Origin of the sequence: Serratia sp. PF-27 (genome assembly GCF_030053255.1) — a bacterium.
Taxonomy (GTDB): domain Bacteria; phylum Pseudomonadota; class Gammaproteobacteria; order Enterobacterales; family Enterobacteriaceae; genus Serratia; species Serratia bockelmannii.
The window spans coordinates 157,870-213,752 of record NZ_JASGBT010000018.1 but is presented as its reverse complement, the minus strand read 5'-3'; the positions used below and the strand labels follow the sequence as shown (position 1 = coordinate 213,752).

The 55,883-nt window shown below is 60.9% G+C and carries 54 protein-coding genes (2 of these 54 only partly in view); 19 read left to right on the top strand and 35 right to left on the bottom strand.

The window, feature by feature from the left end; translation table 11 throughout:
- Positions 1-340 carry the beginning of an FKBP-type peptidyl-prolyl cis-trans isomerase gene (fkpA, locus tag QMZ29_RS11420; RefSeq protein ID WP_025304502.1) on the bottom strand. The gene continues 500 nt to the left of window position 1, outside the view, so only the first 340 of its 840 coding nucleotides appear in the window; its start codon is at positions 338-340; its stop codon lies off the left edge, out of view.
- A gap of 356 nt (positions 341-696) precedes the next feature.
- Here fkpA and QMZ29_RS11415 point away from each other — a divergent pair, with 356 nt between their 5' ends.
- The gene (locus tag QMZ29_RS11415) at positions 697-924 is read left to right on the top strand and encodes a SlyX family protein (protein WP_025304503.1); all 228 of its coding nucleotides are present in this window, start codon (positions 697-699) and stop codon (positions 922-924) included.
- Positions 925-939: 15 nt separating this feature from the next.
- Here QMZ29_RS11415 and QMZ29_RS11410 read toward each other — a convergent pair whose 3' ends face one another.
- From QMZ29_RS11410 to kefG, 7 genes are all read right to left on the bottom strand, one after another.
- Positions 940-2,112, bottom strand: a complete 1,173-nt coding sequence (locus tag QMZ29_RS11410; RefSeq protein WP_025304504.1) for a MalY/PatB family protein — start codon at positions 2,110-2,112, stop codon at positions 940-942.
- A gap of 1 nt (position 2,113) precedes the next feature.
- Entirely contained in the window at positions 2,114-3,553 is a 1,440-nt protein-coding gene (gene nhaC / locus QMZ29_RS11405) for a Na+/H+ antiporter NhaC (protein WP_049206071.1), read from the bottom strand.
- Between the two features lie 122 nt (positions 3,554-3,675).
- The gene (locus tag QMZ29_RS11400; protein ID WP_025304506.1) at positions 3,676-4,704 is read right to left on the bottom strand and encodes a LacI family DNA-binding transcriptional regulator; all 1,029 of its coding nucleotides are present in this window, start codon (positions 4,702-4,704) and stop codon (positions 3,676-3,678) included.
- A gap of 92 nt (positions 4,705-4,796) precedes the next feature.
- Positions 4,797-5,384, bottom strand: a complete 588-nt coding sequence (gene slyD, locus QMZ29_RS11395; protein ID WP_004930407.1) for a peptidylprolyl isomerase — start codon at positions 5,382-5,384, stop codon at positions 4,797-4,799.
- Positions 5,385-5,496: 112 nt separating this feature from the next.
- Positions 5,497-5,700 carry a YheV family putative zinc ribbon protein gene (locus QMZ29_RS11390; RefSeq protein WP_015379274.1) on the bottom strand — a complete coding sequence of 68 codons (204 nt, stop codon included), beginning with the start codon at positions 5,698-5,700 and terminating at the stop codon, positions 5,497-5,499.
- A gap of 14 nt (positions 5,701-5,714) precedes the next feature.
- The gene (gene kefB / locus QMZ29_RS11385; RefSeq protein WP_049294935.1) at positions 5,715-7,523 is read right to left on the bottom strand and encodes a glutathione-regulated potassium-efflux system protein KefB; all 1,809 of its coding nucleotides are present in this window, start codon (positions 7,521-7,523) and stop codon (positions 5,715-5,717) included.
- 2 nt (positions 7,524-7,525) lie between these two features.
- Complete coding sequence (gene kefG / locus QMZ29_RS11380; RefSeq protein ID WP_025159909.1) at positions 7,526-8,077, bottom strand: glutathione-regulated potassium-efflux system ancillary protein KefG; 552 nt, start codon at positions 8,075-8,077, stop codon at positions 7,526-7,528.
- A gap of 129 nt (positions 8,078-8,206) precedes the next feature.
- On the opposite strand from kefG, the gene QMZ29_RS11375 reads away from it, so the two are divergent.
- Positions 8,207-10,120: an ABC transporter ATP-binding protein gene (locus QMZ29_RS11375; protein WP_049206067.1), complete on the top strand. Its 1,914-nt coding sequence runs from the start codon at positions 8,207-8,209 to the stop codon at positions 10,118-10,120.
- 6 nt (positions 10,121-10,126) lie between these two features.
- Here QMZ29_RS11375 and tauD read toward each other — a convergent pair whose 3' ends face one another.
- The 6 genes from tauD to QMZ29_RS11345 all read right to left on the bottom strand — a co-directional run bounded on the left by tauD (position 10,127) and on the right by QMZ29_RS11345 (position 15,087).
- A complete protein-coding gene (tauD, locus tag QMZ29_RS11370; RefSeq protein WP_089196322.1) occupies positions 10,127-10,975 on the bottom strand; it encodes a taurine dioxygenase in 849 nt (282 codons plus the stop codon).
- The gene (gene tauC / locus QMZ29_RS11365) at positions 10,972-11,808 is read right to left on the bottom strand and encodes a taurine ABC transporter permease TauC (protein ID WP_033631937.1); all 837 of its coding nucleotides are present in this window, start codon (positions 11,806-11,808) and stop codon (positions 10,972-10,974) included. Before tauC ends, tauD begins: the two co-directional genes overlap by 4 nt.
- Positions 11,805-12,572, bottom strand: a complete 768-nt coding sequence (tauB, locus tag QMZ29_RS11360) for a taurine ABC transporter ATP-binding subunit (protein ID WP_060435115.1) — start codon at positions 12,570-12,572, stop codon at positions 11,805-11,807. Before tauB ends, tauC begins: the two co-directional genes overlap by 4 nt.
- A 9-nt stretch (positions 12,573-12,581) precedes the next feature.
- On the bottom strand, positions 12,582-13,577 hold the full coding sequence (gene tauA / locus QMZ29_RS11355; RefSeq protein WP_025304512.1) for a taurine ABC transporter substrate-binding protein: 996 nt from the start codon (positions 13,575-13,577) through the stop codon (positions 12,582-12,584).
- A 114-nt stretch (positions 13,578-13,691) separates the two neighbouring features.
- On the bottom strand, positions 13,692-14,474 hold the full coding sequence (locus tag QMZ29_RS11350; protein ID WP_025304513.1) for a PhzF family phenazine biosynthesis protein: 783 nt from the start codon (positions 14,472-14,474) through the stop codon (positions 13,692-13,694).
- 10 nt (positions 14,475-14,484) lie between these two features.
- On the bottom strand, positions 14,485-15,087 hold the full coding sequence (locus tag QMZ29_RS11345) for a LysE family translocator (protein ID WP_025304514.1): 603 nt from the start codon (positions 15,085-15,087) through the stop codon (positions 14,485-14,487).
- 118 nt (positions 15,088-15,205) lie between these two features.
- Here QMZ29_RS11345 and QMZ29_RS11340 point away from each other — a divergent pair, with 118 nt between their 5' ends.
- The 3 genes from QMZ29_RS11340 (at position 15,206) to QMZ29_RS11330 (ending at position 17,437) form a co-directional block, all read left to right on the top strand.
- The gene (locus tag QMZ29_RS11340; protein WP_025304515.1) at positions 15,206-16,186 is read left to right on the top strand and encodes a hydrolase; all 981 of its coding nucleotides are present in this window, start codon (positions 15,206-15,208) and stop codon (positions 16,184-16,186) included.
- Positions 16,183-16,416, top strand: coding sequence for a YheU family protein (locus tag QMZ29_RS11335; RefSeq protein ID WP_004930376.1), 234 nt, complete (start codon positions 16,183-16,185; stop codon positions 16,414-16,416). The genes QMZ29_RS11340 and QMZ29_RS11335 overlap by 4 nt, the downstream gene beginning before the upstream one ends.
- A 151-nt stretch (positions 16,417-16,567) precedes the next feature.
- Positions 16,568-17,437, top strand: coding sequence for a phosphoribulokinase (locus tag QMZ29_RS11330; RefSeq protein WP_049208849.1), 870 nt, complete (start codon positions 16,568-16,570; stop codon positions 17,435-17,437).
- A gap of 38 nt (positions 17,438-17,475) precedes the next feature.
- Here the strand turns inward: QMZ29_RS11330 and QMZ29_RS11325 are convergent, their stop codons facing one another.
- Positions 17,476-17,883 (bottom strand): OsmC family protein, encoded by a 408-nt coding sequence (locus QMZ29_RS11325; protein WP_025304517.1) that lies wholly within the window; start codon positions 17,881-17,883, stop codon positions 17,476-17,478.
- A gap of 382 nt (positions 17,884-18,265) precedes the next feature.
- Here QMZ29_RS11325 and crp point away from each other — a divergent pair, with 382 nt between their 5' ends.
- On the top strand, positions 18,266-18,898 hold the full coding sequence (crp, locus tag QMZ29_RS11320) for a cAMP-activated global transcriptional regulator CRP (protein WP_004090925.1): 633 nt from the start codon (positions 18,266-18,268) through the stop codon (positions 18,896-18,898).
- Positions 18,899-18,948: 50 nt separating this feature from the next.
- Positions 18,949-21,027, top strand: a complete 2,079-nt coding sequence (locus QMZ29_RS11315) for a YccS/YhfK family putative transporter (protein WP_025304518.1) — start codon at positions 18,949-18,951, stop codon at positions 21,025-21,027.
- Positions 21,028-21,067: 40 nt separating this feature from the next.
- Here QMZ29_RS11315 and argD read toward each other — a convergent pair whose 3' ends face one another.
- The 6 genes from argD to ppiA all read right to left on the bottom strand — a co-directional run bounded on the left by argD (position 21,068) and on the right by ppiA (position 27,875).
- The gene (gene argD, locus QMZ29_RS11310; protein WP_025304519.1) at positions 21,068-22,285 is read right to left on the bottom strand and encodes a bifunctional acetylornithine/succinyldiaminopimelate transaminase; all 1,218 of its coding nucleotides are present in this window, start codon (positions 22,283-22,285) and stop codon (positions 21,068-21,070) included.
- A 131-nt stretch (positions 22,286-22,416) separates the two neighbouring features.
- A complete protein-coding gene (locus QMZ29_RS11305) occupies positions 22,417-22,992 on the bottom strand; it encodes an aminodeoxychorismate synthase component II (RefSeq protein ID WP_025304520.1) in 576 nt (191 codons plus the stop codon).
- A gap of 72 nt (positions 22,993-23,064) precedes the next feature.
- Positions 23,065-24,588 (bottom strand): helicase HerA-like domain-containing protein, encoded by a 1,524-nt coding sequence (locus QMZ29_RS11300; RefSeq protein WP_261427219.1) that lies wholly within the window; start codon positions 24,586-24,588, stop codon positions 23,065-23,067.
- 151 nt (positions 24,589-24,739) lie between these two features.
- Entirely contained in the window at positions 24,740-25,465 is a 726-nt protein-coding gene (gene btsR, locus QMZ29_RS11295; RefSeq protein WP_025304522.1) for a two-component system response regulator BtsR, read from the bottom strand.
- On the bottom strand, positions 25,465-27,150 hold the full coding sequence (locus QMZ29_RS11290) for a sensor histidine kinase (protein ID WP_043138870.1): 1,686 nt from the start codon (positions 27,148-27,150) through the stop codon (positions 25,465-25,467). The genes btsR and QMZ29_RS11290 overlap by 1 nt, the downstream gene beginning before the upstream one ends.
- Before the next feature lie 155 nt (positions 27,151-27,305).
- A complete protein-coding gene (ppiA, locus tag QMZ29_RS11285; RefSeq protein WP_261427223.1) occupies positions 27,306-27,875 on the bottom strand; it encodes a peptidylprolyl isomerase A in 570 nt (189 codons plus the stop codon).
- A 353-nt stretch (positions 27,876-28,228) separates the two neighbouring features.
- On the opposite strand from ppiA, the gene QMZ29_RS11280 reads away from it, so the two are divergent.
- The 4 genes from QMZ29_RS11280 (at position 28,229) to tsgA (ending at position 32,298) form a co-directional block, all read left to right on the top strand.
- Positions 28,229-28,567 (top strand): PTS lactose/cellobiose transporter subunit IIA, encoded by a 339-nt coding sequence (locus QMZ29_RS11280; protein WP_025304525.1) that lies wholly within the window; start codon positions 28,229-28,231, stop codon positions 28,565-28,567.
- A complete protein-coding gene (locus QMZ29_RS11275) occupies positions 28,564-29,871 on the top strand; it encodes a 6-phospho-beta-glucosidase (RefSeq protein WP_025304526.1) in 1,308 nt (435 codons plus the stop codon). The genes QMZ29_RS11280 and QMZ29_RS11275 overlap by 4 nt, the downstream gene beginning before the upstream one ends.
- Before the next feature lie 70 nt (positions 29,872-29,941).
- A complete protein-coding gene (locus QMZ29_RS11270; protein ID WP_025304527.1) occupies positions 29,942-30,922 on the top strand; it encodes a LacI family DNA-binding transcriptional regulator in 981 nt (326 codons plus the stop codon).
- A 191-nt stretch (positions 30,923-31,113) separates the two neighbouring features.
- A complete protein-coding gene (tsgA, locus tag QMZ29_RS11265; protein ID WP_025304528.1) occupies positions 31,114-32,298 on the top strand; it encodes an MFS transporter TsgA in 1,185 nt (394 codons plus the stop codon).
- 54 nt (positions 32,299-32,352) lie between these two features.
- Here tsgA and QMZ29_RS11260 read toward each other — a convergent pair whose 3' ends face one another.
- The gene (locus QMZ29_RS11260; protein WP_038629982.1) at positions 32,353-33,621 is read right to left on the bottom strand and encodes a cytosine deaminase; all 1,269 of its coding nucleotides are present in this window, start codon (positions 33,619-33,621) and stop codon (positions 32,353-32,355) included.
- A gap of 303 nt (positions 33,622-33,924) precedes the next feature.
- Here QMZ29_RS11260 and nirB point away from each other — a divergent pair, with 303 nt between their 5' ends.
- From nirB to cysG, 4 genes are read left to right on the top strand one after another with little or no spacing between them, the layout of a single operon-like run.
- Positions 33,925-36,474, top strand: a complete 2,550-nt coding sequence (gene nirB / locus QMZ29_RS11255) for a nitrite reductase large subunit NirB (protein ID WP_149570044.1) — start codon at positions 33,925-33,927, stop codon at positions 36,472-36,474.
- Positions 36,471-36,797: a nitrite reductase small subunit NirD gene (gene nirD / locus QMZ29_RS11250; protein ID WP_038878129.1), complete on the top strand. Its 327-nt coding sequence runs from the start codon at positions 36,471-36,473 to the stop codon at positions 36,795-36,797. The genes nirB and nirD overlap by 4 nt, the downstream gene beginning before the upstream one ends.
- Before the next feature lie 16 nt (positions 36,798-36,813).
- Positions 36,814-37,614, top strand: coding sequence for a nitrite transporter NirC (gene nirC / locus QMZ29_RS11245; RefSeq protein WP_049206055.1), 801 nt, complete (start codon positions 36,814-36,816; stop codon positions 37,612-37,614).
- 50 nt (positions 37,615-37,664) lie between these two features.
- On the top strand, positions 37,665-39,068 hold the full coding sequence (gene cysG / locus QMZ29_RS11240) for a siroheme synthase CysG (protein WP_149570045.1): 1,404 nt from the start codon (positions 37,665-37,667) through the stop codon (positions 39,066-39,068).
- 51 nt (positions 39,069-39,119) lie between these two features.
- Here cysG and trpS read toward each other — a convergent pair whose 3' ends face one another.
- The 12 genes from trpS to pilM all read right to left on the bottom strand — a co-directional run bounded on the left by trpS (position 39,120) and on the right by pilM (position 49,149).
- The gene (gene trpS / locus QMZ29_RS11235; RefSeq protein ID WP_261427229.1) at positions 39,120-40,127 is read right to left on the bottom strand and encodes a tryptophan--tRNA ligase; all 1,008 of its coding nucleotides are present in this window, start codon (positions 40,125-40,127) and stop codon (positions 39,120-39,122) included.
- A gap of 2 nt (positions 40,128-40,129) precedes the next feature.
- Positions 40,130-40,828, bottom strand: coding sequence for a phosphoglycolate phosphatase (locus tag QMZ29_RS11230; RefSeq protein WP_043138894.1), 699 nt, complete (start codon positions 40,826-40,828; stop codon positions 40,130-40,132).
- Positions 40,821-41,498, bottom strand: a complete 678-nt coding sequence (gene rpe, locus QMZ29_RS11225) for a ribulose-phosphate 3-epimerase (protein ID WP_004930320.1) — start codon at positions 41,496-41,498, stop codon at positions 40,821-40,823. Before rpe ends, QMZ29_RS11230 begins: the two co-directional genes overlap by 8 nt.
- 50 nt (positions 41,499-41,548) lie before the next feature.
- On the bottom strand, positions 41,549-42,361 hold the full coding sequence (gene dam / locus QMZ29_RS11220; protein WP_025304536.1) for an adenine-specific DNA-methyltransferase: 813 nt from the start codon (positions 42,359-42,361) through the stop codon (positions 41,549-41,551).
- Between the two features lie 84 nt (positions 42,362-42,445).
- On the bottom strand, positions 42,446-43,459 hold the full coding sequence (locus QMZ29_RS11215; RefSeq protein ID WP_049206049.1) for an SPOR domain-containing protein: 1,014 nt from the start codon (positions 43,457-43,459) through the stop codon (positions 42,446-42,448).
- Positions 43,460-43,615: 156 nt separating this feature from the next.
- Positions 43,616-44,716: a 3-dehydroquinate synthase gene (gene aroB, locus QMZ29_RS11210; protein ID WP_025304538.1), complete on the bottom strand. Its 1,101-nt coding sequence runs from the start codon at positions 44,714-44,716 to the stop codon at positions 43,616-43,618.
- A gap of 106 nt (positions 44,717-44,822) precedes the next feature.
- A complete protein-coding gene (gene aroK / locus QMZ29_RS11205) occupies positions 44,823-45,344 on the bottom strand; it encodes a shikimate kinase AroK (protein WP_004391482.1) in 522 nt (173 codons plus the stop codon).
- A gap of 349 nt (positions 45,345-45,693) precedes the next feature.
- The gene (gene hofQ / locus QMZ29_RS11200; protein WP_261427233.1) at positions 45,694-46,938 is read right to left on the bottom strand and encodes a DNA uptake porin HofQ; all 1,245 of its coding nucleotides are present in this window, start codon (positions 46,936-46,938) and stop codon (positions 45,694-45,696) included.
- Positions 46,935-47,297 (bottom strand): HofP DNA utilization family protein, encoded by a 363-nt coding sequence (locus QMZ29_RS11195; RefSeq protein ID WP_025304540.1) that lies wholly within the window; start codon positions 47,295-47,297, stop codon positions 46,935-46,937. The genes hofQ and QMZ29_RS11195 overlap by 4 nt, the downstream gene beginning before the upstream one ends.
- A complete protein-coding gene (locus tag QMZ29_RS11190) occupies positions 47,290-47,784 on the bottom strand; it encodes a hypothetical protein (protein WP_060435126.1) in 495 nt (164 codons plus the stop codon). Before QMZ29_RS11190 ends, QMZ29_RS11195 begins: the two co-directional genes overlap by 8 nt.
- The gene (locus QMZ29_RS11185; RefSeq protein WP_049208842.1) at positions 47,777-48,316 is read right to left on the bottom strand and encodes a PilN domain-containing protein; all 540 of its coding nucleotides are present in this window, start codon (positions 48,314-48,316) and stop codon (positions 47,777-47,779) included. Before QMZ29_RS11185 ends, QMZ29_RS11190 begins: the two co-directional genes overlap by 8 nt.
- Positions 48,316-49,149 carry a pilus assembly protein PilM gene (pilM, locus tag QMZ29_RS11180; RefSeq protein ID WP_261427237.1) on the bottom strand — a complete coding sequence of 278 codons (834 nt, stop codon included), beginning with the start codon at positions 49,147-49,149 and terminating at the stop codon, positions 48,316-48,318. The genes QMZ29_RS11185 and pilM overlap by 1 nt, the downstream gene beginning before the upstream one ends.
- Positions 49,150-49,270: 121 nt before the next feature.
- Between pilM and mrcA the strand changes: the two genes are divergently transcribed.
- Positions 49,271-51,829, top strand: a complete 2,559-nt coding sequence (gene mrcA / locus QMZ29_RS11175; protein ID WP_025304544.1) for a peptidoglycan glycosyltransferase/peptidoglycan DD-transpeptidase MrcA — start codon at positions 49,271-49,273, stop codon at positions 51,827-51,829.
- A gap of 51 nt (positions 51,830-51,880) precedes the next feature.
- On the opposite strand, the gene nudE is transcribed toward mrcA, so the two are convergent.
- Complete coding sequence (gene nudE / locus QMZ29_RS11170; RefSeq protein WP_015379304.1) at positions 51,881-52,435, bottom strand: ADP compounds hydrolase NudE; 555 nt, start codon at positions 52,433-52,435, stop codon at positions 51,881-51,883.
- A gap of 445 nt (positions 52,436-52,880) precedes the next feature.
- Between nudE and QMZ29_RS11165 the strand changes: the two genes are divergently transcribed.
- The 3 genes from QMZ29_RS11165 to hslR form a co-directional block, all read left to right on the top strand.
- Complete coding sequence (locus QMZ29_RS11165) at positions 52,881-55,016, top strand: intracellular growth attenuator family protein (protein WP_197824456.1); 2,136 nt, start codon at positions 52,881-52,883, stop codon at positions 55,014-55,016.
- Positions 55,017-55,115: 99 nt separating this feature from the next.
- A complete protein-coding gene (yrfG, locus tag QMZ29_RS11160; RefSeq protein WP_025304546.1) occupies positions 55,116-55,796 on the top strand; it encodes a GMP/IMP nucleotidase in 681 nt (226 codons plus the stop codon).
- A protein-coding gene (hslR, locus tag QMZ29_RS11155) for a ribosome-associated heat shock protein Hsp15 (protein WP_025304547.1) crosses the window boundary here: on the top strand, positions 55,793-55,883 show its 5' portion. 317 nt of this gene lie beyond the right edge of the window; only the first 91 of its 408 coding nucleotides appear in the window; the start codon lies at positions 55,793-55,795; its stop codon lies beyond the right edge, outside the window. The genes yrfG and hslR overlap by 4 nt, the downstream gene beginning before the upstream one ends.

The window sequence follows — 55,883 nt, the reverse complement described above, 5'->3', positions numbered from 1 at the left end:
CGAAGCCCTGCAGGGTCTTCTCGATGTCGGCATCGTTCAGCTTGCTCTTGTTGGCGAACGCGTCCTGAACGCCGGCGATCAGCTGATCTTTGTCCAGCTTGATGCCCAGCTTCTCTTGCTCTTTCAGAGAGTTGTCCATGTAACGGCCGAGAGAGGCGCCCAGTGCGTAAGCCGCTTGCTCGTCGTCGTTTTTGAACTTGCCGGTGCTTGGCGCTGCTGCCGCGTCCGCTGGTTTAGCGGCTTCTGCCGGTTTGGCGGCATCGGCTGCCATGACCTGGGTCGCATTCAGAGCAAAAGCCATGGTGGTTGCCAGAAGCGTGACTTTAAACAAAGATTTCATCCATTTCTCCAGTGTCTGAAGCAATGCCCCAAACAATCATTAGGTAAGATAACCGGGCTACTATAGCTGCCTGAAACAAAACAAAACAGTCGCACAGGTAACCAATCGAGTCAAAGTGTGACTCCCACTTTGCCGAGAAGTTTCCCCCTGCGTGCTACTCGTATGATAAATCAGATTTTTCTTGCAAAATATTCGGCGAGGTTAGCAAAAAACGGCGTATCGGGCGCGCAACTTTTCAGCACTTTACACTGCCGATCGCAACGTTGCGCGCCGTCTGAAGAAATAGCGCGAGCAAACCCGGCGCCAGCTGTTACCATAGCGCCGAATCAGGATTTTATCGCGTCAGAGGTAGCCTCATGCACAACGCCGACATTCAACGCCTGCTACAGCGGCTTGAAGAACTGGAGAGCCGTCAGGCTTTCCAAGAGCTCACCATCGAAGAGCTCAACCAGACCGTTACCCAGCATCAAATGGAAATGCTGAAGATGCGCGAACACCTGCGCATGTTGACCGACAAGCTGCGCTCGACCCAAACCTCAATGATCGCCTCGCAATCGGAAGAAACCCCTCCGCCGCACTATTGAGGGTCCGTTGCGCGGTTATTTCAGGCGTGCCAACCCATCGACGGCACGCTCGAGATACCGGCGCGGGCACCCCAGGTTGATGCGGATAAAACCGCTCCCCTGCGGGCCGAAACCGCTGCCCATCGACGGAGCCAGCTTTGCCACCGCCACCAGCGCCTGCTGTAAGTCAGCATCGCTCAAACCCAGTGCACGGCAATCCAGCCAGGCGAGATAGGTCCCTTCTGCCTGGGTCATCGTGCACCAGGGCGCGGCGGCCGCCAGCGCCCGTTCAAACCAACGCCGATTCTCCGCCAGGTAGCTGAGCAGCTCATCAAGCCAGACAGCACCCCGTTGATAGGCCGCGGTCGCCGCCGTCATCGATAGCGCGTTGAACACATCCAGCCCGTGGGCATTCAGCCGATCGACAAACGCCTGCCGAAGCCGAGCGTTGGGGATCAGGAAATTCGAAATGCGCAGCGAGGAAAGGCCGAACGTTTTGCTGGCGGACGTCGCCGCAATCGCTCGCTCGCGATATTTCTTGTCCAGATGCAACACCGACGTAAACGTCTCGCCGGGCAGCAGCAGATCGGCCCAGATCTCATCGGAGATCACCGTAACGTCGTGGGTATGGCAAAGCGCCATGAGCCGCTCCAGTTCATCGCGGCGCCAGCAACGGCCTGTCGGATTGTGCGGATTGCACAGCAACAACAGCGGCGGTTTACGCTGCGCCAGACAGGCAGCCAACTGGTCGAAATCGATCCGATATCCCTGCGGAGTTTTCAACAGAGGATTCTCAAGCACCTCTCTGCCATTCATGGTGACTATCTTGGCGAACGAGCCATAATACGGCCCCTGCACCACCACACCGTCCCCCGGCTTGCTGAGCAGTTGGATCAGCATCGCCAATCCGGGCACCACCCCCTCAATCGACGTAAACCACTCACGCCGCAGCGGCAAGTCGTGCCGTTTGGCGAACCAGTCGATCGCCGCCTGATAGTAGGCGTCGTCACGTTCGCTGTAGCCAAAGACCCCGTGGTCCACCCGCTGATGCAGCGCCTGTTGCACCTCTGGCGGACATGGAAAATCGAAATCGGACACCCACATCGGCAACAGTTCGCTGCCATCCAGTTGCAGATAGCGGTCGATGAAGTCCCACTTCACGGAGCTGGTGTTGTGGCGATCGATGATGGCGTTGAAATGACTCGTCATGTCAGGCTTCCTTACGCTGCAAATCGTTCTGAGGTTGAAGTTTGGCGATACCGAAGCCGGTGAACCCATAAATCAGGGCGAACACCACCGCGGCATAACATTGGATCGCCCACGGCAGCAGATCGAGCGTGCTGACCCCCAGCGTGGTCGCCATGTAAATACCGGCGGCCGTCCACGGGATCAGCGGCTCGATAACGGTGCCCGCATCCTCGACGGTGCGCGACAGGTTTTTGTTGTCCAGCCCCATGCGCCGATAGGCCCCTTTGAACAGCTCCGCTGGGATCAGCAGCGCCAGCTTGCCGTCGCTGGTCGCGCCGGTCACCAGGATCGTGGTGGCAACGGTGGCGGCGATCAGTTGGCCGGTGGTGTGCACCACGTGCAGCAGCCGGCTGATGATCACCGTCAGGGCGCCGGTCAGCGTCAGGGCGCCGGCGAAGGAAAAGGCGCAGAACACCAGCAGGATCGTACTCATCATCGAGAACATGCCGCCGCGGTTCAGCAGGCGCGGCACATCGGCGACGATCCCTTCGACGTTATGACCCTGGCTGGCGAACATCGACAGATTGAAACCGTCCATCAACGCATTCAGCCCCTGTTGCAGGCTAAAACCCTGCAGCGCGACGCCGATGGCGATCGCCAGCGCGCAGGCGGCCAGCATGACAGGGATCACCGGCCGTTTGGTCACTGCGCCCCACAGCACCAGCACCGGTGGCAGGATCAACAGCAGGTTGAAATGGTACAGCCCCTCAAGCGCACTGACGATTTCGGTCACTTTTTCCGGCGTTGCCACGCTGCCCACCGCGCCGGTGTGGCCGGCGATCAGGTACACCACGGCGGCCAGGATGAAGCTCGGCAACGTCGTGTACATCAGATGCTGGATATGGCTGTAGAGATCGGTATCCGCAACGATAGCCGCGAAGTTCGTCGAATCGGACAACGGCGAAATTTTGTCGCCGAAGTAGGCGCCGGACACCACCGCCCCAGCCGCGGCGGCCAGCGGCACGTCTAAACCGGCGGCCACGCCCATCAGCGCCACGCCCACGGTGCCGGCTGCCCCCCACGAGGTGCCGGTGCACACCGAGATCACGCTGGTGATGAAGAACGCGGCAATCAGAATATATTGCGGACTGATCAGCTTCAGCCCCCAATACACCATGTAAGGGATTGTACCGCTGATCATCCAGGTGCCGATCAGGCCACCTACGCAGATCAGGATCATGATCACCGGCATGGCCTTCGCCAGCTTGGCCACGATGGCCTCGATGATGTCGTCCCAGCGGTAACCTTGCCACCAGGCCAGCGCGGCGGTGATGGCGGCGGAAACCAGCAGAAGCGGTTCAATGCGCAGGCCAAACTGGCCATAGCCGATGATGAGCAGCAACAGCATGGCCACAATCGGCAGCGTCGCCAACCCAAGGTTGAGCGTTTTCTTATTATCCATATACGGCTCCTGTTGAAGATGGGGTACTGCAACAGCGTAATGGCTTCGATAATCGGAGGATGTGAGCGCAGGCAACCGGCCATGTAATCGATTTCATGCGCTCACATTGTGTGACTGGTCTCTCATTCGCCGCGCTTGCTTTGCTCATGCGGCTCGCCATCGGTGACAGAGTCTCGCAGGATAAGCTCGGCCGAAAAGCGGTTGTTCTGCGGCGCGACGTCGCTGCCGCTGTGGATCTGCAGCGCGAGGCGCGCGGCGCGTCGGGCCATTTTCTCGATGGGGTAATGCACAGTGGTCAGCGAAGGGTGGAGATATTTCGCCAGGGCAATGTCGTCAAAGCCAACGATCGACAGCGCCTCGGGCAACTGAATGTGCCGTTGATGGCAGGTGCGCATCATGCCGGCGGCCATCACGTCGTTGAACGTCACTGCGGCGGTGAAGCGTGGGTCGCTGGCCAGCACGCGCTCGGCCGCCAACTCGCCCCCTTTCTCGTTGAAGGGCACGCTGATGATCCAGGCTCCGGGCACCTCAATACCAGCGGCGGCCATGGCCTTGCGGTAACCCGCTAACCGCTGTGCGCGGTCGTCGATCGGCAAATCCGCCGTCACGCAGGCGATTCTCCGATGCCCCTGGCGAATGAGTAGCTCGGTCGCCGCCTGTGCCGCCTTGGCATTGTCGAGCCAAATACAACGATTGGCGATGGCCGGCAGGTAGCGATTGACCAGCACCAGCGCGGGCGTGTGGGCGGCGTAGCGCAGCAGCTCCTCTTCTCCCATGCGCGTGACGTGCGCCACAATGGCTTCGCATCCCTGATTGATGAGAAAGTCGAGGCCGCTTTTTTCCAGTTCGGCCTGATGCCCGCCGCTGCACAACATCAAACGCACGCCAGCCTGCCGCGTGATGTCTTCCACGCCCCGCGCCAGGCGCGAGAAAAACGGATCGTCGAGGTTGCCGGTCAGCAACCCCAGCATATTGCCGCTTCTTTTCGCCAGTGCCAGCGCGGCGGCGTTGCGGTGGTAATTGAACTCGCGCATCGCTTTCTCGACGCGTTCGCGGGTCACCGGTTCAACGTAGGCGGTATTATTGATCACCCGGCTGACGGTGGCCGTGGAAACGCCGGCGCGGCGCGCAACGTCTTTCATGGTGGCCATGGCATGTCCTGTTGTGCCGTTCGGCGCCTGGTGCGCCGCGCATAAAAAAGGGCAGCCAATGGCCGCCCTCTTGTCTCGGGATTGCGTTCTGCTTAGTGGCAGCCGCAACCACCGTTACCGCAACCGCCTTTACCGTGGTCGTGACCATGGTCGTGATCGTGGCTGTGGCCGTGACCGCCGCAGCAACCTTCACCGTGCTCGTGGTGATGGTCGTGCTCGCCGTGTACGTGACCGTGCGCCAGCTCTTCTGCGGTCGCTTCGCGGATCGCGACAACTTCCACGTTGAAGTTCAGGTTTTGGCCGGCCAGCATGTGGTTGCCGTCAACCACGACGTGGTCACCGTCAACTTCGGTGATTTCAACCGGTACCGGGCCCTGATCGGTGTCAGCCAGAAAACGCATGCCGACCTGCAGTTCGTCAACGCCCATGAAGACGTCTTTCGGTACGCGCTGCACCAGGTTTTCGTCGTAGTTGCCGTACGCGTCGTTCGCGCCGACGTGAACGTCAAAACGATCGCCAACGTCGTGGCCTTCGAGTGCTTTTTCCAGACCTGCGATCAGAGAACCATGCCCGTGCAGATAGTCCAGCGGTGCGCTCACCGGAGACTCATCAACCAAAACACCGTCTTCTGTACGTACTTGGTAAGCCAGGCTGACCACCAAGTCTTTTGCTACTTTCATGATATCTCCTACCGTTGGCTACTAGGACGCGCACCGTTATCGGGATGCGCGCCTTTTCCGGACAGATTGTAACGGAAATCTGCCTCGCTGTACCCTCCGGGATAAAAAAACGCTACTTCGGCTGGAAAATGCCGATCACCTGCTCTTGCGGGCGAACGTGTTTTTCCACCTGTTGTTCGGTCTGGCGCTGATGGTGTCCGCACTTGACGCACTCCACCACTTCCACCTGATCCTCCCGCCATACCGCCAACGTATCCATAGCGCTACAGCTCGGGCACACCGCCCCGGCGATAAATCTCTTACGTGTTGCAGACATCGTTATGCTCCCGCTTATTCGTATTCGTCCCAGCCGTCGAACTGGCGACTTTCTTTTTGCATTTCGCGATGGAACAGCTCTTCCAGCTCGCGCCGCGCCTCTTTCACGCGGGAAATTTGCGCCACGTCGCCCTGATGCGGCGGCATCAGCTCACGCAGCATGCGCATATCCAGGCGGCGGAAATGCTGCTGGGCGCGGAAAGCCTGATGCGGGTGCATGCCCAGCTCCATCAGCGCCTTTCGCCCCAGTTCCAGCGCGCTGGAGAAGGTCTCGCGGCTGAACTGTTTCACGCCCGCCTGCAGCAGCTCATGTGCCTCCACGCGGCCGCGCGCACGCGCCAGAATGCTCAGGTTCGGGAAGTGCTGTTGGCACAGCCGCACGATCTCCATGGTGTCTTCCGGCTCATTGCAGGTGATCACGATCGACTTGGCCTTTTCGGCGCCCGCCGCGCGCAGCAGTTCCAGCTCGGTGGCGTCGCCGTAATAAACCTGGTAACCGTAACGCCGCAGCACGCCGACGGCGCTGACGTCGCGCTCCAGTACGGTAATGCGCATTTTGTTGGCCATCAACAGGCGGCCGATCACCTGGCCGAAACGCCCGAAGCCGACGATGATCACCTGCGGATCGTCATCCTCTACGTACGGCGTTTCCTCGTCTTCGCCTTTAGCGTTATAGCGGCGCGCCAAAATGCGGTCGATGGCCTGCATCAGCAGCGGCGTGGTCATCATCGACAGCGTCACCACCACCAGCAGCAAAGAGAGTTGATCCGGCTGCAGCACCTTTTGCGCCCCCGCCGCCGAAAACAGCACGAAGGCAAACTCACCGCCCTGGCTGAGCACCCCGGCAAACTGCAGCCGCACCGAGCTACGCAGGCCGAACAGACGCGACACGCCATAGAGCACGCCGGATTTGACCGCCACCAGCGCCAGTACGCCGATCAACACCTCGGCCAGGTGGGTGTAGAGCACGCCGATATTCAACACCATGCCCACCGAGATAAAGAACAGCCCCAGCAGCAGCCCTTTAAACGGCTCGATGGAGATCTCCAGTTCGTGGCGATATTCGCTCTCCGCCAACAGCACCCCGGCGATGAAGGTGCCGAGCGCCATCGACAGGCCGAGCGCCTCCATAAACAGCGCCGAGCCGAGCACCAACAACAGCGCCGCGGCGGTGAAAATCTCGCGCACGCCGGAGGCGGCGATATAGCGGAACAGCGGCCGCAGCAGAAAGCGTCCGCCGATCAGCATGCCGCCGAACGCCGCGACCTTGAGCGCGATCTTCGCCCAGTCGTCGCTGGTGCCGCCGGCGCCGGCCAGAATGGGGATCAACGCCAACGCCGGGATCACCGCCATATCCTGGAACAGCAGCACCGAGAAACCGAGCTGCCCCCCTTCGTTGCGGTTCATGCCCTTTTCGCGCATCAGCTGCAGCGCCATGGCGGTGGAAGACATCGCCAGGCCGATACCGCCGATCACCGCCGCCTGCCAGGCGAAGTGCGTCAGGTACAGCAACGCGCCCAGCACCGCCGCGGTGAGCAACACCTGGCCGGCGCCGGCGCCGAAAATCGAGCGCCTCAGTTCCCACAGCTTGCTGGGGTTCAGCTCCAGACCGATGATGAACATCAGGAACACCACGCCCAGCTCGGAGAAGTGCAGGATCTCGTCAACGTCGCGGATGAAGCCCAATCCCCAAGGGCCGATGGCAATGCCGGCGATCAGATAGCCCAGCACCGCGCCGATCCCCAGGCGACGGGCGATCGGCACCGTCACCACCGCGGCAAACAGGAACAGCAAAATGGCGGTCAGTAAGGTCGATCCTTCCATGGTCACCGCCCTCCGTGCGGCAGCGGGTGGCTCAGCCACTCGCCGTAGGCGTCTGCATGGCTGCGCAACACCTCCGGCTTCTGCCGCCGCGCCCAATAGACCACGAACGGCGTCAGCCAGTGCATATGGCACATCCCGGCGGTCAGCTCGAACGGCCGCAGGATATCTTCCATCGGATAGTGGTTATAACCGCCGGTGCGGTAGGCGCCTTCCGGCTCACCGGTGGTGATCACCGAGCGCCAGTATTTGCCCGCCAGCGCATTGCCGCCCACCCCGCTGGCGAAGCCGCGCGACAGCACGCGATCCAGCCACTCCTTCAGCAGCGCCGGACAGCTGTAGGTATACAGAGGGTGCTGAAACACGATGACCTGATGCTCACGCAGCAGCTGTTGTTCGTGATGAATATCGATAAAAAAATCAGGGTAGTGCGCGTAGAGATCGTGCACGGTGACATGTTCCAACTGCTGCGCCGGTCGAAGCAAAACCCGGTTCGCCACCGAGTCATGGGATTCCGGATGGGCATACAGCAGCAAGACCTTGGGCGGCTGCGACATCATTCCCCTCCAAAGCGTCGTCAGAGTAGCGGTTTTCCGCTACCATGCATCGCAAAGACAAAAACAGCGCGCGGTGCGCGTTCTGTTACCTTAATGATAATTTAACATACTCTGAACATACGGCGCTTTATGATTGTATTCTCCTCGCTACAAATCCGACGCGGCATCCGCGTCCTGCTGGACAACGCCACGGCGACGGTTAATCCAGGTCAGAAGGTCGGCCTGGTGGGCAAAAATGGCTGCGGCAAATCCACGCTGCTGTCGCTGCTGAAGGGCGAGATCGCGGCGGATGGCGGCAGCTTTACCTTCCCCGGCAACTGGGCGCTGGCCTGGGTCAACCAGGAGACGCCGGCGCTGGACGTGCCGGCGATCGAGTATGTTATCGACGGCGACCGCGAGTTTCGCCAGCTCGAAGCCGAACTGCAGGCCGCCAACGACCGCAACGACGGCCACGCCATCGCCACCCTGCACGGTAAGCTGGACGCCATCGACGCCTGGACCATCCGTTCCCGCGCCGCCAGCCTGCTGCACGGCCTCGGCTTCTCCAACGAACAGCTGCAAAGCCCGGTGCGCGACTTTTCCGGCGGCTGGCGCATGCGTCTCAACCTGGCGCAGGCGCTGGTGTGCCGTTCCGACCTGCTGCTGCTCGACGAACCGACCAACCACCTGGATCTCGATGCGGTGATCTGGCTGGAGCGCTGGCTGAAAAGCTACCCCGGCACGCTGGTGCTGATCTCGCATGACCGCGACTTCCTCGATCCGATTGTCGACAAGATCCTGCATATCGAACAGCAGACCCTGAACGAATACACCGGCAACTACTCGTCGTTCGAACGCCAGCGCGCCACCAAATTGGCGCAGCAACAGTCGCTGTATCAGCATCAGCAAGAAAAAGTGGCGCACCTGCAAAGTTATATCGACCGTTTTCGGGCGAAGGCCTCCAAGGCCAAGCAGGCGCAGAGCCGCATCAAGATGTTGGAGCGCATGGAGCTGATCGCCCCGGCGCACGTCGACAACCCGTTCACCTTCAGCTTCCGCCCGCCGGAAAGCCTGCCGAACCCGCTGCTGCGCATGGAAAAAGTCAGCGCCGGATATGGCGATAAAGTGATCTTGAAGTCAATCAAGCTGAACCTGGTACCCGGTTCACGCATTGGCCTGCTCGGCCGCAACGGCGCCGGTAAATCGACGTTGATCAAACTGCTGGCCGGCACTCTGGAACCGCTGAGCGGCGAGATCGGCCTGGCGAAAGGCATCAAGCTGGGTTACTTCGCCCAGCACCAGTTGGAATTCCTGCGCGCCGACGAATCGCCGTTGCAGCATCTGAGCCGCATCGCGCCACGGGTGCTGGAGCAGCAGCTGCGAGATTACCTGGGCGGTTTCGGGTTCCAGGGCGACAAGGTCAGCGAAGTGACCGAACGTTTCTCCGGCGGCGAGAAGGCGCGGCTGGTGCTGGCGCTGATCGTCTGGCAACGCCCGAACCTGCTGCTGCTCGATGAACCGACCAACCACCTGGATCTCGACATGCGTCAGGCGCTGACCGAGGCGCTGATCGATTTCGAAGGCGCGTTGGTGGTGGTCTCGCACGACCGTCACCTGCTGCGTTCCACCACCGACGATCTGTACCTGGTGCATGACGGCCAGGTCGAGCCTTTCGAGGGCGATCTCGACGACTACCAGCAGTGGCTTGTCGACCTGCAGCGCCAGGAAAACCAGCAGGATGCACCGGAAAAAGAGAGCGGCGGCAACAGCGCGCAGGCGCGCAAGGACCAAAAACGCCGCGAGGCGGAGTTCCGTACGCAGACCCAACCGCTGCGCAAGCAGATCGCCAAGCTGGAACAGCAGATGGAAAAACTGGGCGCCGAACTGGCGGCGGTGGAAGAGCAGTTGGCGGATCCCGCACTGTACGACATCAGCCGCAAGGCCGAACTGACCGACTGCCTGCAAAAGCAAAGCCAGGCCAAATCCGCGCTCGAAGAGACGGAAATGACCTGGCTGGATGCACAGGAACAGCTGGAGCAGTTAACGCAGGCGTTCGACGCCTAAACGTTGTTACGCCTTGTAAAAGGGCTTGTCCCCCAGAATGGTCGCGCGGTGCATGATGCGCCGCTGCGGCAGATAATCCGCGTTGGCGTAGTGCTGCGTCACGCGGTTATCCCAGATCGCCACGTCATTTTCCTGCCAGCGCCAGCGCACCTGAAACTCCGGTTTGGTGATGTGAGCAAACAGGAAGTTCAGTAAAGCGTCGCTCTCCTTCGGCGCCACATCCACGATCCGCGTGGTGAACCCTTCATTGACGAACAGCGCCTGCCGGCCGCTGACCGGATGAGTACGCACCACCGGATGCAGCAGCGGCGGATTTTTCTGCACCGCCAGTTGCCAACGCTGGTGTTCTTCTTCACTGCCGCGATGCTTGTACTCCGGGAACGACTTGGTGAAGTCATGTTCCGCGCGCAGCCCCGCGAGCAGCGTTCTGAACGGCGCCGACAGCGCCTCGTAGGCCGCGATGCCACTGGCCCACAGCGTATCGCCGCCGGTGGAAGGCAAGGTCTTGGCCGCCAGGATCGCCCCCAGCGGCGGGTTCTCGATAAAGGTCACGTCGGTGTGCCAGTTGTCGTTGTCCGGCGGGTTGTCGTCGTGGGTATCGAGCACGATGATCTCTTCCACGTCGGTGGCGTGCGGATAGACCGGATGGATGTGCAGATCGCCGAAGCGGCCGGCCAGATCGCGCTGCTGCAGCGGCGTGATCGGCTGGTTGCGGAAGAACAGCACCTGATGCTTGAGCAGCGCATGATAAAGCTGTTCAAACTGGCCATCGCCCAACGGCCGGGCCAACTCGACGTTTTCCACCAGCGCCCCGATGTAAGGCCCCAGCGGGGTGATATTCAGACGTTCGTTCATTGCTGTACTCCATGCCACGGGGTCAATCGGCGCTGCAGGGCGCGCAGCCCCAGCTCCAACCCAAATGCAATCACCGCAATCACGCCGATGCCGGCCAACACTACGTCGGTCGCCAAAAACTCACCGGCGGATTGCACCATAAATCCCAGGCCGCGCGTGGCGGCGATCAGTTCGGCGGCCACCAGCGTCGACCAGCCGACGCCCAGCCCGATGCGGATGCCGGTCAGGATCTCCGGCAGCGCGCTCGGCAGCACCACGAAACGCAGCACCTGCCAACGCGTGGCGCCCAGCGCGCGGGCGGCGCGCACCCGCACCTGCGCCACGCTGCGCACGCCGGCCACAGCGGACAGCGTCACCGGCGCGAAAATCGCCAGATAAATCAACAAGATTTTCGAGGTCTCGCCGATGCCGAACCAAATTACCATCAGCGGTAAATACGCCAACGGCGGCACCGGACGATAGATCTCAATCAGCGGATCGAGGATGCCGCGCACCGTGTCGTTCAGCCCCATGGCGATGCCCACCGGAATGCCGACGATCACCGCCGCCAGCAGCGCCACCAAAATGCGCCCCAGGCTGGCCGCCAGATGCTGCCACAGCGTGGCGTCCATAAAACCTTGCGGGCTGGCGATGGTGATCAGTTGATGCAGCACCTGCTGCGGCGCCGGCAGGAACAGCGGGCTGATCAGCTGCAGCGCCGTCACGCCCCACCAGACGATCAACACCGTCAACAACGTGGCGCCACTCAACCAAACGTTGCGCGGCACGCTGAAACGGCGCGCCGCTTTGCCCTGCGGCTGCGCCGCGGCCTTTAACGTGGAATGCAGGCTCATAGCAAGGCCTCGCGCTGTTGGAAAACTTTGCCCAGCACGTATTCGCGCTGCGCGATAAATTCAGGATCGGACTTAATCGAGCGGCAGGCTTCGCCGTCGGCATAGCGTTGGCCGAAGTTCAGCGACAGTCGCTCTACCACCTGCCCCGGCCCCGGCGACAGCAGCAGCAGCTCGCTGGCGAGGAACACCGCCTCTTCGATATCGTGGGTGATCAGCAGCACCTGCTTGCCGGTATCGCGCCAAATAGTCAGCAACAGCTCCTGCATCTGCTCGCGAGTAAACGCGTCCAGCGCGCCGAACGGTTCATCCAGCAACAGCAGGCGCGGATCCGCGGCCAGGGCGCGGGCGATGCCGACGCGTTGGCGCATGCCGCCGGAAAGCTGCCAGATGAAATGCCGCTCGTAACCGGCCAGACCGACGCGCTGCAGCATCTGCTCCGCCACCTGGCGGCGCTGCGCCTTGCCGACGCCGGCCAGCTGCAGACCGAACTCGACGTTGTCCACCACGTTACGCCACGGCAGTAAACCCTCATGCTGGAACACCACGCCCCGTTCAGCGCCCGGGCCGTGAACGGGCGTTCCATCCAGCGTGATGCTGCCAGCTGAAGGCTCGATAAACCCGGCGATCAAATTCAGCAGCGTGGTCTTGCCGCAGCCCGATGGGCCGAGCACCACCACCAGTTGCCCGGCGGCGATCTGGAACGACACGTCACGCAGCACGGGCCGCCCCTGATACTCTGCTGAAAGATGATTGACGTTTAGCATCCTGCTTCCTTACGACTGCGGCGCAGCCTGCACCTGTTTCACAAAACGGTCGGTGACGTAAGCGCTGTAGTCGCTGTCGACCTGCGGGATCTTGCCCTGCTGCTTGAGGAATTCGGCGGTATCGCGGATTGCCTTGTCCACCGGCTGGCCGAGCTGGGCAACCTGATCGGCCACCGGCAGATAACGATTCCCCTTCACCAGTTCCGGCACCTGCGCTTCCGGTACGCCGCTCAAGCGCGCCAAGGTGCTAAGATGGCTCGGATCTTTTAGCCACTGTTCCGGCGCCGTCAGGTAGGCCTTTTGCGCCTGCAGAGCGCTGGCGGCAAAGGCGGTCACCACGTCGGGATGTTTCTCGGCGAAGTCTTTGCGCACCACCCACACGTCCAGCGTCGGTGAACCCCATTCGCCCACCTGCGCGGAGTCGGTCAGCACCTTGCCCTGTTTGGCCAGTTCGTTGACCACCGGCGCCCAGACGTAGGCGCCGTCGATGTCGCCGCGCTGCCAGGCGGCGGCGATGGCCGGCGGCTGCAGATTGAGGATCTTCACCTGTTCAGGCTTGATGCCCCAATGTTTGAGCGAGGCCAGCAGGCTGTAATGGGTGGTGGAAATAAACGGCACCGCAATGCGCTTGCCGATCAGATCCTGCGGGCTTTTGATGTCATTTTTCACCACCAGCGCTTCGGAGCTGCCGAGCTGCGAGGCGATGAGGAACACTTCGATGGGGAGTTTTTGGCTGGCGGCCACCGCCAGCGGGCTGGAGCCGATATTGCCGATCTGCACGTCGCCGGAGGCCAGCGCGCGCAGCACGCTGGAACCGCTGTCGAACTTACGCCAGTCGACGGTCGCGCCGGACTGTTTGGCGAAGCTGTTTTCCGCCTGCGCCACCTTGGCCGGCTCTGCCGACGTCTGGTACGCCACGGTCACGTCCACCGCGTAGGCGCTGGCCGCGCTGAGCGACAACGCCAGCAGCGCCACGTTACGTAAGGAAAAGAGTTTGCCCGCCATGTTCCGCTCCGTTGATAAAAATCTGTTCAGTTGCTGACAGTTTTATCTGAGCGATGACGGGCGATAAAAGAATAAAAAAGTCTTCTTTATTACCTTGAGTAATATAACCGCAGATTACAGCGCGATACTTCCGTGCAGGAACACATGAGCATAGCCGCCGAGCAGCGTGCGATCCCCTTGCAGTTCGCAGAACAGTTCGCCGCCGCGTGCCGAGATCTGCTGCGCATGCAGCCGATGGCGGCCGAGGCGCGCCGTCCAGTAAGGCATCAACGTGCAATGCGCGGAGCCGGTCACCGGATCCTCGCCGCCGTCGAGCGTGAAATAGCGCGAAACGAAGTCCACGGTGTCACCCGGCGCGGTGACGATCACCGCGCGGCCGGCCAATGCGATCAGCGCCGGGATGTCCGGGCGCAGCGCGCGCACCTGCGCCTCATTTTCCACCACCACCAGCAGCGCTTTCGCCTGCCACACTTCCTGCGGCTGCACGCCCAGCAGCGCCGCGAGGCCCGCCGGTTCGGCGACTTTTTGCGGCGGCCTGGCGGGGAAATCAAGCACCAGCCGCTCCCCGTCCCGCTCATCGCGCTTGACGAACAGCTCGCCGCCGGCCGAACGGAAGCGAATATCCTTCAGCGCCGGGTTAACCGCGCTGAACATCACATGCGCCGCCGCCAGCGTGCCGTGGCCGCAAAGATCGACCTCCCGCTCCGGGGTAAACCAGCGAATGGCGGTCATGTCGCCGTCATCCCAAACAAAGCTGGTTTCCGGCAGGCCGATCTCGTTGGCGATCGCCTGCAACCGCTCCGCCGGCAGCGGCTGCGTCAGCAGGCAAACCCCGGCCGGGTTGCCGCGCAGCCCTTTGCCGGTAAAAGCAACCACGTGATAATAATTTTCCGCCATCGTTCACTCCTTAATGCCAGATCAGTAACACACAGGCTGCGGTCAACAACCCCATGGAAACGTTGAAGATAACCCAGGCCTTTTTGCTGCGCAGCAGGCGGCCGATCAGGGTACCGAACGCCAGCCAGATAACGCCGGCGACGATGTTTACCGCCAAAATGCCCAGCGCGATCGCCGCGATGGAACCGTTGTACTTATCGCCCGCCAGGCTGAAGCTCGCCACCGCGCCCAGCGCCATCAGCCAGGCTTTCGGGTTGAGGAACTGCAGCAGCCAGCCCTGATACAGCCGCACCGGCTGCGGCGGCGCCACGTCGGTTTCCAGCTTTTCATAGGCGGCGGTGGCGACTTTCCACGCCAGCCACAGCAGGTACAAACTGCCGAGGATTTTCAGGATCAGGTGCAGCGACGGGTAAACCAGGATCAGGCTGCCGACGCCGAAGGCCACCAGCAGCAAAATGCTTTGCATGCCGAGCATGATGCCAATCATCAGCCACAGCGAACGCATAAAGCCGAAGTTAGCACCGGAGGTGGTCAGCAGCAGGTTATTGGGGCCTGGCGTGATGGCGGCGACCCACAGGAAGCCCAGCATCGAAAGGAATAAACTCGGTTCCATGGCACGGGTGCTCCTCACCCAAGGCGCTTTTTTGCAGTATCATTGTTAATTCTTGGTATTGAAGCTAACAGTGCGCTAGGGATCTCACAATAGCCGCCCACAACATTTTACTCAGCCTATGCCTAACACCTTTCGCCCCCTGACCGGGGCCAGTAACCCGCACCTGCAAACGCTGTTGCCGCGGCTGGTGCGCCGCCGCGTGTTATTGAAACCGCATTGGCAACGGCTGGAATTGCCCGACGGCGACTTCGTCGATCTTGCCTGGAGCGAGGATCCGGCGCAGGCGCGCGACAAACCGCGCGCGGTGCTGTTCCACGGCCTGGAAGGCAGCTTCTACAGCCCCTACGCGCATGGCCTGCTCAACGCCTGGCGTGAGCGCGGCTGGCTCGGCGTGGTGATGCACTTTCGCGGCTGCAGCGGCGTGCCCAACCGCAAGCAGCGCATCTACCACTCCGGTGAAACCGAAGACGCGCGCTTCTTCCTGCGCTGGCTGCGCGACCGCTACGGCGAGGTGCCAACCGCGGCGGTAGGCGTTTCGCTCGGCGGCAACATGCTGGCCTGCTATCTGGCGCAGCAAGGCGCCGACAGCCTGCTGCAGGCGGCGGTGGTGGTCTCAGCGCCGCTGATGCTGGAACCCTGCGCCTACCGCATGGAGCAAGGCTTCTCCCGTGTCTATCAGCGCTATTTGCTGGGGCAACTGAAACAAAACGCCACCCGCAAACTGTTGCACTACCCGGACACCCTGCCGCTCAAGCTGTCACAGCTGAACGGTTTGCGGCGCATCCGCGAGTTCGACGACGCCATCACCTCGCGCATTCACGGCTTCAGCGACGCCACCGACTATTATCGCCGCTGCAGCGCTCTGCCGCTGTTGCCGGCGATCCAAACGCCGCTGCTGATCATCCATGCGAAGGACGATCCCTTCATGACCCATGAGGTGATCCCCGACGTCGCCGGCCTGCCGCGCAATATCGAATATCAGCTGACCGAGTTCGGCGGCCACGTCGGCTTTGTCGGCGGCACGCTGAAAAAACCGCACATGTGGCTGGAGCATCGCATTCCGGCCTGGCTTTCCCCTTATCTGGACATCCCGACGTGATCATTCCCTGGCAAGAACTGGCAACCGACACCCTGAACAGCCTGATCGAATCCTTTGTGCTGCGCGAAGGCACCGATTACGGCGAGCACGAACGATCGCTGGAACAGAAGGTGGAGGACGTGCGCCGCCAGCTGAAAAACGGCGAAGTGGTGCTGGTGTGGTCAGAACTGCATGAGAGCGTCAACATCATGCCGCGCGGCCAGTTCCGCGCCGGGCAGGAAGAAATTTAGTGGCGTTCGGTTCTATGACTGACGGAAAAAATCAGGTAACAATGGGACATTGCAAACCAGCGAGCGCCATTTTTTCCTGACATAGAGAGCGTCAACAAGAGCCACAATAATCCCCTGACGCCGGCGCATTCAACACGGAGTGACAACCACCATGTCTGCCAAACATCCCGTTATCGCGGTGACCGGTTCCAGCGGCGCCGGCACCACCACCACCAGCGTGGCGTTCCGCAAAATCTTCCAACAGCTCAACATTCGCGCCGCCGAACTGGAGGGCGACAGCTTCCACCGCTACACCCGGCCGGAAATGGACGCGGCGATCCGCAAGGCGCGCGATCTGGGCAGACACATCAGCTATTTCGGCCCCGAGGCCAACGACTTCGGCCTGCTGCAGCAGAGCTTTATCGAGTACGGCAAAAACGGCACCGGCCGTTCGCGCAAGTACCTGCACACCTACGACGAAGCGGTGCCCTACAATCAGGTGCCGGGCACCTTCACCCCGTGGGAGCCACTGACAGCGCCGACCGACGTGCTGTTCTACGAGGGGCTGCACGGCGGTGTGGTCACCGAACACCATGACGTGGCCAGCCACGTCGATCTGCTGGTCGGCGTGGTGCCGATCGTCAACCTGGAGTGGATCCAGAAGCTGATCCGCGATACCGGCGAGCGCGGCCACTCCCGCGAGGCGGTGATGGATTCGGTGGTGCGTTCGATGGAAGATTACATCAACTACATCACGCCGCAGTTCTCGCGCACCCACATCAACTTCCAGCGCGTGCCGACGGTGGACACTTCCAACCCGTTCGCCGCCAAAGCCATTCCCTCACTGGATGAAAGCTTCGTGGTGATCCACTTCCGCGGGCTGGATCAGATTGACTTCCCCTATTTGCTGGCGATGCTGCAGGGCTCGTTTATCTCGCACATCAATACGTTAGTGGTGCCGGGCGGCAAGATGGGGCTGGCGATGGAGCTGATCATGGCGCCGCTGGTGCAGCGATTGCTGGAAGGCAAGAAGATCGAATAAATGCGTTGAGCGCGGCGGCGGGCCGCGCTCCGTCTCGATTACGCCGGTTGGCGGATCTCGAAACTGTGGGTCACCGTGGCGGCCTTGTTGAGCATCAGCGCCACCGAGCAGTATTTCTCCGCCGACAGGTTCACCGCACGCTCTACGATTTTGTCGGTCAGATCCTGACCGGTGACGATGAAGTGCAGATTGATATGGGTGAACAACCGCGGGGCTTCTGCACGGCGCTCGGAGGTCAGCTTCACCTCGCAGTCGCGCACGTCGTTGCGCCCTTTTTGCAGGATGGACACCACGTCAATCGCGCTGCAGCCACCCACCGACATCAGCACCATTTCCATCGGGCTCGGCGCTTTATCGCCGGCGTTGCCGTCCATCAGCACCTGGTGGCCGGAGGCCGATTCACCCAAAAACGTTAACCCTTCCACCCACTTAACTCTTGCCTGCATTCTGGTCACTCCGGTTAATTTCTTAAAATCAGAGTACGCTTTCGCATAGAAACAGGCAACGTAACCTGATGCTAATCATGCTGAAGCGAGACAACACGAGACACCCGCCTTACTCTGTGCTACAAACAGAGCCGCAATAAATCTTTCCGGGACACTGAATTTCAGGGAAACGCCCAGAGAAAGGCTCCTTTACCGGTATGTTAACAGAATGTAGCTTGCAGCGCTTACGGCAAGTTAATATGCTAGAGCGACAGCGTATTTTTATGACACGCCTCAAAACTTGCCGGTAGCCCTCGCTCATGACTGCGGCTACAGGCGGGTTTTACAGGGAACTCTGACCCCTGTGACACAAGGCAGCGATAACAACAGAGGATAACAGCGAATGGTTCTCGGCAAACCGCAAACAGACCCTACTCTCGAATGGTTCCTGTCTCATTGCCATATCCACAAATATCCATCGAAGAGTACGCTGATTCACCAAGGTGAAAAGGCCGAAACGCTTTACTACATCGTGAAAGGCTCCGTCGCGGTGCTGATCAAGGATGAAGAAGGTAAAGAGATGATCCTGTCCTACCTCAACCAGGGGGATTTCATCGGCGAGCTCGGATTGTTCGAAGAAGGCCAGGAGCGCAGCGCCTGGGTTCGCGCGAAAACCGCCTGTGAAGTGGCCGAAATTTCCTACAAGAAATTCCGCCAGCTGATCCAGGTGAACCCGGACATCCTGATGCGCCTGTCCGCCCAAATGGCGAGCCGCCTGCAGGTTACCTCCGAAAAAGTGGGCAACCTCGCCTTCCTGGACGTGACCGGCCGCATCGCGCAAACCCTGCTGAATCTGGCGAAGCAACCCGACGCCATGACTCACCCGGACGGCATGCAGATCAAGATCACCCGTCAGGAGATCGGCCAGATCGTCGGCTGCTCGCGTGAAACCGTTGGCCGTATTCTGAAAATGCTGGAAGATCAAAACCTGATTTCCGCCCACGGCAAAACCATTGTCGTCTACGGCACCCGTTAATCCCTGAAGAAACGGCGCAATCTGCGCCGTTTTTTTGTCTGCTCTCTGCCATGTGGCGCCGTCTGATCTACCACCCGGAAATCAACTACGCACTGCGACAAACGCTGGTGTTGTGCCTGCCGGTGCTGTTTGGCTTGTTGATAGGCCAGCTGCAGCTCGGCCTGATGTTCTCTCTGGTGCCCGCCTGCTGCAATATCGCCGGTCTGGACACGCCGCATAAGCGCTTCTTTAAACGGCTGATCGTCGGCGGCTCGCTGTTCGCCTTCAGCAGCGTGCTGTTGCAACAGGCACTGCTGTGGCACGTGCCGCTGCCGGCGCTGATGCTGGGCCTGGCGCTGCTGCTCGGCGTTACCGGCGAAATCAGCCCGCTGCACGCCCGGCTGTTGCCGGCGGCGCTGGTGGCCGCCATCTTCGCTCTCAGCACGGCCGGCACGGTGCCTGTCTGGCAGGCGCCGCTGCTGTACGCGATCGGCACCGTCTGGTACGGCTTATTCACCTGGTTCTGGTTCCGGCTGTGGAAAGAGCAACCGATGCGCGAGACGCTCAGCCAGCTCTATCTGGAACTGGCGGACTACTTCGAAGCCAAATACTCCCTGCTGACTCAGCACACCGATCCGCAGACCGCGCTGCCGCCACTGCTGGTGCGCCAGCAAAAGGTGATGGATCTGATCAGCCTGCTGTACCAACAGCTTAATTTCCTGCCACACGCCAACAACCTCGATCAAAAGCGACTGCAGCGCGCCTTTCAGGTGGCGATGGATCTGCAGGAGCACATCACCGTCAGCCTGCATCTGCCGGAGGAAGTGCAAAAACTGGTGGAGCAGAGCCAGGCCGAAGCGATCATTCGCCGCAACGCTCAGGTGATCGCCGGCCGGCTGCGCGTGGTGGCGCACGATATACTCTACCATCAACATTCGAAGCGCTTTTCCATGGCCCACGAGCTGGCGGCGCTGGAAAAAATGGCGGCGCAGCATCCCGATAACCCGGTCGGCCAGTTTTGTTATTACCACTTCAGCCGCATCGCCCGCCTGCTGCGCACCCAGCATCCGCTGTACCGCCGAGATCTGATGCCCGGCCAGCACCGCCTGCCGTTTTGGCCGGCGCTAGCCAGCTATCTGTCATTCAAATCTACCGCCCTGCGCAACGCCGCGCGGCTGGGGGTGACGCTGGCGGTCGGCAGCAGTCTGGGGGCGGTGTTCAACCTGCCGAAGCCTTACTGGATCCTGCTCACCATCATGCTGGTGAGCCAAAACGGGTATAACGCCACCCGGGTGCGTATTCAGCACCGTGCGCTGGGCACGATTGCCGGGCTGTTGCTGGCGGCCGGGCTGCTGCAGCTGCAGTTACCGGAAGGCGAAACGCTGAGCATCATGCTGGTGATCACGCTGCTAGCCTACCTGGTTTCACGCAAGAACTACGGGCTATCGGTGATTGGCTTTACGGTGACGGCGGTTTACACCTTGCAGCTGCTGGCGCTGAACGGCTCGCATTTTCTGGTGCCTCGTCTGATTGATACCTTGATCGGCTGCGTGCTGGCGTTCGGCGGCACCATTTGGCTATGGCCGCAGTGGCAAAGCGGGCTGCTGCGCAAGAATGCCCATCAGGCACTGGAAAACGATCAAGCCGCGCTGCGGCTGATGCTGGAACAGCCGGAGCCGGACGCCACCGCGTTGGCCTATGCCCGCATGCAGGTCAACCAGGCGCACAACGCGCTGTTCACCTCGCTCAATCAGGCGATGCAGGAGCCGGGATTCGCGTCGAACTATCTGGCGGATATGCGTTTATGGGTCACTCACAGCCAGTTCATCGTCGAACACCTGAATGCCATGACCATTTTGGCGCGCGAGCACTATATGCTGACGCCGAAGCTGGCGGAAACGTATCTGCAAACCTGTGAAATTGCGCTGCAGAGCTGCCAGCAACGCCTGGAGTACGACGGCCCGAGCAGCGGCAGCAGCGGCATCATGCAGCCGCCGGATCTGCATCCGGAGATGCCCGTTACCGAGATGGAGCGTCATTTGCGGCGTATTCTGTCGCACCTGAGCGTAATGCACACCATTTCGTCGCTGGCCTGGCGCCAACGCCCGCACCACGGCATTTGGCTCAAGCGCAAACTCCGCGATCAATAAGGGCGCGGCATGCCGCGCCCCGTTATTCGTCACACGGGCTTCAGGCGTTGATCACATCCTGCACCGCCAGCTCGAACAGCGCCATGCCGGCCTCGATGTCCTGCGGCTCCACCACCAGCGACGGCGCGAAGCGGATCACGTTCGGCCCGGCGTTGAGGATCATCAACCCACGCGCAGCGGCGGCGGTGAGAAAATCGCGCGCTCTGCCGTGGTAATGCGGCGTCAGTTCGGCGCCGATCAGTAACCCCATGCCGCGAATGGCGGTGAAAATACCGTATTTATCGCCGATATCCTGCAAAGCCTGCACATACAGCGCGTGGCGCTGCTCGATGCCGCTCAGCACCTCCGGCGTATTGATCACATCCAGCGCCGCCTCCGCCACCGCGCAGGCCAGCGGGTTACCGCCGTAGGTGGTGCCGTGAGTGCCCACCTGCATCACCGACGCAATCTCTTCGGTGGTCAGCATGGCGCTGACCGGGAAACCACCGCCCAGCGCCTTGGCGGTGGTGAGAATGTCCGGCGTCACGCCATAATGCATATAGGCGAACAGCTTGCCGCTGCGCCCCATGCCGCTTTGCACTTCGTCGAACACCAGCAGCGCCTGATGTTGGTCGCACAGTTTGCGCACGCCTTTGAGGAAGTCGGCGTCGACCGGCGTAATGCCGCCCTCTCCCTGAATCGGCTCCATCACCACCGCGCAGGTATGGTCGTCCATTACCGCTTTCACCGCCGCCAGATCGTTGAACGGCACGTGCACGATGTCGGCCGGCTTCGGCCCGAACCCGTCGGAATATTTGGCCTGCCCGCCCACCGACACGGTGAACAGCGTGCGGCCGTGAAACGCGTTATAGAAGGCGATGATTTTGGTTTTGTACGGGCTGTGGCGGGTGATGGCGTAATGACGCGCCAGTTTGAACGCCGCCTCGTTGGCCTCTGCGCCGGAGTTGGCGAAGAACACCCGGTCGGCGAAGGTGGCGTCGATCAGTTTGCTCGCCAAACGCAGCGCCGGTTCATTGGTGAAGACGTTGCTGGTATGCCACAGGGTTTCGCCCTGGCGTTTGAGCGCCTCGACCAGCGCCGGGTGGCAGTGTCCCAGCGCCGTCACCGCGATGCCACCGGAAAAATCGATGTACTCTTTTCCCTGCTGATCCCAGACCCGGCTGCCTTTGCCGCGCACCGGAACAAACTGGGCGGGTGCATAAACAGGCAGGATCACCTGGTCAAAGGTGCTGCGGCTCACTGCGGATTTGTCAGTCATTTTCGGCTCCACCCTGAAGGTTTTTCAGCGCTATCGCGATGTTATAGTGAAAATATAATCACGAAATATGCATAAAAAAACACTAAAGCGCAAATGCAAAACGCCTGACGGGCGAAAAAAACGCGAAGGGATTAACGCCTGAGAAAATTATCCAACAGCTGATGGCCCTGCTCGCTGAGCACGCTTTCCGGGTGGAACTGCACCCCTTCCAGCGCCAGCGTGCGGTGGCGGATGCCCATGATCTCGTCGCGCACGCCGTCGCGTTCGCTCCAGGCGGTCACTTCAAAGCAATCCGGCAGCGTATCGGCTTTCAGCACCAGCGAGTGATATCGGGTCACGGTCAGCGGATCGTTCAGGCCGCGAAACACGCCGACGCCCAGATGGCGAATCGCCGAAGTTTTGCCGTGCATCACCGCGCGGGCGCGCACCACTTCGGCGCCGAACGCCTGCCCCAGCGCCTGGTGCCCCAGGCATACGCCGAGGATCGGCAGCTTGCCGGCGAAATGACGAATGGCGGCCAGCGAGATACCCGCTTCGTTCGGGGTACAGGGGCCAGGGGAAATCACCAGATGCTGCGGCGCCAGCCGCGCGATATCGGCCAGCTGCAGCTCATCGTTGCGCTTCACCAGCACCTCGGCGCCCAATTCGCAGAAGTACTGGTAAAGGTTATAGGTAAAGGAGTCGTAGTTATCGATCAGCAGCAGCATGTTAGGTCCGGCAGAGAAAAACGCCGCCATAGTTTACTGATTTAACCCGCCGCTGCCGACGATAATTTCCGCTTACTTTTTACGGCCGCCGGTGATCGAGCCCAGTACGCCGCGCAGGATCTGCCGGCCGAGATCGCGCGCCATGCTCTTGGCAGCGGTCTGGACGATGCCGTCGCGTTTGCCGCCGCGCGGGCCGGTGGAACCGAACAGCAGCTCGTTCAATCCGTCCATCAGGCCGCCGCCCGTCTGTTGCTGCGCTTGCGCCTGCGGTTGCTGCCCCTGCTGCGCAGTGCCGACGGTGGCGAAGCCGCCCGACGACAGCTTCTCGTAGGCGGACTCGCGGTCAATCATGTCTTCATAGCGGCCATACAGCGGCGACTTGTTGATCGCGCTGTTCAGCCCTTCCGCACCGAGCATGCCCATCTTGGATTCCGGCGCGATGACCATCGCCCGCTCCACCACGTTCGGCTGGCCCTTCTCGTCGAGGAATGACACCAGCGCTTCGCCCACGCCCAGCTCGGTGATCGCCGTTTCGGCATCGAAGGCCGGATTGGCGCGCAGGGTTTGCGCCGCCGTTTTCACCGCCTTCTGATCGCGCGGCGTGAAGGCGCGCAGCGCATGCTGTACGCGGTTGCCCAACTGGCCCAGCACGCTGTCCGGGATATCCAGCGGATTCTGGGTGACGAAGTAAATGCCGACGCCTTTGGAGCGGATCAGGCGCACCACCTGTTCGATCTTGGTCAACAGCGCCGCCGGCGCGTCGTTGAACAGCAGGTGCGCCTCATCGAAGAAGAACACCAGCTTCGGCTGTTCAGGGTCGCCCACTTCCGGCAGATGTTCAAACAGCTCGGCCAGCAGCCACAGCAGGAACACTGAATACAGCTTTGGCTGATTGATCAGCTTGTCCGCCGCCAGCAGGTTGATCACGCCATGACCGTTGGCGTCGGTTTTCATCAGATCGTTGATGTCCAGCATCGGCTCGCCGAAGAACTGGTTGGCGCCCTGCTCTTCCAGCGTCAACAACCCGCGCTGGATGGCGCCGATCGACGCGGCAGAGATGTTGCCGTACTGAGTCTGGAATTGTTTGGCGTTATCGCCGACGAACTGCACCATGGCGCGCAGGTCTTTCATGTCCAACAGCAGCAGCGCGTTGTCATCGGCGATTTTGAACACCAGCTGCAGCACGCCGCTTTGCACTTCGTTCAGATCCAACAGACGCCCCAGCAGCAGCGGCCCGAGATCAGAAATCGTGGCGCGGATCGGGTGGCCCTTTTCGCCGTAAATATCCCACGGGATAATGGTGCAGGCCTGCGGCTGCCAGTCGGTGACGCCGATCGCCGCCAGGCGCGCCTGCAGCTTCTCGGACGGTACGCCCTCGGCGCCGATGCCAGACAGATCGCCCTTCACATCCGACAGGAACACCGGTACGCCGATGCGCGAGAACTGCTCGGCCATTTTCTGCAGCGTCACCGTCTTGCCGGTGCCGGTTGCCCCGGTGATCAGCCCGTGGCGGTTGGCCAACGCCGGCAAAATCACCAGATCCTGTTCCGGTTTTCCGTCTTTCATCGCTTTGGCGATAATCCGTGGTTCACTCATTTTCTGTTCCTTTGACGCTGACGCGGCGCGAAACGCGCCTGTTGATGCAATAAAGCTATAAGCGCCGCGTAACCCCGTCAAGGACAAACAAAATGGGCGCCGTCGGGACGCCCATGATGCCTGTCTTTTCAGAATCCCCCTAAGACCTGCATCACCCCCGCAGCCCCAGTTGCTCCTTCAGCGCTTTCAAATAGCGCCGGCTGACCGGCACCGGATCGCCGGCGGACATGATCATCTCCGCCGCGCCGCCTTCTTCGAAGCGGATCTCGCGCACCTGCTCCAGGTTGACCAAATACTGCCGATGGCAGCGCACCAGCGGCGTACGGCTTTCCAGCGTGCGCAGCGTCAATTCGGTGAAACACTCCATGCCGTCGCTGCGCACCACGAATACCCCGCTCAGTTTGGAACGGATCGCCAACACCTCGTCAAACCGCAGCAGATAGATACGGCTGTGGCCGGTGCAGGGAATGTATTTCAGGTAACCTGCGCTCTCATCCAGCGCCGTCACGTCCTGCGGCGCACTGCGCTGCCGCAGGCGTTGCAGCGTCTTGCTCAGCCGCTTCGGCTCCGCCGGCTTCAGCAGATAGTCGAAGGCGTGCTCCTCGAACGCCTGCACCGCGTATTCGTCGTAGGCGGTCAGAAACACGATGTGCGGCATGCGGTTGGGATCCAGCATGCCGACCATTTCCAGCCCGCTGATGCGCGGCATTTGGATATCGAGAAACACCACGTCCGGCTGCAGCCGGTGGATCTGGCTGATGGCTTCGATGGCGTTGGCGCATTCGCCGATGATCGTGATCCCCGCTTCGGCCTCCAGCAGATGGCGCAGGTTGTCGCGCGCGGAAGGCTCATCGTCAACAATCAGTGCGTTTAACATCAGGCGGCCCTCTCCATGGGAACATTGAGCGTAATGCGGGTATAGGCGTCCGGCCGGCAATCCACCCGCACGCCATAGCCTTCGCCGTAGCGCACGCGAATGCGCTTATCCACCAGGTTCATCCCCAGCCCGCTGCAGTTCGGCTTCGGCTGGAACAGCCCGGCGTTGTCCGTCACCTGCAGCAGCAGATGCTCGCCTTCGCAGCAGGCGCCGATTTCGATGCGGCCCACGCCCAACAGATGCGAGGTGCCGTGCTTGATGGCGTTCTCGACGATCGGCTGCAGCGAAAACGCCGGCAGCCGCGCCGCCAGCAGCGCCTCCGGCAGCGATACCGCGATCTCCAGCCGATCGGCGAAGCGCGCTTTCTCAATCTGCAGGTAGGCGTTCACATGCTCAATCTCGTCCGCCAGGCTGACTTCATCATCCGAACGTTTGAGGTTTTTACGAAAGAAAGTTGAGAGGGACTGCACCAGATCGCAGGCCCGTTCGCCATCGCGGCGGATCACCGCCACCAGCGTATTCAACGCATTGAACAGGAAATGCGGATTGACCTGCGCATGCAACAGCTTGATCTCCGACTGCGCCAGCAGCTGCTTGTGGCGCTCGTACTGTCCGGCCATGATCTGCGCCGACAGCAGGCTGGCAATGCCTTCGCCCAGCGTGCGGTTGATGGTGCTGAACAGCTGGCTTTTCGGTTCGTACAGCTTGATGGTGCCGATGACCCGCTGGTTTTCGCCGCGCAGCGGGATCACCAGCGTCGATCCCAGCTTGCAGGCCGGATTGATCGAGCAGCAGTAAGAGAGCTGATTGCCGTCGGCGTACACCACCTCGTTGTTGTCGATGGCGCGATGCGAATGCACCGAGGCGATCGGCGTGCCCGGCAGGTGGTGATCGTCGCCGATGCCGATAAACGCCAGCAGCTTGTCACGATCGGTGATCGCCACTGCACCGATACCCAGCTCCTGATAAATCACCCGGGCGACCTTCATGCTGTTTTCCTGATCGAAGCCCTGGCGCAGGATGCCCTCGGTGCGCTCGGCGATCTTCAGCGCCTTGGAAGAGAAAGCGCTGGTGTATTTCTCAAACATCGCGCGCCGATCCAGCAGGATTTGCATGAACATCGCCGCACCGACGGTATTGGCGATCATCATCGGCAGCGCGATGTGCTCTACCAGCTGCAACGCTTCGTCGTAGGGGCGCGCCACCGCCAGGATGATCGCCATCTGCAGCACTTCCGCCACCAGCGCCACGCCGCCGACGAACAGCGGATTGAACAGCAGCTCGATGCGCCCGCGGCGCATGGCGATGCTGTGTACGATGCCGCCGACCAGGCCTTCCGACACCGTGGAAATCGCGCAGGCCACGTCGGTCATGCCGCCGAGCGTATACCGGTGCAGGCCGCCGGTCAGCCCGACCAGAAAGCCCACCGACGGCCCGCCCAGCAGCCCGCCCAGGACCGCGCCTATCGCGCGGGTGTTGGCGATCGAATCCTGAATGTGCAGCCCAAAATAGGTGCCCATGATGCAGAACACCGAGAAGATCACGTAACACAGCAGCTTGTGCGGCAGGCGAATGGTCACCTGCATCAGCGGGATAAACAGCGGGGTTTTGCTCAGCAGATAGGCGATGACGAGATAGACGCACATCTGCTGCAACAGCAACAGCACCTGGTTAAATTCATACATGGCAGCAACTCATCCAGAGACAACAAAGGGCGAACGCCGGATTTCCGGTCTGGTTATTGTCTGCCGATTAGAGCATGGGGCGCGGGAGAAAACAGTGATGAAGGCAAGGCTTCGTGAGGAAGGACGGCCGACCCCGGCGGGATCGGCCAAAAAACTTACGGCAGCACCTTGGCCGACAGAATCACCACCGGTTTGGTCGGCACATTCTGGTAAGGGCCGACGTTGCCGGTCGGCACCTGAGCGATCTTGTCCACGACGTCCATGCCTTTCACCACTTTGCCGAACACGGCGTAGCCGAAATCGCGCTGGCCGTGATCCAGGAAGGCGTTATCCGCCACGTTCAGGAAGAACTGGCTGGTGGCGCTGTTCTTGTCGGCGGTGCGCGCCATCGAAATGGTGCCGCGCAGGTTGCGCAAGCCGTTGTCAGCTTCGTTCTTGATTGGCGCCTTGGTGGATTTCTGCTGCATGTCAGCGGTGAAACCGCCGCCCTGAACCATAAAGCCCGGGATCACGCGATGGAAAATGGTGTTGTTGTAGTACCCGCTGTTCACGTAATCGACGAAGTTCTGGGTGGAAACCGGTGCCTTCTGACTGTCGAGCGCCAACTCGATATTCCCTGCCGAGGTGGTCAGCATGACGTGGGTTTCACCGGCAGCGAGCGCCGCTGGCGCCATCGCTGTCAGGGAACACAGCGCGACGAAGGTCACTAAAGTACGTTTGAACATTAACGGGTCCTTTCTCTGAGAGACAAACAACGGAAAAGCGCTTTGATTCTAAAGAGCTGTATCGGCAAGTACCAGCCATTTACCTATATTTACCCAATTACGGGACATATCCTAGGCGGCCCTGAATTTTGCTGCGGAAAGTATGGGCGCAGAAGGCTTTTTTGCCAACCGCGTCACGCATTTTTTGCCCAGCGCCGCCCCGGGGCGTTTTTTGCGATCTACCTCCCAGTTTGCACACCCGTTGCCGTTACCCTATATAAATGAGAGCGCTCTCATTATAAAAAGAACGGATACTGAGGTATCCCACGGCGGCGTAGCCGCGCAACCCCTGGAGAAATGACGTGAGTGAATTGATGACTGAAGTCAGCCCCGAGTTTGAAAGCACCATCATGGAACTGCTGGTGTTCTCCGGCAGCGCGCGCAGTAATGCGTTGATGGCGTTGCGGCAAGCGCGCGCCGGTGACTTCGCCGCCGCGGCCAAACACATGGTCGAATCCAAAGAGTGGGTGAAGAAGGCGCACCTGATCCAGACCGAGCTGATCGGCCTGGACGAAGGCTGCGGCAAGCTGGCGATCAACCTGATCACCGTGCATGCGCAGGATCATCTGATGAACGCCATGGTCATCCAGGATCTGGCCGACGACATGATCGAACTCTATCGCCGTCAGTCACAGACGGAGGGCCGCTCATGAACACGCTCAAAATCGCGGTGATTGGCGGTGGCAGCAGCTACACTCCCGAACTGGTCGATGGGCTGATCCAACGCATCGATGAGCTGCCGGTCACCGAACTGGCGCTGGTGGACGTCGAGCCAGGCCGCCAAAAAGTGGAAACCATCGCCGCCCTGACCCGCCGCATGCTGGCGCGCCACGGGCTGGAACAGGTGAAGGTCAGCGTGCACTTCGCGCTGGACGACGCCATTCACGGCGCCGCTTTCGTGCTGACCCAGTTCCGCGTCGGGCAACTGCCGGCGCGCGCCGCCGATGAACGGCTGGGCCTGAAATACCAGCTGCTCGGCCAGGAGACCACCGGCGTCGGCGGCTTCGCCAAGGCGCTGCGCACCATTCCGGTGATGCTGGATATCGCCCGTCGGGTGGAAAAGCTGGCGCCGGACGCCTGGATCATCAACTTCACCAACCCGGCCGGCATCGTCACCGAGGCGGTGTCCCGCTTTACCAAAGCGAAGATCATCGGCCTGTGTAACGTACCGATCAGCATGCATCACATGATCGCCAACATGCTGCAGGCGCCTTACGCCGACGTGCAGCTGCGGTTCGCCGGTTTGAATCACATGGTCTGGGTGCATCAGGTCACGCAGCAGGGGCGCGACGTCACCGGCAACGTGATCGACATGTTGTGCGACGGCGCGGCGCTGACCATGAACAACATCAAGGAAGAGCCCTGGCAGCCGGACTTCCTGCGCGCGCTCGGCGCCATCCCCTGCCCGTACCACCGCTATTTTTACCAGACCCGCGAGATGCTGGCGGAAGAGATGGCTGCCGCCGGCGAGCGCGGCACCCGCGCCGAGCAGGTGATGCAGGTAGAAAAAGAGCTGTTCGAGCTGTATGCCGATCCGCAGTTGAACAGTAAACCGGAGCAACTCAGCTTCCGCGGCGGTTCTTTCTATTCCGAAGTTGCGCTGGAGCTGATCCGTGCTATCCATAATAATCTCGGCACGCAATTAGTGGTCAACACCGCAAACCGCGGCGCAATCCATGGCCTGCCGGACGATGCTGTGATAGAAATCAACTGTATCGTCGATGCCCAGGGCGCGCATCCGCTGACGTTCGGCCCGCTGTCGGAACCGATGCAGGCGCTGACGCAGCAGGTAAAAGCCTACGAGCGCCTGACCATCGAGGCGGCAGTGCACGGCGATCGCCGCAGCGGCTTGCTGGCGCTGATCGCCAACCCGCTGGTGGGCAACGCCAACCTGGCACAGCCGTTGCTGGACGAGGTGTTGACGATAAACGCGCCGTACTTGCCGCAGTTCAGGTAAGCGCCGGCGCGGTATGACAGGGGTTCGGCACGCCGAACCCATTTTTTTAGCCGTAATCAGGAGTTGGACGATGGTGACACTGGAAGATGTCGCGGCGCTGGCGGGCGTATCGCGCGCCACCGTATCGCGGGTAGTGAACGGCGACAGCAACGTCAAGGCGCCGACCCGCGAGAAGGTTGAACGCGCCGTCGCCCAGCTCGGTTATACCCCCAACCCGGCGGCCCGTGCGCTCGCCTCCAGCCACAGCAATACCCTCGGGTTGGTCACGACGTCGTACCGCGGTGGCTTCTTCGGCGCGCTGATGGACTTCGTGCAGACCGAGGCCGAATCCCACGGCAAGCAGCTGCTGGTGACCCAGGGCCGCAACAGTGCCGAAAACGAATGGCAGGCGGTGCAGCGGCTGTTCAGCCTGCGCTGCGACGGCGTGATCCTGCACGTGCGTTTTCTCAGCGACGATCGGCTGCGCCAGCTGGCGGCGGAGCAACGTGATTTCGTGTTGCTCGATCGTCTGGTGCCGGGGCTGGAAGACCGCTGCGTCACCTTCGATCACCCGCTTGCCAGCCGCATGGCGACGCAGCAGTTACTCGACGCCGGGCACCGGCGCATCGCCTGCATCAGCGGCCCGCGCGAGCGCCCGTCGAGCCGCCTGCGGCTGCAAGGATTTGAAGAGGCTATGCAGGCGGCGAATATCGAGCCGGTAGCCTGTCTGGAGGGCGTCTACGATCTGGAAAGCGGTTACCGCTGCGCCGATCATCTGCTGCAGCAAACCGCACTGCCCAGCGCCATCTACTGCTGCAACGAAGAGATGGCGATCGGCGCGCTGCTGGCGATCAACGAGCACCGCCTGCGGGTACCGCAGGATATCTCCTTGATCTGTTACGACAGCGGCGAACGCGCACCTTTCGTGCGCCCGGCGTTGAGCAGCGTACATTTTCCCATCAGCGAAATGGCCCAATACGCGGCGCGCAGGCTGATCGACCCTGCCACCCCGGCGCACCGGTTTGAGCCGACGATCATCAACCGTGATTCCATTGTGACGGTACGCAAATAGATCACAATAATGCGTATCATCCCTTCATGGGTTGCATCAAAAAATCGACAGCCATCACAAAAAATCCCGTTGTCTGTGCTAGGATCCGCCCCCTGGTGGCCTGATCGGGACTTTTTTCTGCGTTTGCCAGGAAAAGCCAGCGGCCTTATGCCAGCTTTAAAACCTCTAACAGACATATTCAGGCCTATACAATGAATGACAGTAACCGCATACGGCTTACCTGGATCAGCTTCTTTTCGTACGCGCTGACCGGTGCTTTAGTGATCGTCACAGGGATGGTGATGGGAAACATTGCAGAGTACTTTAATCTGCCGGTTTCCAGCATGAGTAACACCTTTACTTTCCTCAACGCCGGTATTTTGATTTCGATCTTCCTCAATGCCTGGCTGATGGAAATCATCCCGCTGAAGCGTCAGTTGATCTTCGGCTTTGTCCTGATGGTGCTGGCGGTCGCAGGGCTGATGCTCGGCAAGAGCCTGACCATGTTCTCGCTGTGCATGTTTATCCTCGGCGTGGTGAGCGGCATCACCATGTCGATCGGCACCTTCCTGATCACCCACATGTATGCCGGCCGCCAGCGCGGTTCGCGCCTGTTGTTCACCGATTCCTTCTTCAGCATGGCCGGGATGATCTTCCCGATCGTCGCCGCGATGCTGCTGGCCCGCCATATCGGCTGGTATTGGGTTTATGCCTGCATCGGCCTGCTGTACGTGGGGATCTTCGTGCTGACCCTGTGCTCCGACTTCCCGGTGCTGGGCAAGAAAGGCGCCGATGCCGGTCAACCAGTCGAGAAAGAAAAATGGGGCATCGGCGTGCTGTTCCTGTCGATCGCCGCGCTGTGCTACATCCTCGGCCAGTTGGGCTTCATTCAGTGGGTGCCTGAGTACGCCACCAAGTCGTTCAACATGGACATCGGCCAGGCCGGTAAGCTGGTGAGCGACTTCTGGACCTCTTATATGGTTGGCATGTGGGTGTTCAGCTTCATCCTGCGCTTCTTCGATCTGCAACGCATCGTCACCGTGCTGGCCGCGCTGGCTACCGGCGCGATGTACCTGTTCGTCAGCACCGACAATCCGGAGCACCTGGGCTACTACATCATGGCCCTGGGCTTCGTTTCCAGCGCCATCTACACCACGCTGATCACCCTCGGCTCGCTGCAGACTAAGGTCTCCTCGCCGAAGCTGGTCAACTTTATCCTGACCTGCGGTACCATCGGCACCATGCTGACCTTCGTGGTCACCGGCCCGATCGTGGCGAAAGGCGGCGCGCATGCGGCGCTGACCACCGCTAACGGCCTGTATCTGGCGGTGTTCGTGATGTGTCTGCTGCTGGGCTTCGTGACCAAGCACCGCAGCCACGGTCACGTAACGCACTGATTTCTTCGCATCAAATACATCAAGGGCGCCCGCAAGGCGCCCTTTTTTTGCGCCTTAGCGCCGAAAATCCACCGTCTCCTCCTGCTGCAAATGCAGCGTGGTTTCCGCCGGCCGCGTTTCGGCGATCACCGCACCCTGGCGAATCGAATAACGCACCGGCGTCTGGCGACGCACCGCGTCGAAGCCGCTTTCCGCCGGCAGGATCACCAGGTTGGCGCTGTTGCCGGCCGCCAGGCCGTAGTCGCTCAGGTTAAGCGTGCGCGCGCTATGGTGGGTGATCAGCTTCAGTCCGTCGTCGATTTGGCCATAGCCCATCAGCTGGCACACGTGCAGCCCCATGTGCAGCACCTGCAGCATGTTGGCGGTGCCGAGCGGGTACCAAGGATCGAACACGTCGTCATGGCCGAAACAGACGTTGATCTCCGCCTCCAGCATCTCCTTCACTCGGGTCACGCCGCGCCGTTTCGGGTAACTGTCGAAACGGCCCTGCAGGTGAATGTTCACCAGCGGATTGGCGACGAAGTTGATGCCGGACATCTTCAACAGACGGAACAGCCGCGAGGCGTAAGCGCCGTTGTAAGAGTGCATCGCCGTGGTGTGGCTGGCGGTGACTTTCGCTCCCATCTCCAGCTTCAGTGCCAGCGCCGCCACGGTCTCGACGAAGCGCGATTGCTCGTCGTCGATTTCATCGCAGTGCACGTCCACCAGCCGATCGTATTTTTGCGCCAGCGCGAACGCCTTATGCAGCGACTCCACGCCGTACTCGCGGGTGAATTCGAAGTGCGGAATGGCGCCCACCACGTCGGCCCCGAGCCGCAACGCTTCTTCAAGCAACGCTTCCCCGTTGGGGTAGGAAAGGATCCCCTCCTGCGGGAAGGCGACAATCTGCAGCGTCACCCAAGGCGCCACTTCCTGCTTCACCTCCAGCATGGCGCGCAGCGCGGTCAGCGTGGGATCGGAAACGTCGACGTGGGTGCGCACATACTGCACGCCGTTGGCGATCTGCCACTTAAGCGTTTGCCAGGCGCGCTGTTTGACGTCTTCATGAGTCAGCAGCGCTTTGCGTTCAGCCCAGCGCTCAATGCCCTCGAACAGCGTGCCGGACTGGTTCCAGGCCGGCTGACCGGCGGTCTGCGTGGTATCCAGGTGGATATGCGGTTCGACGAACGCCGGCAACGCCAACCCGCCCTGCGCATCCAGCACGTCGCTGCGCCACTCCTGTCCTTCCGGCTGTGGCACCAGATGCGCGATGCGCCCCTGCTCGATTGCCAGTTGCCACAATCCTTCATGCCCGCTTAAACGCAGGTTGTCGATAAACTTCAATGGACGTTTCGCCACCCTTCACCTCTGCCGTTGCGCTGGTTTTCTTCATCATACTGGCAGCGGATCGCGCTGACAAAGTCGCCGTGCCATGCCTACCCCTTGCGTTTACTCCCTGCGGGGTAATTTACCTGCAAACTGACTCGCTTCAGCTAAAGATGAATAAAATCCGCAACTTATCAAAAAACGTGAAAAATCATTCATATACCACGTTAGAGGTATATAGGGGTGTGATTGATTTGCATCAATAAATTGCTCATCGGGAGAGATAAGGTAAGCCTAGGAAACCAGAATTTTGAGGCAATAATGAGCAGAGTCAAACTTGCCGTCGTCGGCAATGGCATGGTCGGCCACCGGTTCATCGAAGATCTGTTGGATAAAGCAGACAAAGACCAGTTCGAAATCACCGTCTTTTGCGAAGAGCCACGCATCGCTTACGATCGCGTGCACCTTTCCTCCTACTTCTCGCACCACACCGCCGAAGAGCTGTCGCTGGTGCGCGAAGGCTTTTACGAAAAACACGGCGTAAAGGTACTGGTCGGCGAACGCGCTATCACCATCAATCGCGACGAGAAGGTCATCCACTCCAACACCGGCCGCACCGTCTATTACGACAAGCTGATCATGGCCACCGGCTCCTATCCGTGGATCCCGCCGATTAAGGGCTCGGATAGCCAGGACTGCTTCGTTTACCGTACCATCGAAGACCTGAACGCCATCGAAGCCTGCGCGCGCCGCAGCAAACGCGGTGCGGTAGTCGGCGGCGGGCTGTTAGGGCTGGAAGCCGCCGGCGCGCTGAAAAGCCTGGGGGTGGAAACACACGTGATCGAGTTCGCTCCGGTACTGATGGCCGAACAGCTCGACCCGATGGGCGGTGACCAGCTGCGCCGCAAGATCGAGCGCATGGGCGTCAAGGTTCACACCGGCAAAAATACCCAGGAGATCGTCAACGGCGGCGGCACGGCGCGCAAAACCATGCATTTCGCCGACGGTAGCCTGCTGGAAGTGGATTTCATCGTGTTCTCCACCGGCATCCGCGCCCAGGACAAGCTGGCGCGTCAGTGCGGGCTGGAGGTTGGCCGCCGCGGCGGCATCGCCATCAACGACAGCTGCCAAACGTCTGATCCGGACGTGTACGCCATCGGTGAGTGCGCCGCCTGGCGCGATCGCACCTTTGGCCTGGTGGCGCCGGGATACAAAATGGCGCAGGTGGCCGCCGATCATCTGCTGGGCCGCGAAAACGGCTTCCAGGGCGCCGACATGAGCGCCAAGCTGAAGCTGCTGGGTGTGGACGTCGGCGGCATCGGCGATGCCCATGGCCGCACCGAAGGCGCCCGCAGCTACGTTTATCTGGATGAAAGCAAAGAAGTCTACAAACGTATCGTGGTCAGCGCCGACAATAAAACCCTGCTCGGCGCGGTGCTGGTAGGCGACACCAGCGATTATGGCAACCTGCTGCAGCTGGCGTTGAACGGCATCGAGCTGCCGGAAAACCCGGACGGCCTGATCCTGCCGGCCCATGCGGGCAGCAAACCGGCCATCGGCGTAGATTCGCTGCCGGAAAGCGCGCAGATCTGCTCCTGCTTCGACGTCAGCAAAGGCGACATCATCCAGGCGGTCAACAAAGGCTGCCACACCGTGGCGGCGCTGAAGGCCGAAACCAAGGCCGGCACCGGCTGCGGCGGCTGCATCCCGCTGCTCACCCAGGTGTTGAACGCCGAGCTGAGCAAACAGGGCATCGAGGTCAACCACCACCTGTGCGAACACTTCGCCTATTCACGCCAGGAGCTGTTCCACCTGATCCGCGTCGAAGGCATCAAGTCGTTCGAGGCATTGCTGGCCAAATACGGCAAAGGTTACGGCTGCGAAGTGTGTAAACCAACCGTCGGCTCGTTGCTGGCCTCGTGCTGGAACGAATACATCCTCAAGCCACAGCATACGCCGCTGCAGGATACCAACGACAACTTCCTCGGCAATATCCAGAAAGACGGCACCTACTCGGTGATCCCGCGTTCCGCCGGCGGCGAAATCACCCCGGACGGCCTGCTGGCCATCGGCCAGATCGCCAAGGAATACAACCTCTACACCAAAATGACCGGCTCGCAGCGCATCGGCATGTTCGGTGCGCAGAAAGACGATCTGCCGGCCATCTGGAGCAAGCTGCTCGCCGCCGGCTTTGAAACCGGCCACGCGTACGCCAAGGCGCTGCGCATGGCGAAAACCTGCGTCGGCAGCACCTGGTGCCGCTATGGCGTCGGCGACAGCGTCGGCTTCGGCGTCACGCTGGAACATCGCTACAAAGGTATCCGCACCCCGCACAAAATGAAGTTCGGCGTCTCGGGCTGTACCCGCGAATGCGCCGAGGCGCAGGGTAAGGACGTCGGCATCATTGCCACCGAGAACGGCTGGAACCTGTATGTTTGCGGCAACGGCGGCATGAAACCGCGCCACGCCGATCTGCTGGCCGCCGATCTCGATCGCGAGACCCTAGTGCGCTACCTCGACCGCTTCATGATGTTCTATATCCGCACCGCCGATAAGCTGCAGCGTACCTCGGTATGGCTGGAGAGCCTGGAAGGTGGCATCGATTACCTGCGCAAGGTGATCGTCGACGATAAGCTCGGCATCAACGAGCAGTTGGAAGCGGAGATCGCCCGCCTGCGCGACGCGGTGGTCTGCGAGTGGAAAGAGACCGTCGAGCATCCGGAAACGCAGCTTCGCTTCGCTCACTTCATCAACAGCCCGCTGCGCGATCCGAATGTGCAGGTAGTGGCCGAACGCGACCAGCACCGCCCGGCGCGCCCTGATGAGCGCATTCCCGTCACCCTGATCGATACCGAGGAGAGCCACGCATGAGCCAGTGGATTACCGTTTGTCCCGTCGCCGACATTCTGCCCGGCACCGGCGTATGTGCCCTGATCGGCGATCGGCAGGTGGCGGTGTTCCGCCCCTATGCCGACGAACAGGTGTTCGCCATCAGCAATATCGACCCGTTCGCCCAGGCCAGCGTGCTGTCACGCGGGCTGATCGCCGAGCATCAAGGCGAACTGTGGGTCGCCAGCCCGCTGAAGAAACAGCATTTCCGCCTGTACGACGGCCACTGTCTGGAAGATGACAGCCGTTCCGTCGCCAGCTTCACCAGCCGGGTGGTCGACGGCATCGTGCAAGTCGCGGCATAACCTTTCGGGAGGCAACATGTTTACCGACACGATCAACAAATGCGCCGCCAACGCGGCGCGCATCGTCCGCCTGGCGAAGGAGAGCCCGCTCGGCTTCTGGATCAGCTCGGCGATGGCGGGCGCCTACGTCGGCCTCGGCATCATCCTGATCTTCACCCTCGGCAACCTGGCCGACCCAAGCGTGCGGCCGCTGGTGATGGGCGCCACCTTCGGCATCGCGCTGACGCTGGTGATCATCGCCGGTTCCGAACTGTTCACCGGCCATACGATGTTCCTGACGCTCGGCGTCAAGGCCGGCACCATCCGCCAAAGCCAGATGTGGGCAGTGCTGCCGCAAACCTGGTTCGGCAACCTGCTCGGCTCGGTGCTGGTGGCGCTGATGTATTACTACGGCGGCGGTAGCCTGCTGCCGGTGGATACCAGTCTGGTGCACAGCGCCGCATTGGCAAAAACCACCGCGCCGGCCGAGGTGCTGTTCTTCAAGGGCGTGCTGTGCAACTGGCTGGTTTGCCTGGCGATCTGGATGGCGATCCGCGTAGAAGGCGCCGCCAAGTTCATCGCCATTTGGTGGTGTCTGCTGGCCTTTATCGCCTCGGGTTACGAACACTCCGTCGCCAACATGACGCTGTTTGCCCTCTCCTGGTTCGGCAACCACAGCGAGGCCTACACCCTCACCGGCATCGGCCACAACCTGCTGTGGGTGACGCTGGGCAACATCCTGTCCGGCTCGGTGCTAATGGGTCTGGGGTATTGGTACGCCACGCCGCGCGCCGAACGCCCGCAGGCGGCGAAAGCCGCCGTACGTCAGACCGCCTAAGTTTTCGGGGGCGCATTTCGCCCCCACATTGATTACCCCGAGGAGTGCCGATGGACTACCTGCCGATTTTCTGCCAACTGCAACACAAAGCCTGCCTGCTGGTCGGCGGCGGCGAGATCGCCGAACGCAAGGCGCGCCTGCTGCTGGACGCCGGTGCGGCGCTGACCGTCAACGCCGTAGACTTCACCCCGCAGTTCCGCCTGTGGGCGGCAGAAGGCCGGTTGACGCTGGCCGAAGGCGAATTCAGCCCGGCCCTGCTGGTGGAAAAATGGCTGGTGATCGCCGCTACCGACCGGCTAGAGGTCAACGCACGGGTGTATCAGTGCGCCAACCAGCAGCGGGTGTTCTGCAACGTGGTGGACGATCCGAAACGCGCCAGCTTTATCATGCCGTCGATTATCGACCGTTCGCCGATCATGGTCGCGGTGTCCTCCGGCGGCAAAGCGCCGGTGTTGGCGCGGCTGCTGCGCGAGAAGCTGGAAGCGATGCTGCCACAGCACCTCGGCAAGCTGGCCCAACTGGGCGGCTCGCTGCGCCAGCGGGTAAAACAACGCTTCAGCAGCCTCGGCGCGCGTCGGCGCTTCTGGGAACGGTTGTTCGCTCACGATCGGCTGGCGCAGTCGCTGGCCAACGACGACGCCGCGCTGGCTGAGCGCCAGCTCGAGCAGCTGTTCAGCGAACAGCCGGCAGATCGCGGTGAAGTGGTGCTGGTGGGCGCCGGGCCGGGCGATGCCGGCCTGCTTACGCTGAAAGGGCTGCAACAAATCCAGCAGGCCGACGTGGTGGTTTACGACCGACTGGTCTCCGAAGAGATCATGACGCTGGTGCGCCGCGACGCAGAACGTATCTTCGTCGGCAAACGCGCCGGCCACCACTGCGTGCCGCAGGAGCAGATCAATCAAATCCTGCTGCAGCAGGCGCAGCAAGGCAAACGCGTGGTGCGCCTGAAGGGTGGCGATCCCTTTATCTTCGGCCGCGGCGGCGAAGAGCTGGAGACGCTGGCAGACGCTAACGTGCCGTTCTCGGTGGTGCCGGGCATTACCGCCGCCTCGGGCTGTTCCGCCTACAGCGGCATCCCGCTCACCCACCGCGACCACGCGCAGAGCGTGCGCCTGGTGACCGGCCACGCCAAGGCCGACGGTGGATTGGATTGGGCGACGCTGGCCGCCGGGCAACAGACGCTGGTGTTCTATATGGGGCTATCGCAAGCGGCTGAAATCCAGCGCCAGCTGATCGCTAACGGGTTGCCAGCCGCCACGCCGGTGGCACTGGTGGAAAACGGCACCTCTTGCCGCCAACGGGTGATCGAAGGGGAGCTCCGCCAACTGGGCGCCTTGTCCCTTCAGGCCACCAGCCCCAGCCTGATCATCGTCGGCAGCGTGGTCAGTCTGCGCAGCAAGCTCAATTGGTTCGCCAGCGAAGAATCGCCTGCCAGCCTGGCGCAAATGGCGTAAGACCGACGTAAAAAAAGCGGCCTGTGGCCGCTTTTTCTATTTGCGCCGGCGTTATGCCTGCGGCGGTACGAAACCGACAGCCTGATAGACCTTCGCCAGGGTTTCCTGCGCGCGTGTGCGGGCCTTGGCGGCGCCGTCGCGCATCACCTGCTGCAGATAGGCTTCGTCGTTACGGAAGCGGTGATAGCGCTCCTGCAGCTCACCCAGCATGCCGGAGACGGCTTCCGCCACCGCGCCTTTCAGGTGACCATACATCTGGCCTTCGAACTCGGCTTCCAGCTGCGCGATGCTCTTGCCGGTCACACCGGCGAGAATATCCAGCAGGTTGGAGACGCCCGCCTTGTTGACCACGTCGTAACGCACGACAGGCGGCTCTTCCGAGTCGGTCATTGCGCGTTTGATCTTCTTGGTCACCGCTTTCGGATCTTCCAGCAGGCCGATCACGTTGTTGCGGTTGTCGTCCGACTTGGACATCTTCTTGGTCGGCTCCTGCAGCGACATCACGCGCGCGCCGGATTTAGGAATAAACGGCTCCGGCACTTTGAACACGTCGCCGTACAGCGCGTTGAAACGCTGGCCCACGTCGCGGCTCAGCTCCAGGTGTTGTTTCTGGTCTTCGCCCACCGGCACCTGGTTGGTTTGATACAGCAGGATGTCTGCCGCCATCAGCACCGGATAGCTGAACAGCCCAGCGTTGATGTTCTCCGCGTAGCGCGCGGATTTGTCCTTGAACTGCGTCATGCGGCTCAGTTCGCCGAAATAGGTGTAGCAGTTCAGCACCCAGCTCAGCTGCGTGTGCTCAGGCACGTGCGACTGCACGAAGATGGTGCTTTTTTCCGGATCGATACCGCAGGCCAGGTACAGCGCCAGCGTATCCAGCGTGGCCTTGCGCAGCTTCTCGGCGTCCTGGCGAACGGTGATGGCATGCAGATCGACGATGCAGTAGATGCAGTCGTAGTCGTCCTGCATCTGCACCCACTGACGCAGCGCACCCATGTAGTTGCCGATGGTCAGTTCGCCGGACGGCTGCGCGCCGCTAAATACGATGGGCTTACTCATGTTTAAATTTCCTGATTCTCTAAAGATGACAGCCCAAGAGCGGGCAACAAATCGGCGAAGCGCTCCAACACCCGATCGGGGTGGCTCAGGGCGATCGATTCACCGTAGTTATAACCGTAGGTAAAGCCGACGCTCGGGCAACCGGCGCCCTGTGCGGCTTGAATATCGTTGCGCGAGTCGCCAACGAACAGCAGTTCATGCGCACGCAGCCCAAGCTTGCCGAGCACCAGGTACAGCGGTGCCGGGTGCGGTTTCTTTTCCGTCACGTCGTCGCCGCCGATCACCAGCGAGAAATAATCGCCAATGCCCAACGATGCCAGCAGCGGCGCCACGAACGGCGTCGGCTTGTTAGTCACCAGCGCCATCGGGTAACCGTGTGCGGCCAGGCGGACCAGCGTCTCTTGCACCTGCGGGAACAGGCGGCTGCCGCTGTCAACGGTCTGCGCGTAGAAATGGTCGAAACGCTCACGCAGCCGGCTGCACTGCGCCGGCGTGCCTTCCGCTTCCGCCCAGCGCAGCGCGCGTTGCACCAGCACGTCGGCGCCGTTGCCGATCCAGGTGCCGACCCGTTCCTCACCCGCTTGCGGCAGGCCCGTCTCTTCCAGCGCCATATCGATGGCCGCCGCCAGACCCGGCGCGCTGTCGACCAGCGTGCCGTCCAGATCGAAGGCCAATGCGCGGATCGCGCCGAAATCAGCCATGGGTAACCTTCGCCAGCTCGCTGCGCATCTCGTCGATCACCTTGCGGTAGTCCGGCTGGCCAAAGATGGCGGAACCGGCGACGAACATATCGGCGCCCGCGGCGGCGATTTCAGCGATGTTATCCACCTTCACACCGCCGTCGACTTCCAGGCGGATATCTCGACCACTGTCGTCGATCAATTTGCGCACCTGGCGCAGCTTGTCCAGAGTACCGTGGATGAACGATTGGCCGCCGAAGCCCGGGTTGACCGACATCAGCAGGATCACGTCGATTTTATCCATCACGTAATCGAGGTAGCTCAGAGGCGTCGCCGGGTTGAACACCAGGCCGGCTTTACAGCCGTGCTCTTTAATTAGCTGAATGGTGCGATCGACATGCTCGGAAGCTTCAGGGTGGAAAGAGATATAAGACGCGCCTGCCTTGGCGAAATCAGGCACGATGCGGTCCACCGGCTTGACCATCAGGTGCACGTCAATCGGCGCAGTAATGCCGTAGTTGCGCAGCGCTTCGCACACCATCGGACCGATGGTCAGATTGGGCACGTAGTGGTTATCCATCACGTCGAAGTGCACCACGTCGCCGCCTGCAGCCAGCACGTTAGCGGTATCTTCACCTAACCGGGCAAAATCTGCCGACAGAATGGACGGGGCAATCAAAAACTTTTTCATCCGCTTCTCCAAACGTAGGGTCGAGTTGTTATGCGCCGGGGTGCCCCGGCTTAGCGATACAGCGCCAAAAGCTCGTTCACTTTGCTGCGGCCGAGAATGTTGCGGCTGATTGTGCGGCGCGCTTTCACCACATACAGCGCAGCATTCTGGTACCAGTCGCGCGTCAGCTCGGTATCGTGATTGGAGATCAATACCGGTACCTGGCTCTCTACCGAGAGCTGGTGCGCCAGTTGCGCCAGGCTCTGCTGATCGGCGATGCTGAAGCTGTTGGTGTGGTAAGCGGTGAAATTCGCCGTCGCCGACAGCGGCGCATAAGGCGGATCGCAATACACCACGGCACCGGCCACGGCCTTCGCCATGGTATCGCGGTAATGCTCGCAGACAAAAGTGGCATTGCGCGATTTTTCGGCAAACCAGTAGAGCTCTTCTTCCGGGAAGTACGGTTTCTTGTACCGGCCAAATGGCACATTGAACTCGCCGCGCAGGTTATAGCGGCACAGGCCGTTATAGCAGTGACGGTTCAGGTACAGGAACAGCAGCGCCCGGCGGTAAGGCTCGGTGCTAGTATTGAACTCTTCTCGCAGCAGGTAAAACTGATCCGAGTTATTGAATTCATCGGCGAAAAGCGTGCGGGCATCGCGCACGAAGTCATCCGTGCGCAGCTTAACGATGTTATACAGGTTGATAAGATCGCTATTGATGTCGGCGAGAATGTAGGCGTCGTAATCCGTATTCAGAAAGACGGATCCCGCACCCACGAAGGGCTCGATTAAGCAGTCTCCCGCCGGCAGATGGCGACGAATCTCATCTACCAGCGGGTATTTTCCACCAGCCCATTTTAAAAAAGCGCGGTTTTTCTTCATGCCGTCAATTAGCTACTTATACAATTCAGAGCGGCGGATTGTACTCTGTTTCAGACAGCACATCAGCGCACAAATTTAAATGATTTATTTTTTAAGATCTTGCTGCACTTGGTGTACAGGTCGGACCCACGGTTTTTTCGCCTGCACATCCGCCGGCAACGAAGCAATGGCGCGCTTCGCTTCCGCAGAAGACGCATAGTTGCCGCTCACCAGCACGTACCACGGTTTGCCGTCACGCTTGGTGGCGTACACCAGGTAGTTCTGCAGCTTCTGCTGTTTGGCGTAGGCGTTCAGCGTGTCGGAACGCGAAGCGCTGCTCAGCTGCAAGGTATAGTGGCTGCCCGGCGCAGACTGCAGTGAACTGCCGCTGCTGGCGACCGCTCCCGCTTTCGCGGTGGAAGACGGCTTGGCCGGCGGCGTATACACCGTGGTCGGTGATTTATGCTGCGTCGCGGTCGGTTTGGTGGCGGCGGTTTTCGCCGGCGTTTTATGCTGTTGCGGTGCGGTGCCCTGCACAGGACGCGTCGCTTCGCGCGCCGCGGCGCCGCTCATCACCGTCGCCGGTGCGGTCGGCAGCGTCGACGCTGCGCCGGTCATGCCTTGAGTCGCGGCATCCACCTGCCCCTGCTGCTGCGACAGCGCATCCGCCATGTTGCCCGGCAAATCGACGCGCTGCTGCGCGCCGCCCTGCTGAGGCTGCGTTTGCGCTTCGGTCGGTGTGCCGGAGATCGGCGGAACGCTGACGTTCTGCGGTTGCTGCGGCTGAGTCGCGCTCACGCCGTTGTTATCGTGGGTATCCGTCGTGCCGCCCGGCACGCCGTTATTGGCGGTGGTCAGCGACGAAGAACCGGACAGGTTGATATCGCGGGCCGCGCCGTTTTGCGCGCCGCTCTCCTGAGCCGCTTCATGTTTGGTTGGCGCCTTCAGGGCGGAACCGATGCCGATAATCAGCAGCAACAGCACCAAAATGCCGATGCCAATCATCAAATGCTGGCGCGAAACGGCGAAGCGCGGCGCGGCGGCCGGCTTGCGCGAACGCGTAGGACGACGATCGCTGCTATCAGGTCTGAGATCGTCTTCCGGTTTAAACTCGTCCATCTGAAACCCTCCAACTAGAGGCAAAAGCCCACCACCGTAGACCTACCGTGGCACGGGCAGATTAACCCGATGATGGCAAAGCGACACCCGTCGTGCTCTGCTCACTGTATTAATATAGATGCAAATGGCGGCTAAGCCACTGTTACTTAGTCCGATTTAATTACGCTGCTGCTCAGGCAAGCAGGCGGCGATCGACGCCAGCACCAGCTCATGCCCTACGCCGCCGCGCACTTCCGCCGCACCGATCATGGTCGGCAGCACCAGACGCAGTTCACCCGCCAGCACTTTCTTGTCACGCAACATGTGCGGCAGATAGGATTCCGGCGTCATTTCCTGCGGCCCGCAGACCGGCAAGCCGGCGCGCAGCAGCAGCGCTTTGATACGTTCGATGTCTTCAACAGAGAACTGGCCGAGACGGTGCGCGGTTTCCGCCGCCATCACCATGCCTGCAGCCACCGCTTCACCGTGCAGCCACACGCCGTAGCCCATCTCGGCTTCGATAGCATGACCGTAAGTATGGCCCAGATTCAGCAGGGCGCGCAGACCGCTTTCGCGTTCGTCGGCGGCCACCACCTCGGCCTTCAGTTCGCAGCAGCGGCGGATACAGTAGGCCAACGCCTGCATATCCAACGCCATCAGCGCATCGATGTTATTTTCCAACCAGACGAAGAACTCGCGATCGAGGATGATCCCGTATTTGATGACTTCGGCCAGGCCGGAAGAGAGTTCACGCGTCGGCAACGTTTTCAGGCAATCCAGATCAACCACCACCGAAGCGGGTTGATAGAAAGCGCCGATCATGTTTTTGCCGAGCGGGTGGTTGACGGCGGTCTTGCCGCCTACGGAGGAGTCCACCTGCGACAACAGCGTGGTGGGAACCTGAATGAAGCGCACGCCGCGTTGGTAACACGCGGCGGCAAAACCGGTCAAATCGCCGACAACGCCGCCACCGAGGGCGATCAGCGTGGTATCGCGACCGTGCGGTTTTTCGAGCAGCGCCGAAAACACCTGCTCCAACACCGCCAGAGATTTGTACTGCTCACCATCGGGAAGAATCACCTGATCCACCACGACGCCGCTCTGCTCCAGCACCTGCCGGACACGCTCGAGATAGAGCGGCGCCAGGGTCTGGTTGGTGACCAACATCGCTTGCTCACCCGCCTTTAACGGCATAAAAGAAGCCGGATCGTTAAACAATCCGGCGGCAATGGTAATCGGGTAGCTGCGCTCCCCAAGCGTTACAGTAATTCTCTCCATGTCGCGCTCAGTTCTCTGTATGGTGCGGCGGTGGTTGATCCCCGCAACAGCGGGGAACACAAATCAGTTTTTCGCATTGGCCGACGGCGAACGCGAAAATTGGCAATCAGTTGCTTTCCAGCATGTTGATGATCTGGTTAGCAACCACTTTAGCGCTCTGATCGTCGGTGCGGATGGTGACATCGGCAATCTCTTCATACAACGGATTACGTTCTTTCGCCAAGGCTTCCAGCACTTCACGCGGCGGAGAATCAACCTGCAGCAGCGGGCGTTTTTTATCACGCTGAGTGCGAGCCAGCTGCTTCTCGATCGTGGTTTCCAGATAGACCACCACGCCGCGCGCGGACAGACGGTTGCGCGTTTCGCGCGACTTCACCGAACCGCCGCCGGTCGCCAACACAATCCCTTGTTTTTCCGTCAGTTCATTAATGACTTTTTCTTCACGATCGCGGAAACCTTCTTCCCCTTCCACGTCGAATACCCAGCCCACGTCAGCTCCGGTACGTCGCTCAATTTCTTGATCGGAGTCGAAGAACTCCATATTGAGTTGCTGAGCTAACTGACGGCCAATAGTGCTTTTGCCGGCACCCATAGGCCCAACCAGAAAGATATTGCGTTTCTCTGCCATGTTTTTCGGTATTACTAAGACAATTCGTTAATGTTAACCCGCCCCGCCAATCAAATCAGCGGCGGGACCTAAACTGAAACCTCATGAGCGATAGTGCGAGATCAGACGAAAAATTATCTCAACACTCTTGGTAGTTTGGCAACCGAATAAATCGCAATCCACGCCGCGGGAGGGAAACCATATGTTTTTAACGGCGTCTTGACGCTAACAAAAAACCTCGGTGCTCAATTCGGTAACCCTTGTAAGCTAAATCGGCCGCAGCGTCAAACGCAGATCCCCCCAAGGGGATAAAAAAGTGTATCTGCTCATCAACTTTAGGAGATTTGCCGCCCAGCCGACAGGCAGCCGCTTATCCCTTAATCAAGGTCGGCGTAATGAAGATCACCAGCTCGCGTTTTTTCTGTTGTACGCCACTTTGCCGGAACAAGCCCCCCAGCAGTGGCGCATCTCCCAATCCCGGCACCTTGTCCGCCGTCTTGCCGCTATGCCGTTGAAAAATACCGCCGAGCACCAGGGTTTCACCGCTTTTCACCGTGATCTGCGTCTTAATCTCCTGTTTATCGATGGTCAATGCCTCCCCCGCCCCGCGGCTGATGGCACGCCCCGGCATATTTTGGCTGATGTGCAACGTCAGCGTGATGCGCCCGTCCGGCAACACTTTCGGCGTCACCTCCATGCCCAGCACCGCCTCTTTGAACTCAATCGCGGTCGCACCGCTGGCGCCGCTCGACACTTCATAAGGGATCTCCGTCCCCTGTTTGATGCTGGCGGTTTGCAGGTGCGCCGTCAGCAAACGCGGGCTGGCGATGATCTCCACCTGATTCTCCTGCTCCAGCGCCGTCAGCTCGAGGCTCAGCAAACGCCCGCTGATGCGCGCCAAATGGAAACCGGCGCTCACCGCGCTGCGCTCCAACGGCAGATTAACGCCGAGATTGCCCGGCCGCAGCGGCCGCGTCGGTTTTTCGTCGGCCGCCAATCCCCAACGCACACCAAGTTCACGCAGGCTTTCGCTGTTGATGGTCACGATATGCGCCGCCAGCTGCACCTGTGCCAGCGGCGCGTCCATTTCCGTCACCCTTTTTTTCAACTGCACCAGGATTGGCGCCGTGTCGCGCAGTAACAGCGTATTGGTGCGCTTATCCGCCAGCACGCTGCCACGCTCGCTGAGCAAGGCGCCGCGTTGAGCATTGAGGCTTTCGGCAATCTCCGCCGCATCGCCGTTTTGTAACGTCAGGGTCAAGCTGTGCAAAGGCTGCCGCTGCGCCAGCGCTTCTCGCTGCTGTTTTTTTTCCTGCGCGTCCGGCTCCGGGGCGACCAGCATCACGCTCCCCTCCCGCGTCATCGTCAGCTTGCCCATACGCAGGGTCAGCGCCAGCGCCTGAGGCCAGGGCACATTCTCCAGCCGCAGCGTCAGATTGCCGCTTACGCCGGGCGCGACGATCAGGTTCATCTGCCGATAATCCGCCAGCGCCTGCAGGATGACCGTCACTGGCGCATCCTGGAACTCCAGGGAAACCTGCTGTTTATCCTGCGCCTGGACGATGCCGAGCGACAGACACCACAACGCCACGCCCAATCCAGCGAGTCCTTTCATGGTTTGCCATCCTTGTTGTTGTCCATCATGAGCGAGATGTCGCCCTGGCTCGCCGGACAATCCGGTTCGGCCGCCAGCGCCGTTAACGTCAGGCTGCGCGCCCGCACCTGCGCTACCTGCCAACGCTCGTCCAGCACCCACTGCTGCGGCCGCAGGCGCAACCACTGCCCTGCCGGCGTCACCACCCAGCCATAGCGCAGCGGCGGTTGCCCGATGACGCCTTTCAGTCGCCAACCCGCTGGCGATGCCTCCTGATGGGCACAAACAGGCAGCGGAGGCGGCGCAAACGGATCGCGCGGTTCTGCACACAAGGCCCACGGCCATAGCAGCCACCACCAACGGCCCGGTCTTTTACTCATCGGCCTGCTCCTCGGCGGCATCCTGCAACACCAACCGCGCCGTCATGCCCTGCGGCGGCGTTTCCACACTCAATTGTTCGAGACGCAAATTGGCGGGCAGCGCCTCCAACAGCGCCAACAAACCGGCATAATCAATGCGCAAACTCAGCGTTTGCCGCAGCGGTTTTTCCTGCCGCTGCCAGCGCAACAAGGCGCCCCCCGCTTGTTGCAGCACGTTCGCCAGATCGCCGGCGGTGGTCGGACCGATCGGCGTTGGCGGCATAGGGGCTTCCGGCGCCTCGTCCAGTTGGTGCTGTACCATGGAAATCTGTTGCAACAGGCGCTGTTGCCGCTCCGCCGCGTTTTCCCGCTGACGCCATTCGTCTTGCAGCAGCCAACCGCCGCCCAACAGCGCCAGCGTGCCGATGCCCAGCCCTTGCGCCACCAGCAATAGCCAGCCCGGCAAGTTCAGCCAAAAGCGCAGCCCGGATGACAAACGGCTATCCATCACGCCCCCACTGCGCCGCCAGATGAAAGGAATACAGACCGTCGTCCCGTTGCGTTACCTCAGCCAAACGCAGCCGTGGCAACGCAGGCATCCCCGCCAGCCGCCGTTCGAACTGCGTGATGGCCGCAGGAGAGCGGCTCAATCCACGCAGCCGCAGACCGTTCGTCGCATCGCTGTCCAGCGCCGTGAGCCACAGCGGTGGAGGAATGCTGAAGGACAATTGCTGAAGCAACTGCAAATAACGCCGGTTATGTTGGCCGTTGCGCGCCTGCCGTTCGGCGCGGGCGCTGTGCAGCGCTCGCTGCGCCCGCTCTTGCTGCTGCTGATGGGCGAGCAACGTCAAGGCCGCCAGCTCTTCACCCAGCATCGTTAGCCGCGCCTGCCGCTGCGCCTGTTGGTGACGCAGTTGGCCGGCAACCAGAAACAGCGCCAGCAGCAGTAGCGTTACCTGCAACAGCAGCGCACCCAGCCAGAAACAGCCGCGCCGCCGATCGCGGCGCTGTCGCCAGGGCAGAAAGTTGACCTGATACATCAGCGATCCTCCTCGCGCAGCGCCAGACCACCGGCCAATGCGAACGCCGCAGGATGCGCAGGCAACGGTGGGCGCAACTGCGTGAAGGCGCTGAGCGGCGACCAGGCAAGGCAACCGGCGGGCAAGGCACCTGCCAGCACGCTGCCGGCATAGACCGGCCGATCGTCGCCCGCCGGCATCTGGGCTTGCAGCGCCCGCAGCGCCTGCGCGTCATCGTCGCCCGGCGCCAGACCAAAGGCGAACGCGCCGTCAGCCGGCGCCACCCACAGCCATTCTCGTTCGAGACGGTGCATCAGCCCCGCAGCGGGCGGTACGCCTGCCGCCGTCGCCATCATCCGCAGCGCACAAGGGGTGATATCGACCGCTTGCGGATGCAGGCCAGCCTGACGCAAACAATGCAGCCACTGCTGCAGCTCCTGCCGCCGCGCGGCGGTCAGCAACAGCGCCGCCTCATCCGCCGGCGCGGTGCGATAGTCGAGCGCCAGCGTCTGGCCATCGAGCGGAAACTGCTTCAAACCGTGACCACCGATATAGTCGCTGCGTTCCGGCTCGCGCAGCCGCGCGTCCGGCTGCGCCATGCGCTGCTGCAACACGCGCTGCGCCGGCAGAGCAATGCGTAAGGAAATATGTCGCGGCAGTTGAACGCGCCATTGCCGCAGCGCCCGGATCAGGAATTCGGAAGGTTCCAGGCAGCCATCGCGTAAAACCGCCTGCGGCAGCGCCTGCTGCCACCAGTGGCGCAACTGCCAGCCATTGCGGCGGCGTTGGGCCGCCACCGCGCGCGCGCAGTCGATTTGTATATCCAGCCCCACCTGCCATGCTTGAGGGAACATGTTTCGCAAGCCTCCATAACATCAGATGATAAAAGAACATATCCATGTCGCAGGCTTGCCTTTATACTACCGCGCGGTTGTTTATAAACTGCCCAAATGACTTAGAAATGGGAAATCTCAGGTGAAGTTCGTAAAGTATTTACTAATCCTTGCAGTATGTTGCATCGTGCTGGGAGCAGCCTCGATTTTCGGCTTGTACAAATATGTCGAGCCGCAGCTGCCCGACGTCGCAACGCTGAAAGACGTACGGCTGCAGATACCGATGCAGGTTTACAGCGCCGATGGCGAACTGATCGCCCAATACGGTGAGAAGCGCCGCATTCCGCTGAAACTGGATCAAATTCCGCCGGTGATGGTGCACGCATTTATCGCCACCGAAGACAGCCGCTTCTATGATCACCATGGCGTCGATCCGGTCGGCATCTTCCGCGCCGCCTCAATCGCGCTGGTCTCCGGCCACGCTTCGCAGGGGGCCAGTACCATTACCCAACAACTGGCGCGTAACTTCTTCTTAAGCCCGGAACGCACCCTGATGCGTAAAATCAAGGAAGCTTTCCTGGCGGTACGCATCGAGCAGATGCTCACCAAGGATGAAATCCTTGAGCTGTATCTGAACAAGATCTATCTGGGTTACCGCGCCTACGGCGTGGGCGCCGCCGCACAGGTCTATTTCGGCAAAGACGTCAGCCAGCTCACCCTGAGCGAGATGGCGACCATCGCCGGCCTGCCGAAAGCCCCGTCTACCTTCAACCCGCTCTATTCGCACGATCGCGCCGTTGCCCGCCGCAACGTGGTGCTGTCGCGCATGCTGGACGAGCATTACATCACGCAGGCGCAGTACGATCAGGCGCGCGCCGAAGATCTGGTCGCCAACTACCATGCGCCGGAAATCAGCTTCTCCGCGCCGTATCTCTCCGAGATGGTGCGTCAGGAGATGATCAAGCGCTACGGTGAAAACGCCTATACCGACGGTTACAAGGTTTACACCACCGTCACCAAACGGCTGCAGCTGGCGGCGCAGGAGTCGGTACGCAACAACGTGCTGGCCTATGACATGCGCCACGGCTACCGCGGCCCATCCAACGTGTTGTGGAAAGTCGGCGAAGCGGCCTGGGATCGCAAACAGATTGTCGACTCGCTGAAAAACTTGCCGAGCTACGGCCCACTGGCGCCGGCGGTCATCACCGCTGCTAACCCGCAGGAAGCGACGGCGATGCTGGCCGACGGCAGCAGCATTGCCCTGCCGATGGCCACCATGCGCTGGGCGCGGCCGTACCGTTCAGACACTCAGCAAGGCCCAACGCCGAAACGCGTCACTGACGTGGTGCAGACAGGTCAGCAGGTATGGGTGCGTAAAGTGAACGACGCCTGGTGGCTGTCGCAGGTGCCGGACGTCAACTCGGCGCTGGTCTCGATCAACCCGAACGACGGCGCGGTGAAAGCGCTGGTCGGCGGCTTCGACTTCAACCAGAGCAAGTTCAACCGCGTGACGCAGGCCCTGCGTCAGGTGGGGTCAAACATCAAACCGTTCCTGTACACCGCCGCGATGGATAAAGGCCTGACGCTGGCCACCATCCTGAACGATTTGCCGATCACCCGCTGGGATGCCGGCGCCGGCACCGACTGGCGGCCGAAGAACTCACCGCCGACCTACGACGGCCCGATTCGCCTGCGGCAGGGGCTGGGGCAATCGAAGAACGTGGTGATGGTGCGCGCAATGCGTGCGATGGGCGTCGACTACGCGGCGGAATATCTGCAGCGCTTCGGCTTCCCGGCACAGAACATCGTGCATACCGAATCGCTGGCGCTAGGTTCCGCCTCCTTCACCCCGATGCAGCTGGTACGCGGCTACGCGGTGCTGGCGAACGGCGGTTACCTGGTTGACCCGTACTTCATCACCAAGATTGAAGACGACAACGGCAATACGGTGTTCGAAGCTAAACCGAAAGTGGTGTGCAGCAGCTGCAACCTGCCGGTGATCTACGGCGACACCCACCGTTCGGCGGTGCTGTCCGACGACAACATCGAAAACGTCGCCACCTCGCAGGAAGGCAGCAACAGCACGGTGCCGATGCCGCAGCTGGAGCAGGTTACCCCGGCTCAGGTGCAGCAAGACGGTGACCAACAGTATGCGCCGCACGTGATCAGCACGCCGCTGGCCTTCCTGATCCACGATGCGCTGAACAGCAACATCTTCGGCGAACCGGGTTGGATGGGCACTGCCTGGCGTGCCGGGCGCGATCTGAAACGTCATGATATCGGCGGCAAAACCGGTACCACCAACAGTTCCAAAGACGCCTGGTTCTCCGGCTATGGCCCGGATACCGTGACGTCGGTGTGGATCGGTTTCGACGATCACCGCCGCGATCTGGGCCGTTCGACGGTATCCGGCGCTATCCCGGATCAGATTTCCGGCGGTGAAGGCGGAGCCAAGAGCGCCCAGCCGGCGTGGGACGACTTCATGAAGACCGCGCTGGAAGGCATTCCGGAGCAGAAAGTCACGCCGCCGCCAGGCATCATCAGCGTCACCATCGACAAAAGCAGCGGCAAGCTCTCCGGCGGTGGCGGCGGCAGCCGTTCCGAGTACTTTATCGAAGGGACGCAGCCGACGGACTACCCATCGCGCGATACCGGCACCACATTGACCGATCCGGGCGGTGAAAGCCACGAGCTGTTCTGATCGAAAAGGGCCAGAGAAATCTGGCCCTTTTTTTATTCGGCGCGAAGCGTATCAGCGCGACGCGCGCAAAAACGCCTCGGAGAGAAACAGCGCGCTGACGTTGCGCGCCTCACGGAAATCCGGTTCCGCCAGCAACGCCATCATGTTGGCGATCGGCCAGCGCACCTGCGGCAAGGGCTCCGGTTCATCCCCTTCCAGGCTCTGCGGGTAGAGATCGTGGGCCAGCACGATATTCATTTTGCTGGAAAAGTAGGATGGCGCCATCGTCAGCTTGCTGAGAAAATCAAAGCGCTTCGCGCCGTATCCCACCTCTTCCATCAGCTCGCGGTTGGCCGCTTCCAGCACGCCCTCTCCGGGATCGATCAACCCTTTCGGGAAACCCAGCTCATAGGATTCAGTGCCCACCGCATATTCGCGGATCAGCAGCAGGTCATCGCCAATCACCGGCACGATCATCACCGCTTCGCGATCCGAAGGCCGCATGCGCTCATACACCCGCCGAACCCCGTTGCTGAATTCCAAATCGACCGACTCGACGTTGAACAAACGCGAACGCGCGACCGTTTCCACTTTCAGAATTTTAGGTTTTTGCAGGTGTTTATCCATGATTGCCTCAAAGAGGTTACCCAGGCGTGGACGGGGCAACCGAAATAATGATTGGCGTAACGCACGGCTCGTTGGCGCTCAAATGCTGACCAAATTCGATCCTGATCACATTGTGCGTTAATGGCAAGCTCCGCCGCAACGAGCATGAACAGTAATTTACTTTCTTTTAACAAGCGTAGCCAGCGGCGGGCGATTTTCCGTACTGATTCAGCAAACAGCACGCATGAAAATAGGATAATGCCGATATCGACGGCAGAGGCCGGTTGCTAGTATCACGCAGGCAAGAATCAGTGATAAAATGGCCTTGCGTCATGAAGGAATGAGATCCAGAGCGAGAATCTGTTTGTTCCCTCATTAGTTCTGGGTGCCTCCTGGCGGTTTACTCCGTATAATATTCAGCTTTTCATCAGGTTGGCGAAATTCACGGGTGTGAGATGGGGATTGCATGAGCACAATAGTGTTGATATTGGCCTTAGTGCTTGTCTGCCTGATTGCCGCCGGCCTGTACCTGTGGTTCAAGGCCCGCAACCCGTCGGCGCTGGCGCACGCGTTGCCGTTTATCAAGCCTGCCCACCGCAAGCTGACCGATGAAGAGCGCGCCGCGGTCGAGTTCTACCTCAGCCAGCAAAACAAGCTGAGCAACAAACTGTTGCCCGGCGGCGGCGCTACGCTGCCCGCAGCCAAACTGGCGCTCACCCCGCAAAGCGATAACGTTTATCCCGTCACGCACGCCATCACCCGCTACGGTCTGGCCAGCGACGATCCCAATAAATGGCGCTATTACCTCGATGCCGAAGAGGTACATCTGCCGCCGTTTTGGGAACCCTACATCACCGCCGACAACCATGTGGAAGTGATCCGAACCCAGACGCTGCCGCTGGTGATTTCGCTCAACGGGCACTCGCTGAAAGATCATATTCACGACCGGCCGCAGCCGCCGGTGGTGACCGCCGCGCCGACCAAAAACGCTTCCATCCGCAAGGAAGAGAGCGAACATGTCGAGCTGGTGAACATTCGTAAGGAAACGCCGGAAGAGCATGCGCTGAACCGGCCGAACGGCATCCGTGAAGCCGTCATCATCTCCGCCGCGCTGCTGCTGCTGTTCTTCAGCCTGATCAGCCCGGTGCTGGTGATCCCGTGGATGATTTTCGTGGCGGTGCTGATGATCGCCTGGGGATGCTGGAACCTGTTCCGCCGTCCGGCGTCACGCGAGCTGAAAGAGATCCACTGCCTGCGCGGCACGCCGAAGCGCTGGGGACTGTTCGGCGAATCCGGCCAGGGACAGATCAGCAACATTTCACTCGGCATCATCGATCTTATCTACCCGCCGCACTGGCAGCCGTACCTGACGCAAGACTTGGGCAAGACCACCGATGTGGACGTCTACCTCAATCGGCAGGTGGTGCGCCAGGGCCGTTTCCTCTCGCTGCATGACGAAGTGAAGAATTTTCCGCTGCAGCAGTGGGGCCGCAACGCGGTGCTGGTCGCCAGTTCGGCACTGGTACTGCTGTTGTTGCTGATCTATATCCCGCTCAATCTGCCGCTGACCCTCAGCATGGCCTGGCTGCAAGGCGCGCAAAAAGTGGAAGTGACCAGCGTACAGGCGCTGGAAGCTACGCCGCTGCGCATCGGCGACACCCTGAAGGTGCGCGGCAGCGGCATGTGCTATGTGCCGCCGCCGGCCAACGGTGGCGGCGCCGTCAATTTTGCGCCGTTCGATTGCTCCGGCATTTACTGGAACAACGCCGCCCCGCTGCCGCAGCCGGAATCAGAAGTCATAGACAAAGCGACGGCCCTGCTGGCCACGGTCAACAGCCAGCTGCATCCGAGCGGTACCGATCAGAAGATCAACCCGCAGCTGGCCAGCGCCATCGAGAAATCCGGCATGATCCTGTTGGATGACTTTTCTGATATCGTTTTGAAAACACAGGATTTATGCCAGGCAGAAAACGACTGTGTGCGGCTGAAAAACGCGCTGGTCAACCTGGGCAACGCCAAAAACTGGAGCGGCCTGGTGAAACGCGCCAGATCAGGCGCGCTGCAAGGCGTCAACGTCCTGCTGCGCCCGGTAAGCGCCGAGTCGCTGGAAAGCCTGACCAAAGTGGCCACGTCGTCGTTCATCTTCAATGAAACGCGTCTGGCCGCCGCGGCGCTCAACAGCCCGCCGCCGGGCGGTTTCCTGATCCGCAGCGATGAAGGTCGACAGTTGGTCAGCCATCCGCAATCCTCAGCGCCGCAGAGCGAATACAACGCTCTTGACCAGTGGAATGAGTTGCAGCGCCTTTCCACTCTGCTGCTGCATACCCCATTCCAGGCGCAGGGGGTGATCACCAGCCTCAGCGTCGATGCCAACGGCACCCGCCACGTGGCGTTGCACAGCGAACCGGACATGATCACCCTGTGGCGCTACCTCGGTACCAGCCTGCTGTTGCTGGCGGTGGTCGTCAGCCTGGGCTATAACGCCTGGCGGCTGGTACAGCGTCGGCGCATCAATCAGCACCGCGTCGCCGATATCCAGCGTTACTACGACAGCTGCTTCAATCCGCAGCTCAATCCGATGTCAATGCGGCCGATGGCCTGAACCTGACGCCGGGGGTCTCCGCCCTGTCATCTGCTTATGCTACGCTAACGCTATTATTCTCATCTGCGGACCGCCCGTCGGTCCGCCCATGGAGTTTTTATGGTTCCCGAGTTTGATTGGCCGCAGATCGATACCGTGCTGCTGGATATGGACGGCACCTTGCTGGATCTGGAGTTCGACAGCCACTTCTGGCTCAGCCTGGTGCCGCAAGCGCTGAGCGAAAGGCGCGCCATTCCGTTCGACGAAGCCCGTCATATCATTGAACGGGAATATCAGGCGGTGCAGCACACCATGAACTGGTATTGCTTCGATTACTGGAGCGAGCGGTTGGATCTGGACATCTACCGCATGACCAGCGAAGTCGGTAGCCGCGCGCGGCTGCGCGAAGACACCGAGCCGTTTTTACGGGCGCTGCGCGACGCCGGTCTGCAAACCATTTTGCTGACCAACGCCCATCCTCACAGCCTGGCGGTGAAAATCGAGCATACCGGCCTCGATCGGCACCTTGATTTATTGTTTTCCACCCACACATTTGGTTATCCGAAAGAAGATCAGCGTCTGTGGCAGGCGGTGCAACAGCACACCGGGTTCAACCCACAGCGCACGCTGTTTGTCGATGACGGCGAGCCGATCCTCGACGCGGCGCGCACTTTCGGCATTCGTTACTGCCTGGGCGTGCAAAACCCGGACTCCAGCACGGCGGAAAAAAGCTTCCAGCGCCATCCGTCGATGCGCGACTACCGTCTGCTGATACCGGCGCTGGCCAAGGGGGAAGCATGAAGGAAAAAGCGACGCGCGACGACGCGGTCCGACTGGATAAGTGGCTGTGGGCCGCACGCTTCTATAAGACTCGCGCGCTGGCGCGCG

What these genes read in the sequence shown, in the direction of transcription:
- QMZ29_RS11415 (WP_025304503.1), top strand. Translation starts at nt 697, where the DNA reads ATGCACAACGCCGACATTCAACGCCTGCTACAGCGGCTTGAAGAACTG.
- QMZ29_RS11410 (WP_025304504.1), bottom strand. Translation starts at nt 2,112, where the DNA reads ATGACGAGTCATTTCAACGCCATCATCGATCGCCACAACACCAGCTCC.
- nhaC (WP_049206071.1), bottom strand. Translation starts at nt 3,553, where the DNA reads ATGGATAATAAGAAAACGCTCAACCTTGGGTTGGCGACGCTGCCGATT.
- QMZ29_RS11400 (WP_025304506.1), bottom strand. Translation starts at nt 4,704, where the DNA reads ATGGCCACCATGAAAGACGTTGCGCGCCGCGCCGGCGTTTCCACGGCC.
- slyD (WP_004930407.1), bottom strand. Translation starts at nt 5,384, where the DNA reads ATGAAAGTAGCAAAAGACTTGGTGGTCAGCCTGGCTTACCAAGTACGT.
- QMZ29_RS11390 (WP_015379274.1), bottom strand. Translation starts at nt 5,700, where the DNA reads ATGTCTGCAACACGTAAGAGATTTATCGCCGGGGCGGTGTGCCCGAGC.
- kefB (WP_049294935.1), bottom strand. Translation starts at nt 7,523, where the DNA reads ATGGAAGGATCGACCTTACTGACCGCCATTTTGCTGTTCCTGTTTGCC.
- kefG (WP_025159909.1), bottom strand. Translation starts at nt 8,077, where the DNA reads ATGTCGCAGCCGCCCAAGGTCTTGCTGCTGTATGCCCATCCGGAATCC.
- QMZ29_RS11375 (WP_049206067.1), top strand. Translation starts at nt 8,207, where the DNA reads ATGATTGTATTCTCCTCGCTACAAATCCGACGCGGCATCCGCGTCCTG.
- tauD (WP_089196322.1), bottom strand. Translation starts at nt 10,975, where the DNA reads ATGAACGAACGTCTGAATATCACCCCGCTGGGGCCTTACATCGGGGCG.
- tauC (WP_033631937.1), bottom strand. Translation starts at nt 11,808, where the DNA reads ATGAGCCTGCATTCCACGTTAAAGGCCGCGGCGCAGCCGCAGGGCAAA.
- tauB (WP_060435115.1), bottom strand. Translation starts at nt 12,572, where the DNA reads ATGCTAAACGTCAATCATCTTTCAGCAGAGTATCAGGGGCGGCCCGTG.
- tauA (WP_025304512.1), bottom strand. Translation starts at nt 13,577, where the DNA reads ATGGCGGGCAAACTCTTTTCCTTACGTAACGTGGCGCTGCTGGCGTTG.
- QMZ29_RS11350 (WP_025304513.1), bottom strand. Translation starts at nt 14,474, where the DNA reads ATGGCGGAAAATTATTATCACGTGGTTGCTTTTACCGGCAAAGGGCTG.
- QMZ29_RS11345 (WP_025304514.1), bottom strand. Translation starts at nt 15,087, where the DNA reads ATGGAACCGAGTTTATTCCTTTCGATGCTGGGCTTCCTGTGGGTCGCC.
- QMZ29_RS11340 (WP_025304515.1), top strand. Translation starts at nt 15,206, where the DNA reads ATGCCTAACACCTTTCGCCCCCTGACCGGGGCCAGTAACCCGCACCTG.
- QMZ29_RS11330 (WP_049208849.1), top strand. Translation starts at nt 16,568, where the DNA reads ATGTCTGCCAAACATCCCGTTATCGCGGTGACCGGTTCCAGCGGCGCC.
- QMZ29_RS11325 (WP_025304517.1), bottom strand. Translation starts at nt 17,883, where the DNA reads ATGCAGGCAAGAGTTAAGTGGGTGGAAGGGTTAACGTTTTTGGGTGAA.
- crp (WP_004090925.1), top strand. Translation starts at nt 18,266, where the DNA reads ATGGTTCTCGGCAAACCGCAAACAGACCCTACTCTCGAATGGTTCCTG.
- QMZ29_RS11315 (WP_025304518.1), top strand. Translation starts at nt 18,949, where the DNA reads ATGTGGCGCCGTCTGATCTACCACCCGGAAATCAACTACGCACTGCGA.
- argD (WP_025304519.1), bottom strand. Translation starts at nt 22,285, where the DNA reads ATGACTGACAAATCCGCAGTGAGCCGCAGCACCTTTGACCAGGTGATC.
- QMZ29_RS11305 (WP_025304520.1), bottom strand. Translation starts at nt 22,992, where the DNA reads ATGCTGCTGCTGATCGATAACTACGACTCCTTTACCTATAACCTTTAC.
- QMZ29_RS11300 (WP_261427219.1), bottom strand. Translation starts at nt 24,588, where the DNA reads ATGAGTGAACCACGGATTATCGCCAAAGCGATGAAAGACGGAAAACCG.
- btsR (WP_025304522.1), bottom strand. Translation starts at nt 25,465, where the DNA reads ATGTTAAACGCACTGATTGTTGACGATGAGCCTTCCGCGCGCGACAAC.
- QMZ29_RS11290 (WP_043138870.1), bottom strand. Translation starts at nt 27,150, where the DNA reads ATGTATGAATTTAACCAGGTGCTGTTGCTGTTGCAGCAGATGTGCGTC.
- ppiA (WP_261427223.1), bottom strand. Translation starts at nt 27,875, where the DNA reads ATGTTCAAACGTACTTTAGTGACCTTCGTCGCGCTGTGTTCCCTGACA.
- QMZ29_RS11280 (WP_025304525.1), top strand. Translation starts at nt 28,229, where the DNA reads ATGACTGAAGTCAGCCCCGAGTTTGAAAGCACCATCATGGAACTGCTG.
- QMZ29_RS11275 (WP_025304526.1), top strand. Translation starts at nt 28,564, where the DNA reads ATGAACACGCTCAAAATCGCGGTGATTGGCGGTGGCAGCAGCTACACT.
- QMZ29_RS11270 (WP_025304527.1), top strand. Translation starts at nt 29,942, where the DNA reads ATGGTGACACTGGAAGATGTCGCGGCGCTGGCGGGCGTATCGCGCGCC.
- tsgA (WP_025304528.1), top strand. Translation starts at nt 31,114, where the DNA reads ATGAATGACAGTAACCGCATACGGCTTACCTGGATCAGCTTCTTTTCG.
- nirB (WP_149570044.1), top strand. Translation starts at nt 33,925, where the DNA reads ATGAGCAGAGTCAAACTTGCCGTCGTCGGCAATGGCATGGTCGGCCAC.
- nirD (WP_038878129.1), top strand. Translation starts at nt 36,471, where the DNA reads ATGAGCCAGTGGATTACCGTTTGTCCCGTCGCCGACATTCTGCCCGGC.
- nirC (WP_049206055.1), top strand. Translation starts at nt 36,814, where the DNA reads ATGTTTACCGACACGATCAACAAATGCGCCGCCAACGCGGCGCGCATC.
- cysG (WP_149570045.1), top strand. Translation starts at nt 37,665, where the DNA reads ATGGACTACCTGCCGATTTTCTGCCAACTGCAACACAAAGCCTGCCTG.
- trpS (WP_261427229.1), bottom strand. Translation starts at nt 40,127, where the DNA reads ATGAGTAAGCCCATCGTATTTAGCGGCGCGCAGCCGTCCGGCGAACTG.
- QMZ29_RS11230 (WP_043138894.1), bottom strand. Translation starts at nt 40,828, where the DNA reads ATGGCTGATTTCGGCGCGATCCGCGCATTGGCCTTCGATCTGGACGGC.
- rpe (WP_004930320.1), bottom strand. Translation starts at nt 41,498, where the DNA reads ATGAAAAAGTTTTTGATTGCCCCGTCCATTCTGTCGGCAGATTTTGCC.
- dam (WP_025304536.1), bottom strand. Translation starts at nt 42,361, where the DNA reads ATGAAGAAAAACCGCGCTTTTTTAAAATGGGCTGGTGGAAAATACCCG.
- QMZ29_RS11215 (WP_049206049.1), bottom strand. Translation starts at nt 43,459, where the DNA reads ATGGACGAGTTTAAACCGGAAGACGATCTCAGACCTGATAGCAGCGAT.
- aroB (WP_025304538.1), bottom strand. Translation starts at nt 44,716, where the DNA reads ATGGAGAGAATTACTGTAACGCTTGGGGAGCGCAGCTACCCGATTACC.
- aroK (WP_004391482.1), bottom strand. Translation starts at nt 45,344, where the DNA reads ATGGCAGAGAAACGCAATATCTTTCTGGTTGGGCCTATGGGTGCCGGC.
- hofQ (WP_261427233.1), bottom strand. Translation starts at nt 46,938, where the DNA reads ATGAAAGGACTCGCTGGATTGGGCGTGGCGTTGTGGTGTCTGTCGCTC.
- QMZ29_RS11195 (WP_025304540.1), bottom strand. Translation starts at nt 47,297, where the DNA reads ATGAGTAAAAGACCGGGCCGTTGGTGGTGGCTGCTATGGCCGTGGGCC.
- QMZ29_RS11190 (WP_060435126.1), bottom strand. Translation starts at nt 47,784, where the DNA reads ATGGATAGCCGTTTGTCATCCGGGCTGCGCTTTTGGCTGAACTTGCCG.
- QMZ29_RS11185 (WP_049208842.1), bottom strand. Translation starts at nt 48,316, where the DNA reads ATGTATCAGGTCAACTTTCTGCCCTGGCGACAGCGCCGCGATCGGCGG.
- pilM (WP_261427237.1), bottom strand. Translation starts at nt 49,149, where the DNA reads ATGTTCCCTCAAGCATGGCAGGTGGGGCTGGATATACAAATCGACTGC.
- nudE (WP_015379304.1), bottom strand. Translation starts at nt 52,435, where the DNA reads ATGGATAAACACCTGCAAAAACCTAAAATTCTGAAAGTGGAAACGGTC.
- QMZ29_RS11165 (WP_197824456.1), top strand. Translation starts at nt 52,881, where the DNA reads ATGAGCACAATAGTGTTGATATTGGCCTTAGTGCTTGTCTGCCTGATT.
- yrfG (WP_025304546.1), top strand. Translation starts at nt 55,116, where the DNA reads ATGGTTCCCGAGTTTGATTGGCCGCAGATCGATACCGTGCTGCTGGAT.